This is a genomic window from Albidovulum denitrificans (genome assembly GCF_002973535.1).
Lineage (GTDB): Bacteria > Pseudomonadota > Alphaproteobacteria > Rhodobacterales > Rhodobacteraceae > Albidovulum > Albidovulum denitrificans.
Map to the genome: position 1 here is coordinate 1,010,627 of NZ_PVEP01000001.1, position 55,747 is coordinate 1,066,373.

Genomic DNA, 55,747 nt, shown 5'->3' on the forward strand with positions numbered 1-55,747 from the left:
AGCATCCGGGGACGGCGGCCTTCTTCCTCGGCGAAGGCCTCCACATCCTTCTGGATCCGGGCAAAGCCCTCATCGCCCTCGTAGGCCGCGCCATAGACGCCCGCGAGGGTCTTCACCTCGGCCCGGTGACGGCCGAACACCTTTTCCATCGCCATGCTGATCTCTCCCACGCTCGCCCGCGCCCGCGCGGCCTCGACCGCCGCTTCAAGCAGATTGCCGCCGTCCTTCGCGCGCCGTTCCAGTTCGGCAAGTGCCGCGTCGCATTTGCCCGCGTCGCGCGTGGCGCGGATCTTCTCCAGCCGCGCGATCTGGCCGTCGCGGACCTTCATGTTGTCGACGTCGAGGATGTCGATCTGGTCGGTGCCGGTCGGGCGGTACTTGTTGACGCCGACGACGACCTCTTCGCCCCGGTCGATCATCGCCTGCCGCCGCGCCGCCGACTCCTCGATCCGAAGCTTCGGCATGCCGGAGGCGACCGCCTTGGTCATGCCGCCCATCGCCTCGACCTCCTCGATCAGCGCCCAGGCCTTCCCGGCCAGTTCGGCGGTCAGGCTTTCGACGTAATAGGACCCGGCCAGGGGATCGACGACATGGGTGATGCCGGTTTCCTCCTGAAGGATAAGCTGCGTGTTCCGCGCGATCCGGGCGGAGAATTCCGTCGGCAGCGCGATCGCCTCATCGAGCGCATTGGTGTGCAACGACTGCGTGCCGCCCAGCGCCGCCGCCATCGCCTCATAGGCCGTGCGGATGACGTTGTTATAGGGGTCCTGCTCCTGCAAGCTGACGCCCGAGGTCTGGCAATGGGTGCGCAGCATCATGGAGCCGGGTTTCTTCGGCGCGAATTCCGACATGATCCGGTGCCAGAGCATCCGCGCCGCGCGCAGTTTCGCGGCCTCCATGAAGAAGTTCATGCCGATGGCGAAGAAGAACGACAGCCGCCCGGCAAAGGCGTCCACGTCCATGCCGCGCGCGATGGCGGCGCGGACATATTCGCGCCCGTCGGCCAGCGTATAGGCCAGTTCCTGCACAAGGTTCGCGCCCGCCTCCTGCATGTGATAGCCGGAGATGGAGATGGAGTTGAACTTCGGCATCTCGTTCGCGGTGTATTCGATGATGTCGGCGACGATCCGCATCGAGGGTTCGGGGGGATAGACATAGGTGTTGCGCACCATGAATTCCTTGAGGATGTCGTTCTGGATCGTGCCGGACAGCGCCGCGCGGTCCACCCCCTGCTCTTCCCCCGCGACGATGAAATTCGCCAGGATCGGGATCACAGCCCCGTTCATCGTCATGGAGACAGAGATCTTTTCCAGCGGGATACCGTCGAAAAGGATCTTCATGTCCTCGACAGAATCGATGGCGACACCGGCCTTGCCCACGTCCCCCACGACACGGGGGTGGTCGCTGTCATAGCCCCGGTGCGTGGCAAGGTCGAAGGCGACCGAAACGCCCTGCTGCCCGGCGGCAAGGTTCTTGCGGTAAAAGGCGTTACTCTCCTCGGCGGTAGAGAAACCCGCATATTGCCGGATGGTCCAGGGCCGCCCGGCATACATCGTCGCGCGCGGGCCACGGGTGAAGGGCGCCACGCCCGGCACCTCGCCCATCTGCGGCAGGCCCTCGGTATCGGCGGCGGTGTAAAGCGGCTTGACCGCGATCCCTTCCAGCGTCTCCCAGGTCAGATCCTCGGGCGTCCGCCCCCGCAACTCCTTCTCGGCCAGCGCCCGCCAGCCTGCCAGTTTGTCCGTCATCGCACTTCCTTTCCGTCCGTCGCGCCCGAAGGTCACGCTAATCCTTTGGCAAGGCCGTCCTTTCCCCTATATCTGAGGGGAAGGAGACCCGATGAAATCCATCCTTGTCGCACTTGCACTTGTCACCGCCGCCGCGCCCGCCCTCGCCGCCGAGGACCCGGGCTTTGCCCCCCTCGACGCCGCCGAAGTGGCGCTGTCCGATTTCCAGTGGCAAAAGCGCCCCGTCGTCGTCTTTGCCGACACGCCCGCCGATCCGGCCTTTGGCGAACAGATGCGGCTACTTGAGGCGCGCTGGCCGGAACTGGCCGAACGCGACGTCGTCGTCATCACCGACACCGACCCGGCGGCGGAAAGCGAGGTGCGCCAGTCCTTGCGCCCGCGTGGCTTCGCGCTGGTGCTGATCGCCAAGGACGGCACCGTAAACCTGCGCAAACCCTTCCCCTGGGACGTGCGCGAGATCACCCGCGCCATCGACAAGATGCCGATGCGGCGCGAGGAGATGCGGGTGAAGCGGCTGACGAACTGACCCGTCATGTCCCCGCCCCCGCATGGGTGATGTAGGCATCGGCCGGAAGCGTCGGGGCGAAAGCTTCGAGCTTGCCGCGCAGTTCCGGCGCATAGGCGGGGTCGGTCGCGTAGATCGCCACGGTCCAGCCGCCAAGCAGGCCGCGCGCGCGATGCATCTCCAACGCGCCCACCCGCACCCAGTCGGGACCGACAGCGGTGCCGAACCAGTGGTCATAAACCATCGCCGCCTTGACGCCATGCTTCGCGGCCAGCGGCGCGGCCCAGCCATCGGCGGGCTTCGGCCCATCAAGCCGGGCGCGCCGCGCCTCATCCGAGCCAAGCCCGAAGATGTCGAGAACGTAATAGGGATTGCCCCAGACCACGCGGCCAAGGTCGTTCACCATCACCGGCGCCTTGACGAAATCGCGCGCGAAGCGGGCCATCTGCGCCTGCTGAAGATGAAGCGCCCGCGGGTTCCAAGCATAATAGGTCCAGGTGGAGGGGATATAGACAAGCGCCCCGGCAAGGATCGCGGCAAGGGCGGCGCCCCCGGCAATCCGGCCCGCGCCCGGTTCAAGCGGTGACGCGGCCAGCAGGATCGCACCCAGAAGGCTAAGGAGGATATAAGGCTCATACCGGTTCAGCCAGCCGATCTGCCCGGCCAGCAGATGCGCCAGCGCCGACAGCCCCACCGCCATCAGAAGCCAGAAGCCCGGCCCGCGGCGAAGCGACGGAACCGCCACCGGCAAAAGCAACGCGACCGCCGTCAGCACCGCCAGCAGCGCGCCCGCAGGCTGGCTCACGTTCTCCGCGAACGTCATCAGCACCCCGTCGAACGGGCCGCCCCCGGCGCCCAGCGTGGCGGTCTTGGCAAGGATGGACCCCGGCACCGGCGGCAGGCCGAGCGCGACAAGGAACAGGCTGAACCCCGCAACGACCCCCAGCGCCGGGACCGCGATGGCGAAACCCGCCCGCCGCTGCCCGTGAAGGAAAAGGACAAGCGCCGCCATCAGGCACAGCGCCAGCCCCTCATACCGCAGAAGGGGTGCCGCGATCGCGGCGGCGATGAACCAGCCCGCAACCCCGCGCCCGGTCAGCGCACGCCAGAGACCCAGCACGATCATCAGGCTGGCCAGGATATGCCCCGCCGCCTCCATCCCGGTAAAGCCGACGCCGGAAATGTTCAGCCCGACCGGCGCCCCGACCGCGATGCAGACGGCCACAAGGCCCGTCAGCCGCGCCTCACCCACGATACGGCCCCAGACCCAGCCGCCCCCGGCCACGGCCAGCGTGTTCCAGAACAACGGCAGCAGACGCTGAAACCCTGTTTCAGGGAAGGGCAACAAGAGCAGCGGATAAAGGATCGAGGAGGAGGCCGACGCAGGCTCCCCCGCGTTGACGCCATAGCCGCCACGCATGATCTCGGACGCGATGGCAAGGTGGATATAGACGTCGTCCAGCGGGTATTCGAACACCCCGGCATGAAGGACGGCCGCGACCTCCCAGACCAGAAAACCCGCCAGCGCGGCGAGCAACCCCAGTACCGGCAGGGTGTTCGGCCGCGCCTTTGGCATCCTATTCGAACTCCATGATCACTTCGTCGACCTTCAGGCTCGCCCCCGCCTCGGCGGCGATCTTCTTGACGACGCCCTTCTTCTCGGCGCGCAGGATGTTTTCCATCTTCATCGCCTCGACAGTGGCCAGCGCCTGACCTTCCTGCACCTCCTGCCCCTCTTCGACGCTGATCTTCACGACCACGCCGGGCATCGGGCAAAGCAGGAATTTCGACGTGTCGGGCGGCAGCTTTTCCGGCATCAGCTTTGCCAGTTCGGCCTGACGCGGCGTGCGGACATGAACCTTCATATCCGCGCCACGGGTGCGGATACGGAAACCCGACGGGATCTTGCCGACCTTCAGCACCACCATCTGTCCGTCTACATCCAGCCGGGCGAGCGCCTGACCCGGCGTCCAGTCCGAGGCGACGCGGACGGAATGGCCATCCTCGAACGTCACCGTCGCGCCATTGCGGTCGGCGGCGATCTTCAGGGCAAAGTCGGTCTCTTGCAGGCTGACGACCCAGTCGTCGCCCACCTTGCGTTCGTGATTGCCCAGCCGCCCGGTGATGCGCGACCGCCGGATCTCAGCCACCCGGTTCATCGCGGCGGCGGCGGCCGCAACCTTGCGCAGTTCAGCCTCCGGCAGGGTCACGCCCTGAAAACCGTCGGGATATTCCTCGGCGATGAAGGCCGTGGTCATGTCGCCCGAACAGAACTTCGGATGGTCCATCACGGCCGACAGGAACGGCAGGTTATGCCCGATCCCTTCCACCTCGAACGTGTCAAGCGCCTGGCGCATCCCCTCGACCGCCTCGGCGCGCGTCGGCGCCCAGGTGCAAAGCTTGGCGATCATCGGGTCGTAATACATGCTGATTTCGCCGCCCTCATAGACGCCGGTATCGTTGCGCACCACGCCCGTGGGCGTCGCCGCCTCGACCGGCGGGCGGTAGCGGGTCAGCCGCCCGATAGAGGGCAGGAAGTTCCGGTACGGGTCCTCGGCGTAAAGCCGGCTTTCCATCGCCCAGCCGTTGATCTTCAGATCCTTCTGGGCAAAGGGCAGCTTTTCGCCATTCGCCACCCGGATCATCTGTTCGACCAGATCGACCCCGGTGATCAGCTCCGTCACCGGATGTTCGACCTGCAAACGGGTATTCATTTCAAGGAAGTAGAAGTTGCGGTTGCCATCGACGATGAACTCGACCGTCCCCGCTGACGTATAACCCACGGCCTTGGCCAGCGCGCAGGCCTGTTCGCCCATCGCCTTGCGCGTCGCCTCGTCCAGGAAGGGGCTCGGCGCCTCTTCGATCACCTTCTGGTTCCGGCGCTGGATCGAACATTCGCGTTCGTGCAGGTAGACACAGTTGCCATGCTTGTCGGCCAGCACCTGAATCTCGATATGGCGCGGCTGGGTGACGAATTTCTCGATGAAGATCCGGTCGTCGCCAAAGCTGCTGGCCGCCTCGTTCTTCGAGGATTGAAAGCCGTCGCGCGCCTCTTCGTCGTTCCAGGCGATCCGCATCCCCTTGCCGCCGCCGCCCGCGCTGGCCTTGATCATCACCGGGTAACCGATTTCCTTCGAAATCTTCACCGCCTCATCGGCATCGGCGATCAGGCCCATGTAGCCCGGCACGGTCGAAACCCCGGCACCTTGGGCGATCTTCTTCGAGGTGATCTTGTCCCCCATCGCCTCGATCGCGGGGCTGGGCGGGCCGACGAAGACCACACCCTCTTTCTCAAGAGCTTCCGCGAACTTCATGTTTTCGCTAAGAAAACCGTAACCCGGATGCACTGCCTCGGCGCCGGTCTGGCGGATCGCCTCCATGATCTTGTCGATCACGATATAGGATTGGTTGGCGGGCGGCGGGCCGATATGCACCGCCTCATCCGCCATCTTCACATGCAGCGCATTGCGGTCGGCATCGGAATAGACGGCGACGGTCTGGATGCCCATCTTGCGGGCCGACTTGATGACCCGGCAAGCGATCTCGCCCCGGTTCGCGATCAGGATCTTCTTGAACATCTCCGTCCCTCTTCTTGGATCGCGCCGGGCCGCTGCCCGTCCGCGCAAACGAAAAGACCACCGCGGCGCGTGGCCGCGATGGTCCCGATTTCAAACCCTGCGATCCCCGTCAGGGGCCGCGATGACCGCTTAGCGGCAAACGCCCGCGTCGTCGCACAGGACGCCGCCAAGGCCGCCGATGGCCGCACCGGCCAGAACGTTGTTATCCGTCGCGTCGGCGACAAGCGCGCCTGCCGCGGCACCGGCCAGCCCGCGCTCCGTATCCGTTTGCAGGCAACCGGCCAGCGTACCGACCAGCGCGACCGCCGCGAGATATTTGATGTACCGCATTCTGCTCTTCCTCCTGAATGGGAATTTATATGGCGGCAGATTAGCGAATTTCCCGTCCGGGAAAAGTGATTTCGACGTGAGGGGGATCGCCCGGCACAGGGGTGCGCGCCCCCGCGCGGCCCCGGCGCATGAACGAAAACCGGCCTGACCCCGAAGGGGCCAGGCCGTAGAGAAGGGGAAGGGTAACGGTTTTGACAATTCGGGGCGGAAAGCTTGCTGTAGGGTGACGCCCCACAGACAGCATGTTCGCCATGCCCGTCGCAGGCAAACCCAAAGTTTCCGCCGGGGAAACGGTCGGCAAAATCGCGCCAGTTCACGCCTTGGTTGCGCGAAATCATGCCTATTCCTCCCCCTCGAACACCTCGGGGAAGGCCGCCCTTGCGCGTGGAAGATCAATTTTCAGCAAGGCTTCGTAGGAATTCGCGTCAAACGGCTCTTCCGCCGGAACCACCTCGCGCCCGAAAAACCAGCTGAGTCGCCCGGCATCGAGATTGCCGCGCTCGAACGGCTCTTCGCCGAAATGATCCCACAGCGCCGCCAGAAACGCCGCATCGGCGCGGCGGTCGGCGGGGCTGCGGTCGCGATACCGCTCACGCGCGAAAAGCTTGCTGACCCCCTTGGGGTTGGCGCGGCGGATGGTGAACTGGAAATCGGTGCCGGGAAGCCGGCCGGGAAAGCCGCGATGCTTCAGCATGTCGCACCCTCCCCCGCCCCGCAAGACAGGGCGAAGACGGCCGGCCCGAACCCCGAAGGCCGGGCCGACCGAAGGCGCTTACTTGTACTTGCCCGTGAACACCGGCTCTTGCGAGACGGGCTGTTCGACATAGACCGTTTCCTGCTTCTTGGCGCAGGCGGCGACGGCGGCAACCAGAATGGCCGCGAAGAGAACTTTCTTCGACATGTATTTCTCCTGCTCAGAGGACGGGCCGTGCGGTCTTCCGCATTCGCCCCGCCGGGGTTGACCTCATCGGACGCCAGGGCGCCGATTGCGCGCACCATAGCCGATGTCGCGGCGCCTGCCCATCCCATGTTCGCCCCCAGGTTCGGCCGCTGTGGCGACCGGGCATCACCCGCGTGGATCATCAGAACGGCTCCCAGACACAGCGATCCCCGTCGATGCTGTAGGCTTCGAAATATTGCGTGGCCTCGGGGGCCGGTTCGCCAAAGGCGACCTCGCGGTCCGACAGCACGATGATGATCTGCGCTGGAACCGGCCCGGTCTGCGCCAGGCGCGGCAGGGCGAAATCGTTGCACAGCGCCTCCATATCCGCCTGCGCGGCCTCTGCACCGATGGTCCCGCCCGCGCGCGCGATGGCGGGCGCGATGAAACGGAACCGCTGGGTCAGGCCCTCTGGCCCCGGCTCGGCAAGGATGGTGTCGAGAAACCGCACCTCCTGCCCGGACGGCACCACGATGGGGTCCGCCTTCCGCTTGGTCTGTTCCACCTGACCGGCCATCGCGATGCGCCCTCACAGCGGGATGTTGTCGTGCTTCTTCCACGGGTTCGAAAGCTTCTTCGACCGAAGCGAGGCAAAGGCCCGCGCCACCCGCTTGCGGGTCGAATGCGGCTGGATCACCTCGTCGATAAAGCCCTTCTCGGCGGCGACGAAGGGGTTGGCGAAACGGTCCTCATACTCCTTCGTGCGCGCCGCGATCTTGTCCTTGTCGGCCAGTTCCGAGCGATAGAGGATCTCCACCGCGCCCTTCGCGCCCATGACCGCGATCTCCGCCGTCGGCCAGGCATAGTTGAAATCGCCGCGCAGATGCTTCGACGCCATGACGTCATAGGCCCCGCCATAGGCCTTGCGCGTGATGACCGTGACCTTCGGCACCGTCGCCTCGCCATAGGCGAAAAGCAGCTTCGCCCCGTGCTTGATGACGCCGCCATATTCCTGGCCGGTCCCCGGCAGGAAGCCCGGCACGTCGACCAGCGTCAGGATCGGAATTTCGAACGCATCGCAGAAGCGCACGAAACGCGCGGCCTTGCGGCTGCTGTCGATGTCCAGACACCCGGCCAGCACCATCGGCTGATTGGCGACGACGCCGACCGTCTGCCCCTCAAGCCGGATAAAGCCGGTGATGATATTGCCCGCGTAATCCTTCTGTATCTCGAAGAAATCGCCCTCATCCGCGACCTTCAGGATCAGTTCCTTCATGTCATAGGGCATGTTCGGGTTGTCGGGGATCAGCGTATCAAGGCTTTCCTCCATCCGCGCGACATCGTCGAAGAAGGGCCGCGTCGGCGCCTTTTCACGGTTGTTGAGCGGCAGGAAATCCACCAGCCGCCGCACCTCGGCCAGCGCCTCGACATCGTTTTCGAACGCGCCATCGGCGACGGAGGATTTTTTCGTATGCGTCGATGCGCCGCCCAGTTCCTCGGCGGTCACAATCTCATTCGTCACGGTCTTGACCACGTCGGGGCCGGTGACGAACATGTAGGAGGTATCCTTCACCATGAAGATGAAGTCGGTCATCGCGGGGGAATAGACCGCGCCGCCCGCGCAAGGCCCCATGATGACCGAGATCTGCGGCACGACGCCCGAGGCCATGATGTTGCGCTGAAACACCTCGGCATAGCCTGCAAGGCTGGCCACACCTTCCTGAATCCGCGCGCCGCCGCTGTCGTTCAGTCCGATCACCGGGGCGCCGTTCTGCACCGCCATGTCCATGATCTTGCAGATCTTCTGGGCGTGGGTTTCGGAAAGAGAGCCGCCGAAGACAGTGAAATCCTGGCTGAACACATAGACCATGCGGCCGTTGACCGTACCCCAGCCGGTGACGACACCGTCGCCCGCCGGGCGTTCCGCCTGCATCCCGAAATCCGTCGCGCGATGGGCGACGAACATGTCGAATTCCTCGAAAGAGCCATCGTCCAGCAAAAGCTCAATCCGCTCCCGCGCGGTCAGCTTTCCGCGCGCGTGCTGGGCGTCGATCCGCCGCTGGCCGCCCCCCAGACGCGCCTGCTGGCGACGGTCTTCAAGCTGTTGCAGAATGTCTTTCATCGGATACACTCCTCCCCAATGCGGCACCACGGCCCGGCGGACCCTAACGGCAAAGCCGCGCGCCGGGAAGCTGTTTCCGTCAAATTTGCAAACTCTTGACAAGAGGCCGTCCGCAAATTGCAAACAAGGGTGAGCGATGCGCAGTGACCGCGTGATCCATGTCGTCTCCGTCCATGCCGAAGGCGAGGTCGGCAATGTCATCACCGGCGGGGTCGCGGCCCCACCGGGCGACACGCTCTGGGATCAGCGCGACTTCCTGCACCGCGACGGGGCGCTGCGGCGGCTGATGCTGAACGAACCGCGTGGCGGGGTCTTCAAGCATGTCAACCTGCTGGTCCCGCCCAGGACCCAGGGCGCCGCGATGGGGTTCCTCATCATGGAGCCGGAACATACCCCGCCGATGTCCGGCTCCAACTCCATCTGCGTGGCGACGGTGTGCCTTGAAACCGGGATCGTGCCGATGACCGGGGATGAAACGCGCTTTGCGCTTGAGGCACCCGCCGGGCTGGTCCAGATCGTCGCCGACACCCGCGACGGTCAGGTCAATTCGGTCGAGATCGCCAATGTCCCCTCCTTCGCCGACCGTCTCGATGCCGCGCTTGAGGTCGAAGGCATCGGGACGCTGACGGTCGACACCGCCTATGGCGGCGACAGCTTCGTTCTGGTCGACGCGGCGGCCCTTGGCTTTGCCCTGACCCCGGATGAGGCGCGCGACATCGCCGCGATGGGCGCGAAGATCACCGCGGCGGCCAATCAGCAACTGGGCTTCCGCCACCCGACGCAGGACTGGCGGCACATCTCCTTTTGCCAGTTCACCGGCCCGCTGGCCCATCACGGCCATACGCTCAGCGGGACCAATGCCGTGGTGATCGACCCCGGCAAGATCGACCGTTCGCCAACCGGGACGGGCTGTTCGGCGCGCATGGCGGTGATGGCGGCCAAGGGACAGATGGCGCCCGGCCACGCCTATGTCGCACGGTCGCTGATCGGCGGGCGCTTCGACTGCACCTTCGCGCTGGCCCCGCCGGAGGGGGACCGTCAGGCGATCCTGCCGCGCATTCGCGGCCGCGCCTGGATCACCGGCACCCATCAGGTGATGCGCGACCCGCGCGATCCCTGGCCCGAGGGCTACCGGCTGACCGATACCTGGCCCGCGATGCCGGGCTGACCCTTCCCTCTCTCAGGATACCCCACATGCCCGCCGCCGCCCTCACGATCGGCCTTCTGATCGCGTCCAACGTCTTCATGACCTTCGCCTGGTACGGCCACCTGAAGTTCCGCGCCGCGCCCCTTCTGACGGTGATCCTTGTCAGCTGGGGGATCGCCTTCTTCGAATACCTGCTTCAGGTCCCCGCCAACCGGATCGGCTATGGCACCTTCAACGCCGCCCAGCTGAAGACCATACAGGAGGTCATCACCCTGTCGGTCTTCGCCATCTTCTCGGTCACCTACCTGAAGGAAAGCCTTGGCTGGAACCATGTCGCGGGCTTTACCCTGATCGCCGCCGGGGCCTTTTTCATCTTTCACAAATGGTGATGGCTGGCGAAAGCAGGGCCTGGCCGGGTACGCTCGCACCGATTACGATGGCGGCTCTTGTCGCGGTCGGATTTGGCGATTTCGGCCAGATCGGAACCGCCCCCGACCCCACGCCCGGCGGGCCTTTCGGGTTCAGGTTCGTTTTACGCATCGCACAGCTGGTGCCGTTCTTCCCCCTGCTCATGCTGGCGCTTGCATGTCTGACCGGCCTGCATCTTCCGAGCGGTGTCGCGCGCTTCCTGTCCTTTCTCAGCGTCGCGCTCGGCTTGACGATAACCGCTGCCAGCGCTGCTGCCTCCGGGCCCGGCAGCCTGATCGTGCTGGTCGAGGGCATCGCCCTTACTCTCGCGGTTGCCGCGACCTTTCGGTTGCTTGCCCGACCGGATGGCGATGCACGGACGCGACGGGCGGCGCTTATGCGGATGGTGCCCGCAACCGCCGTCGCCGTATGGTCGCTGGGCGCGGCCGCTCTCATCGCGGCCTCGGCGACACGGATCAGCGACGGCCGCCCCTATTGTCTGGCGCGTCACGGCGACACCGAGGCGGTCGAAAGCCTCGCGACGCTGCGCGGTCTGTCGTTCTACACCACCCGGTCCGGCTACAAGAGCAACTCGAACTGGTACATGCACGGCATCCTGATTGTCGAAACCGGCGCCGCGCCCGAGGTCTATAACTGGTCGCCAAGGCGCCTTCGCTTTGATCGCCTGAGTGAACCCGGCCGCCTGACCATCGACCCGCGCGGGAATTGCAAGCCCCGAGCGGATTTCCTTGCCGCGCTGCCGCTTCTGTAGATCGCCGCCGGGGCCTTTTTCATCTTTCACAAATGGTGATGATCCCTGCGACCTTTTGACATGGACGCCCGCGTTCAAAGCCCCTAAGCCCCGGTCATGCCCCCGCCAGACCGCCCCGCGATCCGTTTCCTCGACCGCAGCACCCCGCCCCATATCCTGACGCTGGTGCTGGTGGCGGGCGTTCCGGCGCTGTCGCTGAACATCTTCCTGCCCTCGCTGCCTTCGATGGCGCGTCATTTCGACGTGGAATACCACCTGATCCAGCTGTCGATGTCGCTTTACCTGGCGATGACGGCCGTCGTGCAGCTGATGATCGGGCCGCTGGCGGACCGTTACGGGCGCCGCTCCGTCCTTCTTCTCGTGACCGCGATCTTCGTCGTCGCCTCCATCGGCACCGTGCTTGCGCCGGGCTATGTCAGCTTCATGATCTGCCGCATGGCGCAGGCCGCCATCGCGGTCGGCTTCGTCCTGTCGCGCGCCATCGTCCGCGACATGGTGGCCGAGGATCAGGCCGCCTCGATGATCGGCTATGTCACCATGGGCATGTCGGTGGTGCCGATGGCAGGCCCGGTGATCGGCGGCGCGCTGGATGAGGTCTTTGGCTGGCAGGCGACCTTCGTGCTCTTGGCGCTGAGCGGGGCCGGGTTGTTCGCGCTGATCTGGGCCGATCTGGGCGAAACCGGCCAAAGGCGGCAGACCTCATTCCTCGACCAGGCGCGGGAATATCCGGCACTCTTCCGCTCCCAACGCTTCTGGGGCTATTGCCTGGCCGCCACCTTCGCCTCGGGCGCTTTCTTTTCCTATCTCGGCGGCGCCCCTTTCGTGGGGTCAGAGATCTTCGGCCTCTCCCCGGCCGCGCTCGGCATCTATTTCGGCGCCCCGGCGGTGGGCTACATGGCGGGCAACTTCCTCTCGGGCCTGTACAGCGTCCGGGTCGGGCTGAACCGGATGATGCTGGCGGGCGCGCTTGTCACGCTGGCGGGGATGACGGTGCTGGCGCTGGTGACGCTGGCGGGTTTCGTCACGCCGCTGATCTTCTTCGGCTTCACCGGCCTGATCGGCTTTGGCAACGGCATCCTCCTGCCCAGCGCCAATGCCGGGATGCTGTCGGTGCGCCCGGCGCTGGCCGCCTCGGCCGCCGGGATCGGCGGCGCGCTTCTGATCGGCCTTGGCGCGGCGCTGTCGGCCATGGCGGGCGCGGTGCTGACGCCAACCTCGGGGCCGATGCCGCTGATCCTCTTGATGCTGGTCACATCGGCCCTGTCGCTGGCCTGCGCGATCTGGGTCATTCTCCGCGCACGGGCGGTGACCCGGCAGTAACCCCTTGCCGGAGACGGTTTGCAAACGTACCCTGCGAAGGCAGCAAAGCAGGGCGGACGGAAATGGCGGTCCAGAAACTCTATGCCGGGGTCAAACTGCGCGAGACGCGCACAAGGCTTGGCCTGACGCAGAAGGCCTTCGCCGCCAAGCTGGGCGTCTCGCTGCCCTATCTGAACCAGATGGAGAACAACCACCGGCCCGTTTCGGCCGCCGTGGTGCTGGCGCTGGCGGGTGAATTCGGCCTTGATGTGACCGAGCTGTCGGCGGGCGATGCCGAACGCATGGTCAGCGACATGCGCGAGGCGCTGGCCGATCCGGTCTTTGCCGACGCCACCCCGCCGCTGGCCGACCTGCGCCTTGCGGCCTCGAACGCGCCGATGCTGGCGCGGGCCTTCCTCGAACTCCACCGCGCCTACCGGCAGACCCACGAACGCCTCGCCTCGCTGGACGAAGCCTTGGGACGCGAGGGCGGCGCCACCGCCGTCTCCCCCTGGGAGGAGGTGCGCGACTTCTTTCACTATTGCGACAACTACATCGACGCCGTGGACCGCGCCGCCGAACATTTCGCCGGCCCCGACCCCGCGCAACTGACCGAGCGCGCCCGCGCCGCCCTGTCGGCGCGCGGCTACACCCTGCGCTTCGCCGATACCGATGAGGTGCGCCGCCTGGACGACAAGGTGCTGACGCTGTCGACCCGCGCCGCGACTGCCACCCAGCGCTTCCAGCTTGTCCACCAGATCGCGCTTCTGACCCAGAACGACCTGCTGGAGGCGACGCTGGACCTTGCCCGGTTCCAGACGCCCACCGCGCGCGCCATCGCCAAGATCGGGCTGGCCAACTACTTCGCCGGGGCGGCGGTGCTGCCCTATCAGCCCTTCCTCGCCGCCGCGCGCGAGACGCGCCATGACCTTGAACGCCTCTCCGACCTTTTCACCGCCTCGGTCGAACAGGTGGCCCACCGGCTCTCAACCATGCAGCGCCCCGGCCAGAAGGGCATCCCCTTCTTCTTCGTTCGCGTCGATCAGGCCGGGACGATCACCAAGCGCCATTCGGCCACGCGGCTGCAATTCGCCCGCTTCGGCGGCGCCTGCCCGCTTTGGAACGTGCATCAGGCCTTCGAGACGCCGGGCCGCTTCCTGCGCCAACTGGCCGAGACACCCGACGGGGTGCGCTATTTCTGCCTGGCCCGCGATGTGTCGAAACCCGGCGGGTCATTCCGCGCGCCGGTGCGCCGCTATGCCATCGGCCTTGGGTGCGAAATCAGCCATGCGGGCGATCTGATCTATACCGACGGCATGGACGTGACCAACGCCCGCGCCTTCGAACCGATCGGCATTTCCTGCCGGATATGTGAGCGGGCAGACTGCCACCAAAGGTCGGTCCCCCCGCTCGAACGGCAGTTGCGCGTCGACCCCGACCGGCGCGGCGTCCTGCCCTATGATATTGGCTGACCCTCAGCCCGCCGAAAGAATTCGCGCGATTTCATCCTTCAGATGCGCGCGCTTCTTGCGCAGCTCGGTCTCGGCGAGGCTTTCCATCGGCTCGATCCCGGCCTCGGCCCGGTGAACCTGACGGTTGATCTCGTGATATTCATCAGCAAGGCGCGAAAAATGCGCGTCCGAGGTTTTCAGCGCGTGAATCCGATCGGCGTCGGCGGGGAATTCCTCGTGCAACTCGTGTGGGGTATGTTGTGACATGGCGTCTCCTGTTGTTTGCCTCACAAGCCTAGCAACCATGGCCATCGCGCAACTTGACCTCGGTCAAAGCGCGACGCGAATGGCGGGTGAAGCGGCGGCAACGTACTTGCGCCAAGGCGGCGGGGCGGTCACTTTCCGGCGGACGATTCACGGAACGCGCAGATGATCCTTCTCGAACATGGCCCCGGCGGGGATGCCGCCCTTTTCCGCGCGCCGCGCCGGGTGATCCGCGCCGACCACGCGGATGAGGTGCTGCCCGCGCTTCTGGCGCTCGACGCCGCGCAGGCGGAGGGTCTCTGGGCCGCGGGCTTCGTCGCCTATGAGGCGGGCTATGCGCTGGAGCCGCGCCTTGCCCCCCTGATGCCCGCCAACCGCCGCGGCCCGCTCCTGGCCTTCGGCCTTTACGACGCCCCCGAACCGGGCAGCGCCACGCTTGCCCAGGCCGAAGCGCTGGCGGCGAAAGCCACGCTCAGCCCCGCCGCGCCGGACTGGTCGGCGGCCGATCACGGCGCGGCGATGGCGTGCGTGCTGGACCACATCGCGGCGGGCGACATCTATCAGGCCAACCTGACCCTGCGGATGCGCGCCCATGCCTCCGGCCCCGCCCTGGGCCTTTACGGCGCGCTGCGGCGGCGTCAGCCGGTCGGCTACGGCGCCTTTCTCGACCTGCCGGAGATGCCGGTCCTCATCTCCCGATCCCCCGAGCTTTTCTTCGCCACCGATGCCGAAGGCAGGATCGAGACCCGCCCGATGAAGGGAACCGCGCCCCGCGCGACCAACCCGGCCCATGACGCGGCGCTGCGGATGGAGTTGCAGCGAAGCATCAAGAACCGCGCCGAAAACCTTATGATCGTTGATCTTTTACGCAACGATATCTCGCGCATATCGACCATCGGATCGGTCAGGGTGCCAGAGCTGTTCGCCATCGAATCCTATGCCACCGTGCATCAGATGGTCAGCCGCGTAACGGGTCAGCTTTTGCCCGGTACCACGCCGTCAGGTCTGTTCCGCGCGCTCTTTCCCTGTGGCTCGATCACCGGCGCGCCGAAGATCCGCGCGATGGAGATCATCCGCGATCTGGAACTGACACCACGCGGGGCCTATTGCGGCGCGATCGGCTGGCTTGGCCCGGACGGCGCGTCGGCCTTCAACGTCGCGATCCGCACCCTGACGCTGCATGACGGCGGCGCGGTTGAGATCGGCGTCGGCGGCGGTATCGTGGCCGACAGCACCCCCGCTGGCGAATATGAGGAGGCGCTGTGGAAAGCCCGTTTTGCCGCCCTGACACGCGGCTGATCGAGACCTTCGGCTGGGACGGCGGCGCCTTTCGCCGCCTTGACGCCCACCTCGCCCGCGCCCGCGCCTCGGCGGCGGCGTTGGGGTTCCGCTGGAACGAAAGCGCCATCGGGGCGGCGCTTGGCGGCGTCACCGGCGCGGCGCCCCTTCGGGTCCGCCTGACCATCGGGCGGGATGGCGCGGCAGAGATCACGACCGGCCCGCTGGCCCCCACGCCGCCCCTCTGGCGGCTGACCCTCGCCAAGGACCGGCTGGCCCCCAACGACCCGCGCCTGCACCACAAGACGACGGAACGCGCGCTTTACGACGCGACCCGCGCCGCGCTGCCAGAAGGCACCGATGAGGCGCTGTTTCTGAACACGCGGGGCGAGGCGGCGGAGGGGACGATCACCAACCTTTTCTTCGACCTCGGCGCGGGGATGCGAACGCCCCCCCTTGCCTGCGGCTGCCTCCCCGGCATCCTGCGCGCGGAACTGCTGGCCTCCGGCCGGGTGCAAGAGGCGGTCCTGACGGAAGCCGACCTGCCCCGCGCGCGGCTCTGGATGGGCAACGCGCTGCGCGGCCTGATCCCGACAACGCTAGTGGGGATTGCGCCGGACCTGGTGTGATGGCCGGAGCGAAAGAGCGGCGGTGAAGGACGAGAACGGGAAGGCCTGCGCCTTGCCGTCCCGGACCTGATCCGGGACCTCCGCGACCGAAAGAAGAGGTCCCGGATCAAGTCCGGGACGCTGCCGCCTTCCCCCCTGCGCCGCGTCCCTCCCCGGCCCGGAACAAGGGGCGCCAGCCCCGCCGGGCCAGCGCCAGACATCTACCAAGTAGACCCCGCGCCGCCGCGCATCGCCGCGCCACCGGCCCGGCACTCAGCGACGGTGGACGAGAACGGGAAGACCCGCGCCTTGCCGTCCCGGACCTGATCCGGGACCTCCGCCACCGGAAGAAGAGGTCCCGGATCAAGTCCGGGACGCGGCCGCCTTCCCCCCCTGCCTCAGCGCCCCCCACGGTCGCCCGCCGCCCGGCCACACGCAAAAAAGCCGCCCCGAAGGGCGGCTCTTGTCCGGCACCATGGCCGCAGCGATCAAAGCGCCGCGGCGACCTCTTCCGGCACGTCGAAATTATGCGTCACGGTCTGCACGTCGTCATCCTCTTCCAGCATGTCGATCAGCCGCATCAGCTTTTGCGCCGTCTCCATGTCGACCTCGGTGCGCGACTGCGGCCGCCAGACGAGCTTCGATTCCGTCGACTCGCCCAGCGCCGCCTCAAGCGCGTCGGAGACCTCGGACAGTTCCTCGAACCCGCAATAGATCCAGTGGCCTTCCTCGTCGGAGTCCACATCCTCCGCCCCGGCCTCGAGCGCGGCCATCATCACGTCATCGGCGCTGCCCGCCTCTACCGGATAGGACACCTCCCCCATGCGGTCGAAGCTGTGGCTGACCGACCCCGTCTGGCCAAGGTTGCCACCGCATTTGGTAAAGTAGCTGCGCACGTTCGACGCGGTGCGGTTGAGGTTGTCGGTCAGCGCCTCGACGATGATCGCGATGCCGTTCGGGCCATACCCCTCATAGCGGATCTCGGTGTAATCCGCCGCATCCCCGGCCTGCGACTTCTTGATCGCGCGGTCGATCACGTCCTTGGGCATCGACTGCGACCGCGCGGCCTTGACCGCCAGACGCAGGCGCGGGTTCTTCTCGGGGTCCGGGTCGCCCATCTTCGCGGCGACCGTGATTTCCTTGGAAAGCTTGGAAAACAGCTTCGAGCGCGCCGCATCCTGCCGCCCCTTGCGGTGCTGGATATTCGCCCATTTTGAATGGCCTGCCATGACCCTCTCCGTCCGACATCTGGTAAATCCGGGCTTCTATATGTCAGGGCGGCGGGAACCTGCAAGGGCGCGCTCGGGTTGCACCCCCGGAACGGACGGGGTTCACTGGGGCCATGACCCACGATCAGCTTTTCCTTTTCGCGCTTTTCGCCGGTGTTTTCGCGGCGCTCCTCTGGGGCCGCTGGCGCTATGACCTGATCGCCTTTTCCGCGCTTCTGATCGCGGTCGTCGCGGGCCTTGTCCCCGCCGGGAAGGCGTTCGAGGGCTTTGGCCACCCCGCCACCCTGGTCGTGGCGCTGGTCCTGGTCGTTTCGGCCGGGCTGACGCGGGCGGGCGTGGTGATGGAGATCACGCGCCGTTTCGTCGTGGCGGGCCGCGCGCTTGGCAGCCATATCGCGATCATGGGCGCGGTCGGCATGGCGCTGTCGGCCTTCATGAACAACGTGGCGGCGCTGGCGCTGCTGATGCCCGTGGATGTAGAGGCCGCGCGCAAGGCGGGCCGCACCCCCGGCCGATCGCTGATGCCGCTCTCCTTCGCCACCATCCTCGGCGGCATGGTCACGCTGATCGGCACGCCGCCCAACATCATCATCGCGACCTTTCGCGGCGACGCGCTGGGCGAACCCTTCCGCATGTTCGACTTCGCCCCGGTCGGCGGCGTGGTGGCCATCGTCGGGCTTCTCTTCGTGGCGCTGATCGGCTGGCGGCTGATCCCGCAGCGGGGCGACGCCACCATCCGCGCCGAGGCGGCCGCCTATCTCGCCGAACTGGTGGTGGCCGAAGGTTCGGACATCGTGGGCAAGACCATGGCGGCACTTTACGATGAAGGCGACCGCGCCGGCGCCACCGTCATGGCGCTGGTCCGCGACCGCAAGCGGCGCTACGCCGTCTCACGCGACCGGGTGATCGAGGCGGGCGACGTGATCCTTGTCGAAGCCCCGGCCGAGGCGCTGGACGAACTGCGCGCGGGCCTGAAGCTCGACTTCGCCGACCAGCGCCGGAAAAGCTATCTCAGCGCCGAAAAGGCGGGGTATGAGCTGACAGAGGCGGTGGTCCCGGCCGATGCCCGCATTCGCGGCAAGACGACCGAATCCGTCGGCCTGATCTGGCGCCAGCGCACCGTGCTGCTGGGCATCTCACGGCGTGGCCAGCGCATTCGCGGCCCTTTGCGCAAGACCCGCATCCGGGCGGGCGACATCCTGCTGCTGCTCACCCCCGGCGATACGTCCGCGGCGGTGATCGACTGGCTCGGCTGCCTGCCGCTGGCCGATCAGGGCGTCGCCATGACGCGGGCCGACAAGCTTTGGCCCGCCGTGGGCATCTTCGTCGTCGCCATCGCCGCCGCCAGCTTTGGCCTGATCGACCTGCCGGTCGCGCTGGGGATCGTGGTCGTGGGCTATGTCGCGACCGGGGTCCTGCCGCTTCAGGACCTTTACAGCCATATCGAATGGCCGGTGATCGTGCTGCTGGGCGCGATGATCCCGCTGGGCGCTGCCCTGCAAACCTCGGGCGGGACCGACCTGATCGCGCGGGGGCTGGTCGATCTGTCCTACGGCGCGCCGGCCTGGGTGGCGCTGCTTCTCCTGATGGTCGTGACCATGTCGCTGTCGGATATGCTGAACAACACCGCCACCGCCATCGTCGCGGGGCCGGTGGGGATCTCCATGGCCCGCTCCCTCGACGCCTCGCCCGACCCGTTCCTGATGGCGGTCGCGGTGGCCTCGTCCTGCGCCTTCCTCACGCCCATCGGACACAAGAACAACATGCTGATCCTCGGCCCCGGCGGCTATGCATTCGGGGATTACTGGCGCATGGGGCTGCCGCTGGAACTTCTGGTGATCGCGGTCGGCCTGCCCGCGATCCTGATCTTCTGGCCCCTTTGATGCCGCATGTTCGCGAAGCATGAAAACCGGTTCCCACTTTTCATGCAACATGCTCTACAGCGGCCAGAGGATCGGGATCATGAAGCTTGCCGTCAGCGCCAGAAGCAGGTTCATCGGGATCCCGACCTTCAGGTAATCGGTGAACTTGTAGCCGCCCGGACCGTAGACCAGCATGTTGGTCTGATAGCCGATGGGGGTGGAAAACGCCGCCGAGGCCGCGAACATCACCGCCACGACCAGCCCGCGCGGATCAAGGCCCAACGAATTCCCAAGCTCGATCGCGACCGGGGTGAAGATCACGCCCACCGCGTTGTTCGACACGATCTCGGTCAGGAACATCGCCAGAAGGTAGATCGCCAGCACCACCAGTTGCGGCGGCAGGTTCGCCAAAGCCGGGCTGACCCAGCTGACCAGCAACCGCGCCGCCCCGGTATGGTCCAGCGCCGCCCCGACCGCGAGCATGGCGAAGATCAACGCCAGAAGCCGCCCCTCGATAAAGGAAAACGCCTCTTCCGCGTCGATGCAGCGGGTCAGCAGGACAATCGCCACCCCGACGATGGACAGGACGAGGATCGGCGCCACACCAAGCCCCGACAGCGCCACAATGCCCGCCAGCACGCCAAAGGCGATCGGCGCCTTGTTGCGGCGATAGGGCTTCACCGTGGGCTTCGACACATCGACAAGGTCCATGTCGGCGGCCAGACGCTGAATATCCTCCGCCGCGCCTTCCAGCAGCAGCGTATCGCCCACGACGACGACCAGATCGTCCAACTGGCGGCCGATATTCTGGTTCCGCCGATGCACCGCCAGCGGATAGACGCCATAGCGACGACGCAGGCGCAATTCGCCCAAGGACCGCCCGACCATGCGGCAGCCGGGCGAAATCAGCACCTCCACCGTCTCGGTCTGGACCGATGACAGCTTATCGACCAGCCGCACGTCCTTGTTTTCCTGCATCCCCAGCAGTTCCGCCATCTCGGTCCGCAGGACCACGCGGTCGCCCGCCTGCAACATCACCGGGTCGAGGTCGCGGCGCAGCGAGGCATCGCCGCGCAGCACGTCTACCAGCCGCACGCCGGGCCGCTTGAAAAGATCCACATCCAGCGCCCGCTGCCCGACCAGCCGCGAATCCTCCGGCAGCGCCACCTCGGTAAAGAATTTCAGCTTGCGCCGGTCGCCCAACAGCCCCGCCATCGACTGCCGTTCCGGCAACACACGGCGCCCGACAAGGCCGAGATAGGCAAAGCCCACAAGCACCTGGATCAGGCCCAGCGGCGTGATCTCGAAGATCGAAAAGGGCGCAAGGCCCGCGTTGCGCCCGACACCGTCCACCAGAAGGTTGGTCGAGGTGCCGATCAGCGTGATCGTGCCGCCAAGGATCGCGGCATAGGACAGCGGCATCAAAAGCTTCGACGGCGACGTTCCCAGCTTGCGTGCAATCGTCACCATGACCGGGATCATCACCACCACGACCGGCGTGTTGTTGAGAAACGCCGAGGCCAGCGCGACCGATCCGAAGATGATGACCAGCGTCACCGTCGGGCGCTGCCCCGCGCTCGCCTCTGCCGTCCGCGTCAGCCAGTCAAGCGCGCCGGTCCGCACCAAGGCCCCCATGATGAGGAACATCGCCGTGATGGTCCACGGCGCCTGGTTGGTCAGCGCCTTCAGCGCGTCGTCATAGGGCAGAAGCCCCAGCACAAGACAGGCCGCCGCCCCGGCGATGGCGATGACCTCGGTCGGGAAGCGTTCCCGCACGAACATCACGAACATCGCGACCACGATCAGAAGCGCAAGGATGGCCTGACCGTCCTGCGACAGGTGAAGGTCGATCATTCAGGATACCTGCCTTTCATCCGCCCTGATCTTAGCGGGGTCGGGATGGGGAACAAGATTTTCCCCGTCCTTGCCGCGACGGCGCGGCTGGACAAGGAACAAACCGATGAAAACCACGGCAATCGCGGCCCAGACCCAGATCGAATACCGCTCTCCCAGCAAGAGCATCGACCAGACCACCGCCGATCCGGTGACCAGATAGCTGACCTGCGCGCCAAAGACCGCGCCGCCGTGGCCGACGATCCAGACATAGCCGGTATAGGCGACGGTATGGATCACGGCGACGCCGATCATCAGCACGTCAAGCGAAAGCGCCCCCTGCCCCGGCCAGATCCAGGCCCCGGTCAGGATCGCGGGCGGCAGCGCCAGCGGAATGCCTGCCAGCGAGGCCCCGGCCAGCAGTTGCACCGGGTCCAGACCGCCCGCGCCAAACTTGCCCAGCCCCGTCGCCTCGACGGCATAGCACAGCGCCGAGGCCAGCGCGAAAGGCAGGAAGATCAACGCCGCGCGGTCCGGCAAGCTCGCCTCCGGCACCACGATCAGAAGGATGCCGACCATCCCCGCGACAAGACCCAGAAGCCGGGCAAGGCTGGGCCGCTCGATCCCCACCGCCAGCGCCAGCGGCAGCGCCATCATCGGGATCAGCGCGAAACAGACCGAAACGAGACCCGATGGCAGCCCCTCTTGCGCGATATAGGACCCGGCATTGGGCAGGATCGTCCCGAACAGCGCGATAAAGACATAGCGGCCAAGCGCGGCGGGCGTCATCGGCAGCCCCCGCCCCTGCACGATCAATGCGCCCCCCAGCAGCGCCGAACAGACCACGAGCTGCCAGAAGATGATGCCGAAATGCCGGTAGCCGCCTTCGACGACGACCTTGGACATCGGCATGGTGATGCCCCAGACCACGCCGACGGCAATGAGGGCCGCGAAGAGAACGCGGGCCGGGGGCGTCATCAGACGCCCGCCCCCTGAAGCCGCCCGCCGATACGGATCATGCGGACGGTCTTTGCCTTGCCGGTGGCGTCGTCGGTTTCCACGTAGACACCCGACAGCGTCGCCTCGCCATTGGCAGGGGTGAAACGCTCCTTCGCCATGCCGGTCACGAAGCGCCGCATGGGTTCAAGCTTTTCCATCCCGATGACGGAATCATAGTCCCCGCACATGCCCGCATCGGTCAGGTACGCCGTACCGCCCTTCAGGATCATCGCATCGCCCGTCGGCACATGGGTATGGGTGCCGACCACAAGGCTTGCCCGCCCGTCGCACCAATGGCCCATGCCCATCTTCTCGCTCGTCGCCTCGCAATGCACATCGACGATGGCGGCCTGCACGGCGGCACCCAGCGTATGGGCGCGCAACACCTGATCGACGGCGGAAAACGGATCGTCGAAGGGCCGCTTCATGAAGACCTGGCCCAGCACCTGCGCCACCAGAACCTTGCGCCCGCCCGGCGCGGTAAAGACCCGCGCGCCCTTGCCCGGCGCGGTCTTGGCGAAGTTCAGCGGCCGAAGGATACGCGGTTCGCTTTCGATAAAGCCCATCATGTCCTTCTGGTCGAAGGCATGATCGCCCAGCGTCAGGCAATCCGCCCCGGCATCGAGAAGCGCCTTGGCATGCGCCGCCGACAGCCCCGCGCCCGAGGTCGCGTTTTCCCCGTTCACGACCACGAAATCGAGGCCAAGATCCGCGCGCAGGCCCGGCAGCCGCGCCGCCACCGCCGCGCGCCCCGCCCGTCCCATCACATCGCCAAGAAAAAGAAGCTTCATGCGCCCTGCGTAGTGTCCCCGCAGCGCCAAGGCAAGCGCGCTGCTGCGCGCCCGCACAGGGCGGCCTTTGTCGTCCCCCATCGGCGAAAGATCGCGCAGATTAACACCTGTGCCGAAATTGTGGCGATTGCGCCGCAGATTCGCCACATTTGCCCCAGTAAGGTCGAAAAGGTTAACGGTCTGCGGTACACTCGCGACTCGTTGCAACGTGATGAACAGTTCAGTGGAGGTCCCGATGGGCCGTCTTTCCAATCTCGCCGCCGCCTCGGTTTTCTGCGTTGGCCTGGCTGGCGCGGCTTCGGCCACCACGATGACCTTCGACACCCTGCCCGATTACGGTACGGTCATGTCCGGCGGCGGCACCGGCAGCCCCTATGTAGAAAACGGCATCACCGCGACCGCCACCTCCGCGGGCGGCGTGATGGCAAGCTACTTCACCCCCGGCACCGTCCATCTGGACGATTCCGGCACCGATGCCACATCGGGCGTGATGTTCACCACCGGCTCTGTCTTCGACGTGCTGGGCTTTTCCTTCACCTCGCTCGGCTTCAACTTCCTCGACACGGCGCCGAACGTGATGGGCAACATCTTCATTCAGGGCTTCCTGAACGGGCAGAAGGTGGTGCAGGAACATATCACCATGTCGCCGGTTTTCGGCACCGTGCAGGACATCGTCCTTGGCGCAGCCTTCGCCGGGCTTGACGCCTTTTCGATCGAGATCCTCTATCCGAATACCGAAGCCTTCTGCGACGCGCCCTGCGGTCACCTCGACCTTGACAGCGTGACCTTCGGCGGTATCGCACCTTCGCCGGTGCCGCTGCCCGCCTCGGGCCTGCTCCTTGGCGCGGCAGCGCTTGGCCTTGCCGGGATGCGCCGCCGCAAGACCCGCGCCTAAAGCCGGATCACGCCGCGTTCCGTCACGATCAGGTCCAGCTTCTGGTCCGTCGGTTCGGTCGGGACGCGGTCAGCCTCCTGCGCGGCGAAGGCAAAGCCGATGGCCGTGACAGGCCCGCGCGCACGTAAGCCTTCCAGCGTCCGGTCATAGAAGCCGCCGCCATAGCCAAGGCGAAAGCCCGCCCGGTCGAAGGCCAGAAGCGGCACGATCAGGACCTCTGGCACCACCTCTTCCGCGACCTCGGGGATCAGCGCGCCGAAGGCACCCGCGACCATGGGCGCGCCGGGGCGCCAGCGGTGAAAGACCAGCGGCTGCGCCTCACCCGGAATGACGGGCACCCCCACAACGCCGCCATGCGCTGCCATCGCCGGCAAAGGGTCGATCTCCGTCCGCATCGGCATATAGCCCGCCAGAACCTTGCCCGCATGGCCCGCCAGAACCTCGCGCAGCAGGTCCGTATCGCCCGGCCCGCGCCCCGCGAAGGCCGCCTTGCGCCGCGCATAGGCCGCCGCCCGCGCCTCTGCCTTGATCCCGCCAGACGTCACAACAACACCATCGCCGCCAGCCCGAGGAAGGCAAAGAACCCGACCACATCCGTCACCGTCGTCACGAAGGCGCCAGAGGCAAGCGCGGGGTCCACGCCGACCCGTTCCAGCGTCACCGGAACGATGATCCCGGCCAGTCCGGCAACGACCAGATTGATCACCATCGCGGCCGCCAGCACCCCGCCGATCAGGCCGGAATCGAACCAGAACCAGCCGACCGCCCCCATCACGGCGGCAAAGACCAGCCCGTTGACGAGGCCCACCATCACCTCGCGCCGGACAACCCGCCAGACGTTCGCGCCGGTCAGGTCGCGCGTCGCGATCGACCGCACCGCCACGGTCAGCGCCTGGGTCCCCGCATTGCCGCCCATCGACGCCACGATCGGCATCAGGACCGCCAGCGCCACCACCTGCGCGATCACGCCTTCGAATTGCGCGATCACGACCGAGGCAAGGATCGCCGTCACAAGGTTCACCGCCAGCCAGGGCAGCCGCTGCTTCGTCGTCTCCACCACGCTGTCGGAGAGAGAGCCTTCACCGACACCGGCGAGGCGCAGGATGTCCTCTTCGTGTTCTTCATCCAGAACCGCCATGGCGTCGTCGATGGTGATGACACCGACCAGACGTTCATCCTCATCCACCACGGGGGCGGAAATCAGGTGGTACTGGTTGAAGGCATAGGCGACGTCGCCTTCCTCTTCCATCACGTCGATGGTGCGGAAACTGTCCTCGGCCAGATCCTTAAGCGCCACCGCCCGCTTGGCCGACAAAAGCTTGCCCAGCGTCACATAACCAGTCGGATGCCAGCGCGGGTCGATCAGGATGACGTGGTAGAACTGGTCCGGCAGTTCCTCGGCACCGCGCAGGTAGTCGATCGTCTCGCCCACCGTCCAGTGTTCAGGCGCGGTCACCACCTCGCGCTGCATCAGACGGCCGGCGGAATATTCCGGGTAGGTCAGCGACTGTTCGACGGCGGCCCGGTCACTGTCCTCAAGCGCGTCGAGGATACGTTCCTGCACCGGCTCTTCGAGGTCTTCGATCAGGTCGACGACATCGTCCGAATCAAGCTCGCGCACCGCGTCGGTCAGGACGTCATGCGGCAGCGCCTCGATGATCTCCTCGCGGATACCCTCGTCGAGTTCCGACAGGATCTCCCCGTCGATCCCCTTGGACCAAAGCTGCACCAGCGCCGCCCGCGGCCCCGATCCGATCTGTTCCAGAAGGTCGGCGATGTCGGCCGCGTGCAGCGGCTCCATCAGCGCATCGACGGCCTCGGCATTGCCGTCCTCAACGGCATCGAGAATGGCCTCGACGACACGCGGATCAAGGCTGTATTCGTCCTCGTCCCGGTCCTCGATGTCTTCCTCGTATTCGCTCATGCCGCCCCCATCTCGCTTGCCCGGACAGTATCGGAAAGAGTTTCAAAGAAACAGAGGCAAAGGTCCGATTGCCCGCGCGGAACATGGCCTTACACTATGACGCTGAGATGACTTTGGGGAAACGCGATGGCGGACCTTCTTCTGGGCCAGACGCTGGCCTTCGACGGCAATCCGATGACCGACGGCCCCGGCGTGGCGCGCCATGACCGGACCGGCGCGATTCTGATCCGCGACGGCCGGATCGCCGACATGGGCGATGGCGACACGCTGCGCCAGCGCCACCCGCAGGCCCGCGTGACCGACTATGGCCGCGCGCTCATCTCCGCAGGCTTCGTTGATGCCCATGCCCATTACCCCCAGACCGCGATCATCGCGAGTTGGGGCAAGCGGCTGATCGACTGGCTGAACAGCTACACCTTCCCCGAGGAGATGCGCTTTTCCGATCCCGCCTATGCCGCCGACATTGCCACGCGTTATTTCGACCTGACGCTGGCGAACGGCACGACGACGGTCTGTTCCTACGGCACGATCCATCCCGAAAGCGTCGATGCCTATTTCACCGAGGCGCAGCGCCGGGGCCTCTGCGCCTTCGCGGGCAAGACCTGCATGGACCGCGACACCGCGCCGGGTGGCCTGCGCGACAGCGCGCAATCGGCCTATGACGACAGCAAGCGCCTGCTGGAGCGCTGGCACGGGCAGGACCGCCTGTCCTACGTCATCACGCCGCGCTTCTCCCCCACCTCGACGCCGGAACAGCTTCAGGCGCTTGGCGCGCTCTGGGCCGAACATCCCGACTGCCTGATGCAGACGCATCTGTCCGAACAGACGGACGAAATCGCCTGGGTCAAATCGCTCTACCCCACGGCGCGCGATTACCTTGATACCTATGAAAGCCACGGCCTTCTGGGTCATGGCGGGCTTTACGGCCACGCGATCCATCTGGAACCGCGTGAGGTCGATCGTCTGCGCGAGGTGGACGCCAGCCTGATCCATTGCCCGACCTCCAACACCTTCATCGGCTCGGGCCTGTTCGACATGGACGGGCTGACGCGGGCGGGGCATCGGGTTGGCCTTGCCACCGATACCGGCGGCGGGTCGTCCTTTTCCATGCTGCGCACCATGGCCGCGGCCTATGAGGTCGCGCAACTGCGCCACCGCGCCCTGCATCCGGCAGAGCTTTGGTGGCTGGCGACCGCAGGCTCCGCCCGCAGCCTTCTGGCCGATCACCGGATCGGCAATCTTGCGGCGGGCATGGAGGCGGACATCGCCGTCATCGACCTCGCCTCCACCCCCGCCATCGCCCAGCGCGCGAACCGCGCCGGGGACATATGGGAGGCGATCTTCCCGACCATCATGATGGGCGACGACCGCGCGATCCGCGCCGTCTGGGCGGGCGGGCGCGAGGTGACGCTGTCGGGACGCGGACCTTACAAAAACCCCACGCTGTAGCGACGCGAACCCTACGCCGGTTTCAGCCCATCAGACGGTGCGCCAGCCGGGTCTGATCCTCGATCACGCGCGGCAGGTCGATGGTGGTCAGTTGTCCGTCCCGCACCACCTGCCGCCCCTCGACGAAAAGGTCGCGCACCCGCGTCGGACCGCAGAAAACAAGGGCAGCGACCGGGTCCCAGGCGCCCGCCGCCTCGATCCCCGACAGGTCCCAGACGGCAATATCGGCGCGCTTGCCCGGCTCAAGCGATCCGCAATCGGGCCGCCCCAGCACCTGCGCCCCGCCGAGCGTCGCGATCTCAAGCGCCTCACGCGCGCCCATCGCATCGGCACCCAGACTAACCCGTTGTAAAAGCATCATTTGCCGCGCTTCCGCGACAAGGTTCCCGGCATCGTTCGAGGCCGATCCATCGACGCCCAGCGCCACCTTCACCCCCGCATCCCGCATCGCCCGCACCGGCGCGATGCCAGAGCCAAGGCGACAATTCGAACAGGGACAATGGGCAACCCCGGTGCCGGAGCGGGCGAAAAGATCAATTTCCGAACTATCCAGTTTCACGCAATGCGCATGCCAGACATCGTCGCCGGTCCAGCCCAGATCTTCGGCATATTGCCCCGGACGGCAGCCGAATTTTTCCAGGCTGTAAGCGATATCTTCGTCATTCTCGGCCAGATGGGTGTGCAGCATCACGCCCTTGTCCCGCGCCAGCACCGCCGCCTCGCGCATCAACTCACGGCTGACGGAAAACGGCGAACAGGGCGCAAGACCCACGCGGACCATCGCGCCTTCGCTGGGGTCGTGAAACGCATCGACCACGCGCGCCATATCGTCCAGGATCGCGCCCTCCCGTTCCACCAGCCCGTCAGGCGGCAGGCCGCCATCGCTTTCCCCGATCGACATAGCGCCCCGTGTCGGATGGAAGCGCAACCCGATCTCGCGGGCGGCGTCGATCGTGTCCTCCAGCCGGGCGCCGTTCGGAAAAAGATAGAGGTGATCGGAACTTAGCGTACATCCCGACAGCGCCAGTTCGGCCAGCCCCACCAGTGCCGACACCCGCATCTCCTCCGGCCCGAAGCGCGACCAGATCGGGTAAAGTGTCTTCAGCCAGCCGAACAGAAGCGCGTCCTGCCCGCCCGGAACCGCGCGGGTCAGGGTCTGGTAAAGGTGGTGATGCGTGTTCACCAGGCCGGGCGTGACGACGCAGCCCCTGGCCGACACGACCTCGCCGCCCGTGGTCAGACCCTGCCCCACGGCGGCAATCACGCTGCCCCGGATCAGCACATCGCCCCCGGCAATCTCCGCCCGGCGGCCATTCATGGTGACGACCGCCTCGGCACCCCTGATAAGGATTTCCCGCATGTCCCGTTCCCTGCCCCTTCGGTCCAACGGGACGGCCGCCGACAGAAGGGGGAAGGACTCGGCGGCGGGCGCAGGGTACGAAACCCCGGCCTTCGGGGCAATGACGCCCCGTCAGCCGTTCAGAAGCGCCATCGCCTCGGCATGGATCGCGCGGTTCGCGGCGGCAAGAATCTGCCCCCCCTGCGGCGCCGGGTTGCCCTGCCAGTCGGTCACGATCCCGCCCGCCGCTTCGATCACCGCGATGGGGGCCTGAATGTCATAGGATTGCAGCCCGGATTCGATCACCACGTCGATCTGCCCCGCCGCGATCAGGGCATAGGCATAGCAGTCCATCCCGTAGCGCGTCAGCCGCGCGGCCCGCGACACCCGGCGGAAGGCCGCGCCTTCCTCAGCCGTGCCGACCTCGGGGAAGGTGGTGAACAGGATCGCCTCGGACAAGGCCCGCGCGGGGCGGCTTTGCAGGCGGGTGGTGCCGGTCGGCCCGGAGACCTCCGCCACCCCGAAGCCGCCGGAAAATCGTTCGCCGATATAGGGTTGGTCGATGATGCCAAAGACCGGCCCGACCGCGTCGGCGACGGAAATCAGCACCCCCCAGGTCGGCGTGCCAGAGAGGTAACCGCGCGTCCCGTCGATGGGGTCAAGCACCCAGGTCAACCCGCTGGTGCCGGATTTGGCCCCGAACTCCTCGCCAAAGATCGCGTCATCCGGCCTGCGCCGCGCAAGGATCGCGCGCATCGCCTCTTCCGAGGCGCGGTCGGCGACCGTCACCGGATCGAACCGCTCGGTTTCCTTGTTATCGGCCGACAGCCCGGCGGCGCGGAAATGCCGAAGCGTCTCCACGCGCGCCGCGTCTGCCAGTTCATGTGCCGTACCGATCAGCTCGGCACGCTCGGCGTCGGTCAGGACGGTCATGCGCTTCCCCCTCGAAATTCGGGTTAGCGGTACCGCCCCGCCTCCGGCCGGTCAATGGCCATCAGGCCGCGTCCGACAGGACCTTCGCCAGATCGAAGAGACGACGCCGCTGTGCCTCGGGGATCGCGTAATAGGACCGCACGAGCATCAGCGCTTCCTTGTCGGCGAGGATGTCGCCGTCAACCTCTTCGGTCACCGGATTGCGCGAGTCGAGCCCTTCGAAAAAGAAGCTGATCGGCACGCTCATGGCTTCGGAAATGTCCCAAAGACGGGAGGCCGAAATCCGGTTCATGCCGGTTTCGTATTTCTGGATCTGCTGAAATTTGATTCCGACCTTGTCGGCCAACTGCTGCTGGGTCATGCCCACCATCCAGCGGCGATGGCGCACGCGCTTACCGACATGGACGTCAACGGGGTGTTTCATAATATACTCCTTACACTCGTCACCCGTTTTCAAGCAAGCGGCGTGCCAAGTTAGAAAATCCTGCAATCTATCCACAGGAAATCGCCAAAAAATTGATCCGAATCACAACCCGAGGCTGATCGCGGAATTGCATCGCAAGTTCGAAACAATCCACCTATACGAAAAGACATGTCCCTTCACTCGCCTCGGATGAGCGTTGCGTTTTGATTTGCAAAATGCAACGCAATTTGGCGAGCGCCCGTCGCAAAATGCAATCAATGGGCGAAGTTGCAGGGCTGGAATCCGTCCCGCCGCCGGTTTAGCGTCACTTCGAACGGATGGAGAGCCCCAATGCGACGCTTTGCGATCACCTCTTATGGCGCGACCCCGGCGCTAGGCGACGCGCCCGTGCCTGAACCAAAGCCGGGCGAGGTCCGGGTGAAGATCGCGGCCTGCGCGCTGAACTTCGCCGATCTCCTTATGATCGAAGGGAAATATCAGGAACGGCCCGAACCGCCCGTCACGCTGGGGATGGAGCTTTCCGGCACGGTCGAGGCGCTTGGCCCCGGCACCACCGGCCCGGCCATCGGCACCCGCGTCGCGGTCTATTCCAACGGCGGCGGGCTGGCAGAGCATGGCTGCTTTGCCGCCGACCGCTGCCTGCCGATCCCCGACGCCATGCCCTTTGACGCCGCAGCCGCCTTCCAGATCGCCTATGGAACCAGCCATGTCGCGCTGGACCACCGGGCGCGTTTGCAGCCGGGGGAAACGCTTCTGGTCCTCGGCGCTGCCGGGGGTGTCGGGCTGACGGCGGTGGAGATCGGCAGGAAAATGGGTGCGCGGGTGATCGCCTGCGCGCGCGGGGCCGACAAGCTGAAGATCGCCGGGGCGGCGGGCGCCGACCACCTGCTCGACAGCGAAACCGCCGACCTGAAGGCCGAGGTCAGGGCGCTTGGCGGCGCCGATGTGGTCTATGACCCGGTCGGCGGCGCGCAATTCGATGCCGCGCTGCGCGCCACCAACCCCGAAGGGCGCATGATCGTGGTCGGCTTCGCGGGCGGCACCGTCCAGCAGATCCCCGCCAATCACCTTCTGGTCAAGAACATCACCGTGATCGGCCTTTACTGGGGCGGCTACCTGTCCTTCCGGCCAAAGGTCCTGACCGGCAGCCTTGCCACGCTGATGGGCTGGTATGCCGAGGGCGCGCTGCACCCCCATATCTCCCACCGCCTGCCGCTGGAACGCGCGGGCGAGGCGCTTGAACTACTCCGCAGCCGCAAGTCGACCGGCAAGGTCGTCGTCACGATCTGACCCGCGCCCGGCGCCTGCTGCGCGTTGGGCCGCGCAGGCATCGCCATAGGCGCAGCGCAGTTGCGCCAGAAGGCTGTCGATCACCGGCCCGTTCTGGCGCCCGGCATTGTAAAGGCAGATCGAAAGCGTCCCCAGATCGGGCAGCGCATTGCCCGCCTCGATCACCTCAAGCCCGCCGACCGCGCCTTCCATCCGCGCGGTGATCGACAGGTCGGCGGCCACCGTCGCCTCTGCCACCTGCTCCGACCCGCCACCGACGGCAAGGTCCCAGCGGATGCCTGCCTCGGTCAGCGCATCCTGCGCGATCGGGCGGAAGAAACAGGTCTCGACGAAGGCAAGCCGCACCGGGCGTTGCTGCCAGGCGATCCCGTCCGGCGCGCCGACCCAGACCAGCCGCCGTGTGGACAGCCGCTCCGCCCCCTCATCCGGGCGCATCTCGGTCGTCATGATCAGGTCGTATTCCCCGCGCCCGAAGCCCTGCTTCAGCTTCGAGGTAAAACAACTGTCGAGGTTGATCCGCACCCGCGGATATTCCAGCGCCATCGCCTTCAGGATCTGCGGCAGTTGCGGGTAGACGATGTCATGCGGCACGCCGATGCGGATCTCGCCCTCGAACGCGGTATCGGTCAGGCGCAGCAACGCCTCATCGTTCAGGTCGATCATGCGGCGGGCGTATTGGGACAGCAACTCCCCCTCGGGCGTCAGCGACAGCTTGCGTTGCACACGGTTGAAAAGCGCCGTGCCAAGGCTTTCCTCCAGCCGCTTGATCTGCATCGAGACCGCCGACTGGGTGAGGTTGAGAAGCCCGGCGGCGCGGGTGACGCCCCCCACTTCCGAGACGGTGACAAGCGCGCGCAGCGCGGTGAGGTCGAGATTGCGGGCCATCGTTCACATTCTGTGATGATTATGCGGATATATCTTCATTTCCGATGATGAACCGCCTCGGCGTATAAATCAAGCATGTTGATAAGGACGCGAAACATCATCACGGAAAGGAAAGATCATGGACCTCGCCTCATCCCGTCATCGGCCCCATCCGCGCCGCCGGTCGCTGTTCCAGCGCCTGCGCGACATGGTGGCCATCCGCCGCCACCGCAGGCGCCTTGGCGACCTCGACCCCTATCTTCTGCGCGACATCGGCCTGACCGAATCCGAAGCGCGGGAGGAGGTAGAGCGCCCGTTCTGGGACGTCCCCGGCCACTGGCGGCGCTAAAACGTGGAAAATCGGCCGGAAAAGCTTGAAATCCCGCCCACGCTTCCCGATATTTTCCGTCAGGAAGCGGGCGGACCTTAACCGATCCGCATGCGACGCAGCTGGAGGCTTTGATGGCTGACTATGAAACGATCCACGCCGGCCGGGTAGGCACCCGCGGGCTTGCGATCGACGAAGGGCTTCGCGCCCATATGAACAAGGTCTACGGGCTGATGTCCGTGGCGATGCTGATCACGGCCGGGGCCGCCTGGGCGATTTCGGGCCTTGCGATCAGCCATGAACCGACCGCCTATCAGATCGGTGCCGATACCTATCTGACCAACCTGGGCTATTCGCTTTACGCCTCGCCCCTGAAATGGGTCATCATGTTCCTGCCGCTGGTGATGGTCTTCGCCTTCGGCGCCATGATCAACCGCCTGTCGGCGGCGGGCGCGCAGTTGTTCTTCTATGTCTTCGCCGCCGCGATGGGCCTGTCGATCAGCTGGATCTTCATGGTCTTCACCGGCATGTCGATCATCCAGACCTTCCTCGTGACCGCGATCGCCTTCGCGGGCCTCTCGCTTTGGGGCTACACCACGAAGCGCGACATCTCGGGCTGGGGGTCGTTCCTTATCATGGGTGTGATCGGCCTGATCGTCGCCTCGATCATCAACATCTTCCTCGCCTCTGCGGCGGTGATGTTCGCGATCTCGGCCATCGGTGTGCTGATTTTCGCGGGCCTGACGGCCTATGACACGCAAAACATCAAGAACACCTATATCGCCCATGCCCAGCACGGCGATACGGAGTGGCTTGGCAAGGCTGCGATCATGGGGGCGCTGAACCTCTACCTCGACTTCATCAACATGTTCATGTTCCTGCTGCAACTCTTCGGCAACCGGGAGTGACCGGACGGAAATGACGGGAAAGGGCCGGTCTCGCACCGGCCCTTTTTCTTTGCACCTCAGCGCAAGACCATCCCGTGCCGGTTTTCCAGAACCGCGCGGGTGCTGCGCAGCTCGGCCCTGCGCCGCCTGGCGTCCCAGTTCAGCGTGAACGCCGCAAGGTCTGCCATCCGCTCCAGATCGGCAATCGTCAGCCGCCCGGTGACGGCAAGGTCCGTCCGCCGCAGGATCAGGTCGGCAAGGTGGACGACCCGTTCGTTCTGCAAGAGCCAGTCAACCTCCTGCTCTGAATAGTCCCCCGCGACGGGAAGCGGCACCGGCGCGGCCCCCTCATGGCGCAGCACGGCCCCGGCCCGCGTCCCATAACGCGCCAGAAGCGTTTGCGCCCTGCCCTGCGCCGCGCCCGTTTCCTGTGCCATCCGCGCGGCCCAGGCCCCGGCATCGGCCGGAAAGTCGCGCCCGCCGCCGATCGGCAGGTCCCGCGTGCTGACCCGGCGGTCATGGCCCAGCCGCGCCAGCAGGGTATCGGCCACCTCTTCGGCGAAACCCCGGAAGGTCGTCCACTTGCCGCCGACGAGAGAGATCACCGGCCAGGGCCGCGTATCCGACGCCTCGATCACCGGCGCCGAATGGTCGCGGCTGATAAGGCCGGGGGTCGAGGCGTCGGAGGCCGGCAAGGGGCGGATGCCGGAATAGGTATAGACGATCTGGTCGCGGCTGACCGCGATCCCCGGCAGAAGGCTGCGCAGGCTGTCGAGGAAATAGGCGATCTCCTCCTCCTCACAGCGCACGGTATCGGGATCGTCATCGCGGATGTCGGTGGACCCGACCAGCGCCCGGCCGAGATAGTCGTAGACAAGGCAGATGCGCCCGTCATCGGCCTCGAAATAGATCATCCGGCCTTTCAGCGCGCGGATCAGGCCGGGGTGGTCCAGAAGGATGTGCGATCCCTTGGTGCCGCCGATCAGCTTTGTCGTCAGGCCAAGCGTGGCATTCACCCGGTCGATCCACGGCCCCGCCGCATTGACGACGATCCGGGGGCGCAGGGCGTGTTCCTCACCCTCGCAGGTGCGGAACCGCACCCGGGACCCGGCACCCAGAAGCTCAACATGGTTGAAGGCGCGGCTTTCCCCGCTCGCGGCCAGCCCGTCCAGCACAAGCTCAAGCACCAGCCTCTCAGGGCAGGCGACCTTGGCGTCGTAATAGGTCCCGGCGGCGACGATGCGCGGCGTCAGGGGCGGGATTTCCCGCAAGGCTTTGGCCCGCGACCAAAGCGCGTGGCGCGGCATCACCCGGTGGCGGGCGCCGTAAAGGTCGTAAAGCCAAAGCCCGATCTTGATCAGCACCGCCCCCCGGCTGCGCGGCGCGGTCGTGGCGCCGAACAGCGTGCGGATCGCGGCGGGAATGCCCTTCAGCCAGGAAAAGATCGGGATCAGCGTCGGCAAAGGCGTGACCAGATGGGGTGCGTTGCGCAACAGCAGGTTCCGTTCCAGCGTCGATTGCGCGACAAGGCGGAATTCGCCGGTCTCCAGATACTTGATCCCGCCATGGATCAGCCGCGAAGGCGCGGCAGAGGTCCCCGATCCGAAATCGTCCTTGTCCAGAAGGACGCAGCGCAGCCCCTGTTCGCAAAGGTCACGAAACAGCCCCGCTCCGTTGATCCCGGCGCCAAGGATCAGCACGTCGATGTCGTCGGTCCCGTCAGCCATGGCGCTACCGCCCTGCCCCCTCTGCCAGCGCCTCGATCCGGGGCCAGAAGGGCGCAAGCGCCGCCGCCAGATCGCAATGCAGCGCATAGGCCCGCGCCAGATCGGCGCTGCGCCCCGGATCGGGCCGGTAGAGGATCGAAATCTCCGCCATGTCACGCGGATCGTGACGTGGAGAGGTAAAGATCCCCACACCCGATCCCGCACAAAGCGCCGCCCCCCATGCGGCGGCCTCCTCGGTCGCCGTCACGGTGACGGGCAGGCCCAGCGCATCGGCAAAGACCTGCGCCACGGTCGGGTTGCGCGATATGCCCCCGGTCAGCCGCGCCTCTGTCGGCGCGAAGCCACCCCGCAGCGCATCGACATGGACACGGTGATTGAAGGCGATCCCCTCGACCACCGCGCGCAGCATGTCGCCCCGCCCGTGCCAGCCATGCAGGCCGAAAAACCCCGCGCTGGCCGTCGCGCCATGGGGGGAGCCGTAGAGATAGGGCTGGAACAACACCGAAGAGGGTCGCGCCAGCGCCTCTCTCAACTCCGGCTCCAGCATGTCGTGGATCGACCCGCCCTCTGCCTCGGCGCGCGCGCGGTCGGCCGCGCAAAGCTGATCGAGGAACCAGTCGTAATTGGCGGTCGAGGCGGGGGAGATCGACATATTGTTCCACTCCCCCCGCGCCAGCCCGTTGCGGCAGAACCAGCGCCGGTCGACCGAAGGCGCGTCAGACACGGTTTCGTTGATCGAATAGGTCCCCGCAACGATGGCGACCACGCCGCGCCCATAGCCCCCGATCCCGAGGGCCGAGGCGGTCACGTCATGCAGCCCCGCCACCACCGGCGTGCCGGGCAAAAGCCCGGTCAGCCGCGCGGCGTCAGGCGTGACATGGCCCACGACCTCATCGGGCAGCGCCACCTGCGGCAGCGCATCGGCCAGCGCGCCAAGGCCGAAAATCGGCAAGATGTCATCTGCGTAGACCTGCGTCCGCACATCGGTAAAGGCGGTGCTGGCCTCGGTCAGGTCGGTGCCGATGCCGCCGGTCAGGCAAAGGCGAAGCCAGTCCTTGCAGGCAATGACATGGCCGATCCGGGCGAAACGGTCGGGGTCGTTGTCGCGTATCCAGGCAAGGATCACTGAGGGGGCAGAGGCATGGGGCATCTGCCCGGTCCGCTCCAGCGCGCGACGGGCGGTCCCGTCCGCCTCCCACGCCGCCGCGACATCGCCCGCACGACTGTCAAGCGACAGGATACCGGGGCCAAGCGGCCGCGCCCGCCGGTCGAGCAGGTACAAACCGTCCCCATGGGCGGTCGTGGCAACGGCGGCAATCTCCCCCGCCGGGCGCCCCGACTGCGCGATGACCTCTGCCACCGCCTCCGCCGTCGCGGACCAAAGCGCGCCCATATCGCGTTCCACATGGCGCGGGCGCGGCATCAACGTCGGCACCCGCCGCCGGGCCAGCGCGACCACGCGCCCGGCCTCGTCGAACAGCACCGCCTTGGTGACGGTCGATCCGTTGTCGATCCCCAGAAGCAGCGCCATCTTTCCCCCGGTTCAGTCGATACCAACCGGCGCGGCCACGACCACCTCAACCCCCAGCGCGCGCATGTCGTCGATGCTGCGCGCGGGCGTCGCGGCATCCACGATCACGGTGTCGAAGGCGTCGAGCGGCCCCATCACATGCAGCGCGCGGCGTTCGAATTTCGTATGATCCGCCAGAAGGATACGCCGCGCCGCGCAATCGGCCATCGCGCGCTTGGCCTCGGCGGTATCGGGCGACTGATGAAAGATCATCCCGTCCACGATGGCCGAGGGCGACAGGAACGCGATGTCGGTGCGCAGCCGCCGGATTTCGGCCGCCGTGACGGGGCCGAGGAAGGCGTTGCACCAGGCGTGATACTGCCCCCCGATCCCCAGAAGCGTCAGGTCGCGGATGTCCTTCAGCGCCGCCATCAGCGTCAGCGAATAGGTGGCCGCCGTCAGCGGCACCTTGGCCGCCAGATACGGCACCATGCGGGCAACGGTGGTGGAATCGTCGAAAAACACCGCCTGCCCCGGATCGAGATAGCGCATGGCGGCGGCGGCGATGGCGGATTTCTCACGCGCCTGACGGACGTCGCGATAGGCCTCGCTCGATTCGATCAGACTGGTCGGCGCGGCGGAAACGACACCGCGCGTCTTGCGCAAAAGCCCCCGGCTGGAAAGGTCGTCCAGATCGCGATGCGCGGTCATCAGGCTGATGCCGAAGCGGTCGACCAGATCCTCGATCCGCATCGTCCCCTCGGCCATCACCGCCTCGGCGATCAGGTGGCGGCGGGCGATCTGGCGGGCCTGACGGCTGTCGCTGGGCAGGTCGGTCCCCGACAGGGCGTCGGGCATGGGATCGGTCTTTGGCGGGCTCTGGGTCATGTCGCGTCTCCTTGTCCCAGATAGCGATCATGCGGGCCATTGCGAAAGGAAATCTTCGCGAAACGGCCGGGGTTGCCCCGGCGCGAAAGGCCGGGCGCGCACCGTGGCGCGCGCCCGTTTGTCTGGATCATTCGGACAGGGTGAAGGCAGCGGTGTAGTTATCGACATTGTCCTTCGTGATGAGAAGGCAGTCGAAAAGCTGCTTTTCCGTGGCCGCGCCGGTTTCACCCGTCTTGATGAAATTGTCGGCCTGCTTGACCGCCTCGGCGGAGAAGACCGCGACCGGCTGAAGCACGGTATACTGCATCTCACCGGCCTTCACGGCCTCGACCGCGTCGGGCGAGCCGTCAAAGCCGCCGACCTTCACCTGGTCAAGCTTGCCGGCCTCTTTCAGCGCCGCGATCGCGCCCAGCGCCATCTCGTCATTGCCCGAGATCACGCCGATGATGTCCGGGTTGGCCTGAAGCAGCGACTGCATCTTCTGGTAGCCCTGGGTGCGGTCCCAGTTCGCCACTTCCTTGCCGACCTTCACCAGATCCGGGTACTGGGTGATGACCGTTTCATAGCCGTTCGAACGGGTCGCGGCGTTGTTGTCGGCCGGGTTGCCGAACAGCTCGACATAGTTCCCGGCTTCGCCGACATCGGCCACCCACTGCTCGGCACCAAGCGCGGCACCTTGGGCGTTGTTGGACACAAGCTGCGCCTTGGCCAGACCTTCCTGGTTGATCTCGGCATTGACGAGGAACACCGGGATACCGGCATCCACGGCCTTCTTGACCGCACCGACAGAACCGTCGGCATTGGCCGGGTCAAGGATGATCGCCACCGACTTGTTGGTGATCGCGGTGTCGATCAACTGGCTTTCGACATTGGTGTCGCCCTTGTGGGCCGCGACATTGGCGGTATAGCCCATGTCCTCGGCGGTCTTCTTGGCGACCTCGCCCTCGGTGAACCAGTAGGGGTTCGCCGGATCGGTCACGATGATCGACATAAGGCCCTCGGCATTGGCCGCGTAGGCCATCAGGGGCATGGTGGCCACAGCGGCCATCAGCGCCCGGCGTGTCATCTTCATCATTGGTATCTCTCCCTTGGGTTGGTGGTTGTCTTGCCTTTCGGGGCAATCTTTCCGCCCGGCGCGATAAAGCCTTTGCAGCACCGGGCGGAGAAGCTCTGTCGGGGTCAGCCCTTGCGCGCGCGGCCCCCGTACTGGATGGAGTTCATCAGGACGGCCAGCACGATCACCGCGCCGGTAAAGACGGTCTGCCAGTAGGACGACACCCCGATGATGACGAGGCCATCCGACAGAAAGCCGATCACGAAGGCGCCCAGCATCGTGCCGCGCACCGTGCCGCGCCCGCCGGTCAATGCCGCGCCGCCGATCACGACGGCGGCAATCGCCGTCAGTTCATAGGTCGTCCCCGCCGTCGGCCCGGCGGAGGTGAGCTGCGAGCTAAGCACAAGCCCCGCGACGGCCGACAGGATGCCCGACAGCGTGTAAACCGTGATCTTCACCCGCTTGACCGGCACGCCCGACAGTTCCGCCGCGCGTTCGTTCCCGCCCGAGGCATAAAGCCAGCGCCCGAAGGACGACCGGCTGAGCATGATGCCCGCCAGGATCGCGATGGCCGCCAGGACCAGGACCGAAATCGGAATACCAAAAAGCCGGTTGAAGCCCAGCCAGTCAAAGCCGGTATTGCCAAGCTCTGCCCGCCCCGAGAGGTTGTTGTAGGTCAGCCCGTTGGTCATCAAAAGCGCGACGCCCCGCGCCACATACATGACGCCCAGCGTGGCAACGAAGGCCGGCACCTTGAACCAGGCCACAAGCACCCCGTTCACCGCGCCGACCAGCGCCCCCATGACGCAGGTCAGGATCACGACGGCCCAGACCGGCGGATAAAGGATCACGCCCGCCGCCTGAATTTCCACCCCCTGCATCATCGCCCCCGCGACCACCCCCGCCAGCGCGAGGATGGACCCGACGGACAGGTCGATCCCGCCATTCAGGATCACCAGAAGCATCCCGATGGCCAGAATGCCGTAAATCGCCACATGGCTGGCCATGATGAGGAAGTTCGACACCGTCAGGTAGTTCGGCGACAGGAAGGAAAAGACCGCGATGATCACGATCAGGGCAAAGAAGGCGCGGCCTTCAAGCAGAAGGCGCACGATGCCCATGCCCCCCTCTTTGGATGAGGAAGCGCGCGTGACGCCGGTATCGCTCATGTCTCTGTCTCCCTCAGTCTCTCAGGCGGCCACGGATTCGCCCGACGCGGCCATGATCTGTTCCTTGGTCGCGCTGGCATCGAACTCGGCCGAGATGCGGCCCTTGTGCATGACGATGATGCGGTGGGCGATCGACAGACACTCACCGACCTCGGATGTGGAATAGACGACGGCAAGGCCCTGACGGGCGCCCTCGGCCAGAAGGCGGAAGACCTCGGCCTTGGCGCCGATGTCGATGCCCCGCGAGGGCTCATCCAGCATGATGACCTTGGGGTGCGTGGCCATGATCTTGCCGATCACCACCTTCTGCTGGTTGCCCCCCGACAGGGACCCGATGGCGGCCCCGCCGCCCGAGGTCTTGACGGTCACGTCGCGGATCGTGTCCTCGATCAGCTTCTTCTCGACCGCGGGCCGGATCAGGAAACCGCGCACGAAATGGCGGATGGAGGCAAGCGACAGGTTCTGGCCCACCGACATGGTCTGAACCAACCCGTCGCGCTGGCGATCCTCCGGCACAAGGGCAAGGCCGCGTTCGATGCGGTCGGCAATGGTCAGGTGCGACACCTCGCGCCCTTCCAGAACGATCTCTCCGCCCGAGGCGCCGAAGCGCCCGGCGACCGTCTCAAGCAACTCGGTCCGCCCCGCGCCCATCAGGCCATAGATGCAGACCACCTCCCCCGCGCGCAGGTCAAGCGACAGGCGGTCGACCACGTTATAGCGCCCCCCCGCCGGGTCCGGCACGGTCAGATCGCGGATCGACAGCGCCACCTCGCCGAAATCATACCCGTCAGGCGGTGAGCCGAGGTCATAATTCTCGCCCACCATGTTGCGGACGATCCATTCAAGGTCGATCTCGGCGCGCGGCGCATAGGCCGTCATCGTGCCGTCGCGCAGCACCACCGCATGATCGGTGATCTGAAGCGCCTCTTCGAGGTGGTGGGAGATATAGACGATCGACACGCCCTTGGCGGTCAGGTCGCGGATGACCTTGAAAAGCACCTCAACCTCTGCCGCAGACAGGGCGCTGGTCGGTTCGTCCATGATCAGGATACGGCTGTCCACCGACAGGGCGCGGGCAATCTCCACGATCTGCTGCTGGCCAAGACGCAGTTCTTCAACCGGGGTCAGCGGGTCGATCTCTTCCTCCAGCCCCTCCATCAGGACCTTGGTCTGGCGCTCTTCCTCGGCGAAATCGACGCCGGTGGCGCCCATGATCTCCCGCCCCATGAAGATGTTGTCGCGCACCGACAGATTGGGGGCGAGGCTCAGTTCCTGGTGGATGATCGAAATGCCCCGATCGCGCGCCTCGGTCGAATTGGCGAAGGCGACAGGCTGGCCGTCCAGAACGATCTCGCCCGAGGTCGGCTGAATCACGCCCGACAGGATCTTCATCAGCGTCGATTTGCCCGCGCCGTTTTCGCCGAAAAGCGTCGTCACCTGCCCGCGATGAATGTCGAAGTTCACGCCCTTCAGCGCCTGAACCGCGCCATAGGACTTCGCCACATTGCGCGCGGCCAGAACGACCTCGCCCGCATCGGGCCGGGCGGCGGGGGTGTCGGACAGGGCGGTCATTTCACGTCGATCCGAACCGGGGTGATCATCCAGTTCTTCGGATTGATAAGGCGAAAAGCGCCCACGACATCGACCGTCTTGCCACTCAGCGCGGCGGTATCGAGACCATCGAGGATCGCCTTCTTCATCGCCCGGTTGATGCCGGAACCTGCGTCCTGATATTCGATCTGGTTCTTGAAATGGCCGAATTCGATGTCGCCCGGCGCGTCGCGCAGGTCGGTGCCGTTGATCGCCGGGCCGGTCTGGACCCGCACCCGGATCTCGGGCGGCACGCCATCGACGGCCAGGGTATAGATGCCGGATTTCCCCTCGCCCACGACGCCGGTCAGCTTCACCGACATGATCGCCCCGGTCGAGGCGGCGGTGCCGTATTGCTTCGCGGCCGCCGCCTTGTCGGCCATGACGGCGGGGGCAAGCGTCAGCGCATCGACCGCCTTCGCCTCGACCGCGGCCTGGATGCGCGGGAATTCCTGCTCACCGAAAGCATCGGGGTTGAAGGCCTGCTGACGCACGTCCGCCTCGGAGCCGATATGAACGACGGTGGTATCGAAGGCCATCGCGGCAAGGACGACGACGGCCAGCCCGGCCGAGATCATAAGCCCGCGGCGCGAGGCGGCGGGAGCTTTCGGCGCGGGGGTCCGGGCGGGTGACTGGGTCTGCGACATGATCGGCCTTTCGCAATACTGCAAGGGGTCAGAGCGCGGCGGCGGAGTGCAACAGGGGGCGCCTCGCCCCGCTTGCGACAGGCTGCGACAGATGGATCAGTCTCATGACACCCTCCCCTTCCCGGCGCGCCCCACCCCTCCTCGGGCCAGACCGCCGGCTGCTTGCGGCATTCTTATGTGGTATCGCAATGTTATATTCATCGTCAAGTGAGATAGATTTATGGAAGTTCAAGCGGTTATTCGGACGGATAACGAAACGCCGATTCGAATCCCGAACAACCACCGCTTTCCGTGGCGCCACCGTGGAATCGGACCGCGCGACCATCGGGACCGCAACGACGCCAGACCCAGGCAAGACCCCATGCGGGCGCCCGACACGGACCCTATATTTTCCTGATTTCACAGACATATCGCCGGACTCCCCCACCCGCGATCTTCGCTGTCCCGCAGCATCCCACCCCGCCGCCACAACCCTTTCCCAAGGCACCGCGCCCAAACCGGGGCGCACCGGGGATAAGACCGGCAGCATCAGAGCCTTGCCCAAGTGTAGCTGAAATAATTTACTGTGTCAGAAAAAAAATACATGCATAGCGTGATAACTATGTTATGAATATATCGCGACCCCGGAGGGGGAGTCTGCTAAGCGCGACACAGGGGCCGCGCGGAATGCGGCGCCGGAATTCGCGACGGAGGTCTTCAATGAACGGCAGGTCGGGCGCGCAGCCACGATGGACGGGACATGATGGCGGGAACTGATATCCTCATCGGGATCGACGCGGGGACCTCGGTCATCAAGGCCGTGGCCTTCGATCTTTCCGGTCGACAGATCGCCGTCTCGGCCGTCACCAACCGTTATCGCGCCGCCGGGGATGGCGCGGTCACGCAATCGCTGGCCGACACATGGGCGGACTGCGCCGCCGCCCTGCGCGGCCTTGGCGACAGGATCGACGGTCTGGCAACCCGCACGGCGGCCATCGCCGTCACGGCGCAGGGCGACGGCACCTGGCTGGTCGGGCGGGATAACGCGCCGGTCGCCGATGCCTGGCTCTGGCTTGACGCGCGCGCCGCCCCCACAGTCGCCCGCCTTGCCGCAAAGGGCGCCAACCGCGCCCGGTTCGAGGCGACCGGCACCGGGCTGAACACCTGCCAGCAAGGCAGCCAGATGGCGCATATGGACACCCATGACAGCGGCCTTCTGGACCGCGCCGAAGTGGCACTGCACTGCAAGGACTGGCTTTACCTCAACCTCACCGGCCTTCGCGCGACCGATCCGTCCGAGGCGAGCTTTACCTTCGGCAATTTCCGCACCCGCGCCTATGACGACGCGGTGATCGACGCGCTCGGCCTGACCCATCGCCGCGCCCTGCTGCCGGACATCCTCGACGGGACCGAGACGACCTGCCCCCTGACCGCCGATGCCGCCGCCGTCACCGGCCTGCGCCCCGGCACGCCGGTCAGCCTTGGCTATGTCGATATGGTGATGACCGCGCTCGGCGCCGGGGTTTACGGCGGCACCGGCGATGTCGCCTGCTCCACCGTCGGCTCCACCGGCGTCCATATGCGCGCCGTGCGCTGGCAGGACGTGCATCTAAACGACGAAGGCACCGGCTATGTCATCGCCCTGCCGATCCCCGGCATCGTCACGCAGGTGCAGACCAACATGGCCGCCACGCTGAACATCGACTGGGTGCTGGGCCTTGCCGCCGACGCGCTGCGCGATTTCGGCCATGAGGTGACGCAGAAGGACCTTGTCGCCCGGATCGAAAGCTGGCTGATCCAGAGCCGTCCGGGCCAGATCGCCTATCACCCCTATATCTCCGAGGCGGGCGAACGCGGCCCCTTCGTCAACGCCGAAGCCCGCGCGGGCTTTACCGGCCTGTCGCTGGCGCATCGCTACCCGGACATGGTCCGCGCGGTGGCGGAAGGCCTTGGTATGGCGATGCGCGATTGCTACGCCGCGATGGGACACCTGCCGGGCGAATTGCGCCTGACCGGTGGCGCGGCGCGGTCAAAAGGCCTGCGCGCCATCCTGTCGGCCGCGATCCACGCGCCCGTGCGTGTCTCGGCGCGGGAAGAGGCAGGGGCGGCGGGCGCCGCGATGATGGCCGCCGTCGCCATCGGCGCCTATCCCGACATGACATCCTGCATCGCCGAATGGGTGACCCCGCTGCTGGGCAAGGCCGAGGCGCCCGACCCCGCGCTGGTCGCCGCCTATGACCGGCTTTTCCCCGCCTTCAGCGCCGCGCGGCGCGGCCTTGTCCCGGCATGGGACGCGCTGGCCGCCGCGCGGCAGCCCGTGAAAGGAGAGTAAGATGACGACCACCCCCGAACTGATCGACCTTTTCGTGATCGGCGGCGGCATCAACGGCGCCGGCATGGCCCGCGACGCGGCCGGGCGCGGCCTGTCGGTGGTGCTTTGCGAAAAGGACGATCTGGCCGAGGGGACGTCCTCCCGCTCTGGCAAGCTGGTCCATGGCGGGCTGCGCTATCTGGAATATTACGAGTTCCGCCTGGTGCGCGAGGCGCTGATCGAACGTGAGGTCCTGATGGCCTCGGCCCCGCATATCATCTGGCCGATGCGCTTCGTGCTGCCGCATTCGCCGCAGGACCGCCCGGCCTGGCTGGTACGGCTGGGTCTTTTTCTGTACGACCACCTCGGCGGGCGCAAGAAGCTGCCCGGCACCCGCACGCTCGACCTGCGTCGGGACCCGGAAGGGACGCCGCTGCTGGATCAATACACGCGCGGCTTCGAATATTCCGACTGCTGGGTCGATGATGCCCGCCTTGTCGTCCTGAACGCGCTCGACGCCGCCGAAAGGGGGGCAAAGGTTCTGACCCGCACCGCCGCAACCTCGGCCCGGCGCGAGGACGGCGCCTGGACGGTTGAGACGAAAAACGCCCTGACGGGCGAGACCCGGACCTTCCGCGCCCGCTGCCTTGTCAACTGCGCCGGGCCCTGGGTCATGGACGTGATCGGCCGGGTCGCCGGGTCGAACTCCCCCCGCAACGTGCGGCTGGTCAAGGGCAGCCATATCATCGTCCCGAAATTCTGGAACGGCGACAACGCCTACCTGGTGCAGAACCACGACAAGCGGGTGATCTTCATCAACCCCTATGAGGGGGACAAGGCGCTGATCGGCACCACCGACATCGCCTATGAGGGCCGGGCCGAGGACGTGGCGGCGGATGAGGCGGAAATCGACTACCTGATCGCCGCCGTGAACCGTTACTTCAAGGAAAAGCTGCGCCGTCGGGACGTGATTCACAGCTTCTCGGGCGTAAGGCCGCTGTTCGACGACGGTCAGGGCAACCCTTCGGCCGTGACGCGCGACTATGTCTTCGATCTTGACGAAACCGGCGGCGCGCCGCTTCTGAACGTCTTTGGCGGCAAGATCACCACCTTCCGGGAACTCGCCGAACGCGGGATGCACAAGCTGGACGCCATATTCCCCAGGATGGGCGGCGACTGGACCGAGACGGCGAAACTGCCGGGGGGGGAAATGCCGGACGCCGATTACGAAAGCTTCTTCGAAACCCTGCGCGAGACGTATCCTTGGATGCCCCGCCCCCTCGCCCGTCACTATGGCCACCTTTACGGCGCACGGACCAGGGACCTGGTCGGGGCGGCACAATCGCTGAACGACCTCGGCCGGCATTTCGGCGGCCTCTTGCATGAGGCCGAGGCGCGCTATCTGATCGCGAAGGAATGGGCGCTGACGGCCGAGGACATCCTTTACCGCCGCACCAAGCACTACCTGCACCTGACCGGGGCGGAGCGCGCCGCCTTCACCGACTGGTTCAACGCCGAAATCAAGCTTGCCGCCTGAGGTCATCCATGCCCCTGACGCTCTCCCTCAACACCAACCCGCTCGTCAACCGCTTTGCCGAGCCGGACGACCTGATCGGGACGGTGGCGCGCGACCTGAAGATCCGCGACCTGCAACTGACGCATGAATTCATCAACCCGTCCTGGCCCGCCCCGGTGATCCGCCGACTGACCCGTCAAATGGGCGCGGCGCTCGCGCGGACCGGGGTGCGCGTGACCAGCGGCATGACCGGGCCTTACGGGCGGCTGAACCATTTCGGCCATCCCGACCGCGACGTGCGGCGCTATTACGTCAACTGGTTCAAGACCTTCGCCGACATCATCGGCGATCTGGGCGGCAGTTCCGTCGGCACCCAGTTCGCGATCTTCACCTACAGGGACTATGACGACCCCGCGCGGCGCGAGGATCTGATCCGCATCGCCATCGACTGCTGGGCCGAGGTGGCGGAGCATGCGAAATCGGCGGGCCTGTCATACGTCTTCTGGGAACCGATGAGCGTGGGGCGCGAATTCGGTGAGACGATCGCCGAATGCCTTGCCCTTCAGGACCGTCTGACGGCGGCCGACATGGCCGTGCCGATGTGGATGATGGCCGATATCGACCATGGCGATGTCACCTCTGCCAACCCCGACGATACCGATCCCTATGCCTGGGCGCGCGCCGTCCCCAAGGTCTCTCCCATCATCCATATCAAGCAGTCGATGATGGACAAATCCGGCCACCGCCCCTTCACCGCCGCCTATAACGCCAAGGGCGCGATTCAGCCCGCCCCCCTGCTGGCGGCCTTTGCGGCGGGCGGCGCGGTCGACAATGAAATCTGCCTTGAGCTGAGCTTCAAGGAGAGGGAGCCGAATGACCGCGAGGTCATCCCCCAGATCGCCGAAAGCATCGCCTTCTGGGCGCCCCATATCGACACAGGGGCTTCGGACTTGAAATACTGACGGCCGGGCGGCTACCCAAGGTCGCGACCACCGAAAGGACCACGATGATGCCCGCCGCCTTCTCTTTCATGACCGCGACCGAGATCCTGTTCGGGCGCGGTCAGGCCGGGCAGGCGGTGGCGAAGATCGCCGCCCTTGGCCCGCGCGTCCTCATGGTCCATGGCCGCAACCCCGACCGCGCCGACTGGCTATGTGACGCGCTGGCCGCGTCCGGGACCGCTGTCGCCCGCTTTGCCGTGCCGGGGGAGCCGGACATGGACCTGATCGCGGCCGGTCTGCGCGCCGCGCGCGACCATGGCGCGGCTTCCGTCGTGGCGCTTGGCGGTGGCGCGGTGATCGACGCGGGCAAGGCCATCGCGGCGCTGGTCCCCACCACCCGGCCGATCCTTGACCATCTTGAGGTTGTCGGGCGCGGCCTGCCGCTCGACACCGCCCCCCTGCCCTTCGCGGCCCTGCCCACCACCGCCGGGACCGGGGCCGAGGTCACGCGCAACGCCGTCATCGGCGTCCCCGAACATCACCGCAAGGTCAGCCTGCGCGACGCCCGGATGTTGCCGCGCCTCGCCGTGGTCGATCCGGCGCTGACCGATGGCTGCCCGCGTGCGGTCACGCTCGCCTCCGGCCTCGACGCGCTGACACAGGTGATCGAGCCCTTCACCTCCACCCGCGCCAATGCCATGACCGACGCGCTTTGCCGCGACGCGATCCCGCAGGCGCTCCCCGCGCTGATGCGGCTGATGAAGGGCGAGGACAGCGCCGCCCGCGATACGATGGCCTGGGTCAGCCTTTGTGGCGGCCTTGCGCTGGCCAATGCGGGCCTTGGCGCGGTGCATGGCCTTGCCGGGCCGCTGGGCGGGCTGACCGGGGCCGCGCATGGTGCGATCTGCGGCGCGCTGCTGCCCCCGGTGCTGCGCGCCAACCGCCGGGCCGTCACCGACCCCGCCCTTGGCCAGCGCCTCGATCAGGTGGGCCACTGGATCGGCGCCGCCTTCGGCCGGCCCGACGCAACGCTCGATACCGCTTGCGGGCTGCTGGCCGACTGGTCGCGGCAGGCGGGGCTGAAGCGCCTTGCCGATCTGGGCATCGCGGCAGACGCGCAATCGGACGCCGCCGAAGCCGCCGCCACCTCGTCCTCGATGAAAGCAAACCCGGCCTTGCTGCCGACCGAGACCCTCCGCGCCATCATGGCCGAAGCCTGAGAAAGGACATCATGGCCCGCAAGACCGACCCCGAAGACAGCCTCGCCATCCGCGCGGCATGGCTCCATTACGCGGGCGGGCTGACCCAGGCGGCCGTCGCCAAGCGGCTTGGCCTGCCCTCCGTCAAGGCGCACCGGCTGATCGCCCGCGCCGTGGCCGACGGGGTCGTCAAGGTCACCATCGACGGCGAGATCGTGGAATGCGCCGCGCTGGAAGACCAGCTTTGCACCCGCTACGGGCTGGATTTCTGCGAGGTCGCCCCCGACCTTGGCGAAGAAGACCTGCCGCTTCGCGCCCTGGGCCTTGCCGGGGCGGCATTTCTGCGGCGGGAGATCGAGCGCGGCGATACCCCCGTCATCGGCCTTGGCCATGGCCGCACCCTTGCCGCCGCGATCCAGGAAATGCCCCGCATCGACGCGAACGGCATCCGCTTCGTCTCGCTCCTCGGCGGGTTGACGCGGCATTACGCGGCCAACCCGCATGACGTCATGCACCGCCTCGCCGCCAAGACCGGCGCGCAGGCCTATGTGCTGCCCGTCCCCTTCTTCGCCAATTCGGCCGAGGACCGCGCGGTCCTGCTGGCCCAGCCGGGGGTGCGGGAAATCTTCGACATGTCGGGCGGCGCGGGGCTTAAGCTTGTCGGCATCGGCACGGCGGATTCCGGCGCGCAGCTTGTCGCCTCGGGCATGATCGAACCGCGCGAGATCGCGGAGATCAACGCAGCCGGTGGCGCGGGGGAAATGCTGGGCCATTTCTTCGACGCGCAGGGCGGGGTTCTGGAAACCACGCTGACCGCGCGGACGCTGTCGGTTGAGCTGAACACCCGCGATGACAGCCGCATCGTCGCCATCGCGGGCGGCGCGGAAAAGGTCGGCGCGGTGCGCGCGGTGCTGCGCAGCGGCTGGCTGAAGGGCCTCATCACCGATGAGGCGACCGCGCGGGCCATCGTCGGGACACCCTGATCGGGGCCGCAAATTGTAACATCATAGAATCACAAAATAACAAAATGTGAGTTGATATGTAACATCGCAGGAGTTACACACCGACCAAACCCGCCCCCGCCCGAAGGAACCCCATGAAGCGCGAGGACCGCAGGCAGGCCATCATGGACGCGCTTATCGCCGAGCGCGCGGTTGAGCTTGATGCGCTGGCCGACCGCTTCGCCGTCTCCAAAATGACCATCCACCGCGATCTGGATGAGCTTGAGCAAGCAGGCCTTCTCCGCAAGGTGCGCGGCGGTGCGACAATCGAGGCCGGGACGCAGTTCGAAAGCGACTTCCGCATCCGCGCGCTTCAGGATGGCGAGGCGAAGGCGCGCATGGCGCGCGCCGCGCTCGACCTGATCGAGCCCGGCATGACGGTGATGATCAATGACGGCTCCATGGCCGCCCTTCTGGGCGCGCGGCTATCGGACCGCCGCCCCGTCACCGTCATCACCAACAACGCCGCGATCCTCGACAGCGCCCGGACCGAGGCGGGGGTCACCCTGATCGCCCTTGGCGGCACCTTCAGCGCCCGGTTCAACGCCTATCTCGGCGTCGTCACGGAACAGGCGCTGTCCCACCTGCGCGCCGACATCGCCTTTATCTCGGCCCCCGCCGTCCACGGCACCCGCGCCTTTCACATGGACGACGCCGTGGTGCGGGCCAAACGCGCGATGATGGCGGCGGCGGACCGGCGCTGCCTTCTGGTCAACCACCGCCGCTTCGGCCAGTCGGCGCTGCACGCGCTGGCCGATCTTGCCGAATTCGACACGATCATCACCGATGCCCCGCCCGCCGCCCCGGCGCAGGACGCGCTGAGCGCGGCGGGCCTGACCCTGACCCTTGCAAAGGACTGACCGATGGAACCGCGCGCCTGGATCGGCACAAGCTGGAAGATGAACAAGACGCTGGCCGAGGCGCGCGCCTTTGCCGAAGGGCTGCAAAAGGCCGACGCCGACCCGCGCATCCAGCGTTTCGTGATCCCGCCCTTCACCGCCGTGCGTGAGGTCAAGGCGATGCTGGCCGACACCACGGTCAAGGTCGGGGCGCAGAACATGCACTGGGCCGACGAAGGCGCCTGGACCGGCGAGGTCAGCCCGGTGATGCTGACCGATTGCAGGCTCGACATCGTCGAACTGGGCCATTCCGAACGGCGCGCGCATTTCGGCGAGACGGATGAAACCGTCGGGCTAAAGACCGAAGCCGCCGTCCGCCATGGCCTGATCCCGCTGATCTGCATCGGCGAAACGCTGGCCGAACGCGAAGCCGGGCGCGCGGGGCAGGTCCTGGAGGCGCAGGTGCGCGGCGCCCTTGGCCGCCTGTCGGACAGCCAGAAAGCCGCGCCGATCCTGCTGGCCTATGAACCCGTCTGGGCCATCGGCGCGGGCGGCATCCCGGCGACGTCGGATTATGCCGATGCGCGCCAGAAAGACATCATCGCGACTGCCAATGACGTGCTTGGCCGCCGCATTCCCTGCCTCTACGGCGGCTCGGTCAATCCGGGCAACTGCGAGGACCTGATCTCCTGCCCGCATATCGACGGGCTTTTCATCGGGCGCTCGGCCTGGAACGTCGGGGGCTATCTCGACATCCTGTCCAAATGCGCCGCCAAACTGTGAGGATGACATCATGAAACTGGCAATTGCAGGCGACAGCGCGGGCGAAGGTCTGGCCAAGGTTCTGGCCGATCACCTGAAGGACCGCCATGAGGTTTCGGAAATCTCGCGCACCGAGGCGGGGGCGGACGCCTTCTACGCCAACCTTTCCGACCGTGTGGCAAGCGCGGTTCTCGACGGCACCTATGACCGCGCCATCCTTGTCTGTGGCACCGGCATCGGCGTCTGCATCGCCGCCAACAAGGTACCGGGCATCCGCGCCGCCCTGACCCATGACACCTATTCCGCCGAACGCGCGGCGCTGTCGAACAACGCCCAGATCATCACCATGGGCGCGCGCGTGATCGGGGCCGAGGTCGCGAAATCCATCGCCGATGCCTTCCTGAAGGAAAGCTTCGACGCCAACGGCCGCTCGGCCGGGAACGTCAGGGCGATCGACGACGTGGATGCCAAGTACAACGCGCGCTGAAGGCACGGGCCATGCTGACACTGCCCAATGACGGCCCCGCCACGGGCCGCCCGCTGGACACGGCGCTGACCGGCGACGGTGCCGCCGCCATCGTGCTGGCCATCGCGCGGGCGACGCCTGCACTGGCCGACCGCCTTGCCGCCGGGCGCCTTTACGGCGACCCGGCCGCCATCGTCGGCACCAACGAAAGCGGCGACAGGCAGAAGGCGCTGGATCAGGGCGCGCATGACCACATGATCGCGGCCCTGACGCAGGCGGGCGTGCGGCAGGTCCTGTCGGAAGAAGAAACCGGGGTCGCCACCCTGAACCCCGGTGGCGCCTTCGACGTCGCCATCGACCCGATCGACGGCTCCGGCTCCATCGGGATTGGCGCGCCCTTGGGGTTGCTTTTCTCCATCCTCCCCGCCGCGCCGGAGGGGTTCCTGCGCCCCGGCCGGGCAGCGGTCGCGGCGGGCTATGCCTCCTTCGGGCATTCGACCGATTTCGGCTGGTCGCTGGGCGACGGTGTCCATATCGCGACCTTCGACCGCGCCCTTGGCGGCTTTCGCATCGTGCATGAACAGGTCCGCCTGCCGTCGGCCGCGAAGACCATCGCCTACAACGCCTCGAACGAACGGCACTGGCCCGAGGGGCTGAAACGCTATGCGCTCGACCTCAGGGCGGGAAAGGACGGCCCGCGCGGGCGCGATTTCAACATGCGCTGGCTGGCCGCGGCGGTGGGAGAGCTGCACCGCATCCTGCTGCTGGGTGGCCTGTTCATGTATCCCGCCGACCGCCGGAAAGGGTATGAGAAGGGTCGCCTGCGCCTGATCTACGAAGCGGTCCCCATCGCCTTCCTGATCGAACAGGCCGGCGGGCGGGCGACCGACGGGCTGGTCCCGATCCTTGACCAGATGCCGGTGGAATTGCATGGCCACACGGCCCTTGTCTTCGGCTGCGCGGAAGAGGTCGGGGTGGTCGCCGATTACCTTGGGCGGGCGTAGCCCCCTGCCCCATGGCATTTCGGGTTTGCACTGACTCAGAAATCGACCTTATTTCGTTCGAATTCTGATACTTACGCCCCCAACGAAAACCCGAAACGCTTTAATCGTGATGCTTGCGCCGCACCGTCTCAAGCCGGTCGGCCATCGCCGCGCGGGCCTCAGGGCGCATCGCGTCGAGCCGGTCGAGGAGGAGAGAACGACCGAGGGTCAGCCGTTCTTCGATCCGCCCGGATTGCGTTTCCATCACCGTCTCGACCGCCGCGCGGTCATAGGGCGTGGCGCGGATCGCATTGGCCAGCGCGGCCATGTCGGCGCGAATTTCCTCCCGCCGCTGGCGGAAATCGGGGGCGGATTTCAGGAATGCCTTGCGCAGTTCCGCGCGGTCCTCGGGCGACAGCGCCTCGGTATAGGGGCCAAAGCCCACGTCGCGCACCCGGCGCGGGTCGTCGCGCCAGCCATGGGCGATGATCGACCCGCCGATGACGCCGACCACCGCAAGGTTCAGCGCCAGCGACAGGATCAGCGCGATCTTCACACCGCGCCCGGTGCTTCCGGTTGTTTTCGTCTCATCCATCTTTACCATCCCGTTCCCCCGGCCACCGTAAAGCTGTCCGCCCCCGGCATCAGTTCCACTGTCAACGGCGCTGGCCCGAACAGATCGCCCGTGACCGTCACCGGATCGGCCAGCCCCGCGACGCCGATCCAGACCCCGGCGCCGACCGCCGTGGCAAGCCCGCCAACCCCGATCCAGCCGCCGATGGCCGACATCAGCGATGCGATCATGCCGCGCCGCACCGGGGCAGGCGTCGGCAGATCGCGCGTCGCCGGTCGCGCTTCGGCCTCAGCCGCGTCCAGCACGCGGGCCATCAGCGCCCCGGACGGTTCCGGCGCGCGGTCCCGTGCCGCCGCGAAGAAAAGATCAAGATCGTGTTCGCCCAGATCCTTGTCAGCCATGTTCATACCCCAGTTCGGCCCGGCGCCCCGACAGCGCCGCAACCAGTCCGCGTTTCCCCCGTGCGACAAGGCTTTCGACCGCCTCGACGCCCACTTCCATCACCTCGGCGATCTCGGGGTTCGACAACCCTTCGAGATGCCTGAGGATCACCGCCTGCCGCTGCCTGTCCGGCAGCGCCGACAGCGCCTGTTCCAATGCCGCCGCCCGGTCGGCCTCGATCATCCGCTCGGCCACGCCGGGTGCGCCGTCCTCAGGTTCGGGCGCCGCGTCAAGCGGCACCCAGCGCCGCTTGCGCAGCCGGTCGGTGCAAAGGTTGGCGACTACACGGTAAAGCCAGGTCGATACCCGCGCCGCCCCCGGCTGCCAGCCCGGCGCCATGCGCCAGAGCCTTAGCATCGCCTCCTGCGCCACATCCTCGGCCTCGGCCGCGTCGCCCAGCATCCGCTGCGCAACCCTGAGGGCGATGGGCGTGAACCTTTGCGCCAACACATGCGCCGCGCCCCGGTCCCCCTTGGCGTAGAGGGCCAGCAAGGCTTCGTCGGGCCTGTCGTCCTTGGCGTCGAAGGGCATCTGCATCCTGTCCCAAGCCCTAGACCGAAGGCGGCGCGCCTCCAAGGTCCAAGTTTGCCGGGGCGGCCTGTGGGCGCCGCCCCGGCAGTCCGGTCACGGGCGGGCGCAACCGGCCCGCCCGCCGCCGGGATCAGTTACCGCCATTCCAATCGAACCAGCCCTTGCCGTGGCTGTGGCGTCCCTGACCCTGCCCCTGACGATCGCCATGGCCATGCCCGTCACGCATCCCGCGCTGGCCGTCGCGACCACCGCCCATGCGCTGCTGCATCTTCGCCTTGGCCTGCGCGATCTCCTGCTGGCTGACCGCGCCGTCGCCATCGGTGTCAAGCCGGTCGAACATCCGGGTCGGCATCGGCGGGGCAAGCAGTTCCTCGGCCGACAGCATGCCATCGCCATTGAGGTCCTGCGAGGCGACCCGCGCCTTGGCGCGTTCGTCGATCTTCGCATCCATCCGCGCCTTCATATGCGCGGCCAGTTCCTCGGTCGCGATCATGCCGTCGCCATTGGCATCCACGCCCGACATCATCGTCTGGCGATAGGCCGACAACTCTTCCTTGGTGACCTTGCCGTCGCTGTTGGCATCGGCGCTGTCGAAGTCGAACATCGGGCCATCGCCGCGCATGCCCTGCATGCCCATGCCCTGCCCCATACCCTGACCTTGCCCCATGCCCTGACCCTGACCCTGACCTTGCATCATCTGCTGGCCATTGCCGCCGCCATTGGCGTTCTGCGCGAGAACCGGCACGGCGACCGCGCCAGCCCCAAGGATCAACGCCAGAGCGGTGAGATAGGTTTTCGTTGCCATTGCTCGTCTTCCTTTCGATCTGCCATGACGGTCGGTGCCGCCTGATACCCGTCAAACGCGCCGGGTGCGGATTTCCGTCGCAGGTCTTTTTCGGTGATTTGCCGTGGCCGCCGAAAATGCTACACACCCCGCAACAGGAGACACGCGATGACCGATATGACCGCCCAACTGGACGACGACCGCCCCTTGCGCCCCGCCATGCTGCGCGGCTGGCGCCGCCGCTGCCCCGCCTGCGGCGAAGGCCGCATGTTCGAGGGCTATCTGAAGGTGCGCCCCACCTGCCCGTCCTGCGGTGAGGACCTGTCGCATCACCGCGCCGATGACGGGCCGGCCTATCTGACGATCCTGATCGTCGGACACCTGATGGCGCCGCTCATCATGGTCGCCTTCGTGGAATTCCGGCCCAGCCCGCTTGTCCTCGCCTCGACCTTCTCGGCGGGCTGTGTGGCGCTGTCGCTTTACCTTCTGCCACGGCTGAAGGGGGTGATCGTCGGCATCCAATGGGCCAAGCGGATGCACGGCTTCGGCTCTGCCCCCAAGGACGACTGAGGACGCATGAGCGATACCGCCGCCCCGGTCGATCCCAAATCGCTTGTCGTTCGCGACGCGGCCACCGTGATCGTGATCCGGCAGGATACCGGCGCGCCCGCCGTCCTGATGGGGATGCGCGGCGCGCGGGCGGCCTTCATGCCGAACAAATATGTCTTTCCCGGCGGCGCGGTCGATGCGGGCGACGCCGCGATCCCGCTGGCGGGGGACCTCGCGCCCGCCTGCACCGCGCGCCTTGACCTGCCACCCGGCACCGCCGGGCGCGGCCATGCCCTTGCCGCCGCCGCAATCCGCGAATTGTGGGAAGAGACGGGGCTGCGCCTTGGCCGCCCCGGCACATGGCCCGGCACCCCACCCGAGGACTGGACCAGCTTCGCCGAAACCGGCCTTGTCCCCGATGCCAGCGCGCTGCGCTTCGTCCTGCGCGCCATCACGCCGCCGGGCCGCCCGCGCCGCTTCGATGCGCGCTTTTTCCTGACCGATGCCGCCCGGATCACCGGCGACCCCGACGATTTCTCCCGCGCCTCGGACGAACTGTCCCATCTTCACTGGGTGCCACTGGCCGAGGTGCGCGCGCTGAACCTGCCCTTCATCACCGAGGTGGTTCTGGGCGAGGTCGCGGCACATCTGCGCGAGGACCGGCTGGACCAGACCGGCGTCGCCTTCTTCGACAACTCCACCGACCGCCCGGCCTTTCGCCGCCTCGGCTAACCGCTCAGAACAGCCGCTCGGCAATGACCAGCGTCACCGGGATGGTAACGAAGGACAAAAGCGTCTGCACCGTGATGATCCCGGCCATCAGGGGCGCATCGCCCCCCATCTCGCGCG

At 66.5% G+C, this 55,747-nt stretch carries 56 protein-coding genes (2 of these 56 cut by a window edge); 25 read left to right on the forward strand and 31 right to left on the reverse strand.

Annotation, left to right across the window (positions count from 1 at the left end):
* Positions 1-1,748 carry the 5' portion of a methylmalonyl-CoA mutase gene (scpA, locus tag LX70_RS04925; protein WP_105513363.1) on the reverse strand. It extends 385 nt beyond the left edge of the window, so only the first 1,748 of its 2,133 coding nucleotides appear in the window; its start codon is at positions 1,746-1,748; its stop codon lies beyond the left edge, outside the window.
* Between the two features lie 91 nt (positions 1,749-1,839).
* Between scpA and LX70_RS04930 the strand changes: the two genes are divergently transcribed.
* Positions 1,840-2,274: a DUF4174 domain-containing protein gene (locus LX70_RS04930; protein WP_105513364.1), complete on the forward strand. Its 435-nt coding sequence runs from the start codon at positions 1,840-1,842 to the stop codon at positions 2,272-2,274.
* A gap of 4 nt (positions 2,275-2,278) precedes the next feature.
* Here the strand turns inward: LX70_RS04930 and LX70_RS04935 are convergent, their stop codons facing one another.
* The 7 genes from LX70_RS04935 to LX70_RS04960 form a co-directional block, all read right to left on the reverse strand.
* The gene (locus tag LX70_RS04935) at positions 2,279-3,829 is read right to left on the reverse strand and encodes a hypothetical protein (protein ID WP_105513365.1); all 1,551 of its coding nucleotides are present in this window, start codon (positions 3,827-3,829) and stop codon (positions 2,279-2,281) included.
* Between the two features lies 1 nt (position 3,830).
* Positions 3,831-5,831: an acetyl-CoA carboxylase biotin carboxylase subunit gene (locus LX70_RS04940; protein ID WP_105513366.1), complete on the reverse strand. Its 2,001-nt coding sequence runs from the start codon at positions 5,829-5,831 to the stop codon at positions 3,831-3,833.
* A 129-nt stretch (positions 5,832-5,960) separates the two neighbouring features.
* A complete protein-coding gene (locus tag LX70_RS04945) occupies positions 5,961-6,161 on the reverse strand; it encodes a hypothetical protein (RefSeq protein WP_105513367.1) in 201 nt (66 codons plus the stop codon).
* A gap of 340 nt (positions 6,162-6,501) precedes the next feature.
* Positions 6,502-6,855, reverse strand: coding sequence for a hypothetical protein (locus tag LX70_RS04950; protein ID WP_105513368.1), 354 nt, complete (start codon positions 6,853-6,855; stop codon positions 6,502-6,504).
* A 78-nt stretch (positions 6,856-6,933) separates the two neighbouring features.
* Positions 6,934-7,062 (reverse strand): hypothetical protein, encoded by a 129-nt coding sequence (locus LX70_RS21020; protein ID WP_281260429.1) that lies wholly within the window; start codon positions 7,060-7,062, stop codon positions 6,934-6,936.
* A 181-nt stretch (positions 7,063-7,243) separates the two neighbouring features.
* The gene (locus tag LX70_RS04955; protein ID WP_105513369.1) at positions 7,244-7,618 is read right to left on the reverse strand and encodes a DUF6497 family protein; all 375 of its coding nucleotides are present in this window, start codon (positions 7,616-7,618) and stop codon (positions 7,244-7,246) included.
* A 12-nt stretch (positions 7,619-7,630) separates the two neighbouring features.
* On the reverse strand, positions 7,631-9,163 hold the full coding sequence (locus LX70_RS04960) for an acyl-CoA carboxylase subunit beta (RefSeq protein ID WP_105513370.1): 1,533 nt from the start codon (positions 9,161-9,163) through the stop codon (positions 7,631-7,633).
* A gap of 136 nt (positions 9,164-9,299) precedes the next feature.
* Between LX70_RS04960 and LX70_RS04965 the strand changes: the two genes are divergently transcribed.
* The 5 genes from LX70_RS04965 to LX70_RS04985 all read left to right on the forward strand — a co-directional run bounded on the left by LX70_RS04965 (position 9,300) and on the right by LX70_RS04985 (position 14,261).
* Positions 9,300-10,331, forward strand: coding sequence for a trans-3-hydroxy-L-proline dehydratase (locus LX70_RS04965; RefSeq protein WP_105513371.1), 1,032 nt, complete (start codon positions 9,300-9,302; stop codon positions 10,329-10,331).
* A 26-nt stretch (positions 10,332-10,357) separates the two neighbouring features.
* Complete coding sequence (locus LX70_RS04970; RefSeq protein ID WP_105513372.1) at positions 10,358-10,699, forward strand: DMT family protein; 342 nt, start codon at positions 10,358-10,360, stop codon at positions 10,697-10,699.
* Positions 10,700-10,746: 47 nt separating this feature from the next.
* A complete protein-coding gene (locus LX70_RS04975) occupies positions 10,747-11,490 on the forward strand; it encodes a hypothetical protein (RefSeq protein ID WP_146111546.1) in 744 nt (247 codons plus the stop codon).
* Positions 11,491-11,586: 96 nt separating this feature from the next.
* On the forward strand, positions 11,587-12,810 hold the full coding sequence (locus LX70_RS04980; RefSeq protein ID WP_105513374.1) for a multidrug effflux MFS transporter: 1,224 nt from the start codon (positions 11,587-11,589) through the stop codon (positions 12,808-12,810).
* A 62-nt stretch (positions 12,811-12,872) separates the two neighbouring features.
* Positions 12,873-14,261: a helix-turn-helix domain-containing protein gene (locus LX70_RS04985; protein ID WP_105513375.1), complete on the forward strand. Its 1,389-nt coding sequence runs from the start codon at positions 12,873-12,875 to the stop codon at positions 14,259-14,261.
* 3 nt (positions 14,262-14,264) lie between these two features.
* On the opposite strand, the gene LX70_RS04990 is transcribed toward LX70_RS04985, so the two are convergent.
* Positions 14,265-14,507 (reverse strand): HP1242/YdcH family protein, encoded by a 243-nt coding sequence (locus tag LX70_RS04990; protein ID WP_105513376.1) that lies wholly within the window; start codon positions 14,505-14,507, stop codon positions 14,265-14,267.
* A gap of 162 nt (positions 14,508-14,669) precedes the next feature.
* On the opposite strand from LX70_RS04990, the gene LX70_RS04995 reads away from it, so the two are divergent.
* Together LX70_RS04995 and LX70_RS05000 are read left to right on the forward strand one after the other, a co-directional pair.
* Positions 14,670-15,803: an aminodeoxychorismate synthase component I gene (locus LX70_RS04995; protein ID WP_105513377.1), complete on the forward strand. Its 1,134-nt coding sequence runs from the start codon at positions 14,670-14,672 to the stop codon at positions 15,801-15,803.
* Positions 15,767-16,411: an aminotransferase class IV gene (locus LX70_RS05000; RefSeq protein WP_105513612.1), complete on the forward strand. Its 645-nt coding sequence runs from the start codon at positions 15,767-15,769 to the stop codon at positions 16,409-16,411. Before LX70_RS04995 ends, LX70_RS05000 begins: the two co-directional genes overlap by 37 nt.
* A gap of 467 nt (positions 16,412-16,878) precedes the next feature.
* On the opposite strand, the gene LX70_RS05005 is transcribed toward LX70_RS05000, so the two are convergent.
* Entirely contained in the window at positions 16,879-17,619 is a 741-nt protein-coding gene (locus LX70_RS05005; protein WP_105513378.1) for a YebC/PmpR family DNA-binding transcriptional regulator, read from the reverse strand.
* 113 nt (positions 17,620-17,732) lie between these two features.
* Between LX70_RS05005 and LX70_RS05010 the strand changes: the two genes are divergently transcribed.
* Positions 17,733-19,502, forward strand: a complete 1,770-nt coding sequence (locus LX70_RS05010) for an SLC13 family permease (RefSeq protein WP_105513379.1) — start codon at positions 17,733-17,735, stop codon at positions 19,500-19,502.
* A 54-nt stretch (positions 19,503-19,556) separates the two neighbouring features.
* On the opposite strand, the gene LX70_RS05015 is transcribed toward LX70_RS05010, so the two are convergent.
* The 3 genes from LX70_RS05015 to LX70_RS05025 are packed head-to-tail and all read right to left on the reverse strand — an operon-like array spanning position 19,557 to position 23,104.
* Positions 19,557-21,335: an SLC13 family permease gene (locus tag LX70_RS05015; protein ID WP_105513380.1), complete on the reverse strand. Its 1,779-nt coding sequence runs from the start codon at positions 21,333-21,335 to the stop codon at positions 19,557-19,559.
* Positions 21,336-22,292, reverse strand: a complete 957-nt coding sequence (locus tag LX70_RS05020; RefSeq protein ID WP_105513381.1) for a DMT family transporter — start codon at positions 22,290-22,292, stop codon at positions 21,336-21,338.
* The gene (locus tag LX70_RS05025) at positions 22,292-23,104 is read right to left on the reverse strand and encodes a TIGR00282 family metallophosphoesterase (RefSeq protein WP_105513613.1); all 813 of its coding nucleotides are present in this window, start codon (positions 23,102-23,104) and stop codon (positions 22,292-22,294) included. The genes LX70_RS05020 and LX70_RS05025 overlap by 1 nt, the downstream gene beginning before the upstream one ends.
* Positions 23,105-23,339: 235 nt before the next feature.
* Between LX70_RS05025 and LX70_RS05030 the strand changes: the two genes are divergently transcribed.
* The gene (locus tag LX70_RS05030) at positions 23,340-23,999 is read left to right on the forward strand and encodes a VPLPA-CTERM sorting domain-containing protein (protein ID WP_170076119.1); all 660 of its coding nucleotides are present in this window, start codon (positions 23,340-23,342) and stop codon (positions 23,997-23,999) included.
* Here LX70_RS05030 and LX70_RS05035 read toward each other — a convergent pair.
* The gene (locus LX70_RS05035) at positions 23,996-24,544 is read right to left on the reverse strand and encodes a 5-formyltetrahydrofolate cyclo-ligase (RefSeq protein ID WP_105513383.1); all 549 of its coding nucleotides are present in this window, start codon (positions 24,542-24,544) and stop codon (positions 23,996-23,998) included. The genes LX70_RS05030 and LX70_RS05035 overlap by 4 nt on opposite strands.
* Positions 24,541-25,923 carry a magnesium transporter gene (mgtE, locus tag LX70_RS05040; RefSeq protein WP_105513384.1) on the reverse strand — a complete coding sequence of 461 codons (1,383 nt, stop codon included), beginning with the start codon at positions 25,921-25,923 and terminating at the stop codon, positions 24,541-24,543. The genes LX70_RS05035 and mgtE overlap by 4 nt, the downstream gene beginning before the upstream one ends.
* Positions 25,924-26,049: 126 nt before the next feature.
* Here mgtE and guaD point away from each other — a divergent pair, with 126 nt between their 5' ends.
* Complete coding sequence (gene guaD / locus LX70_RS05045) at positions 26,050-27,372, forward strand: guanine deaminase (RefSeq protein ID WP_105513385.1); 1,323 nt, start codon at positions 26,050-26,052, stop codon at positions 27,370-27,372.
* Between the two features lie 22 nt (positions 27,373-27,394).
* Here the strand turns inward: guaD and LX70_RS05050 are convergent, their stop codons facing one another.
* The 3 genes from LX70_RS05050 to LX70_RS05060 all read right to left on the reverse strand — a co-directional run bounded on the left by LX70_RS05050 (position 27,395) and on the right by LX70_RS05060 (position 30,068).
* Complete coding sequence (locus tag LX70_RS05050; protein WP_105513386.1) at positions 27,395-28,732, reverse strand: 8-oxoguanine deaminase; 1,338 nt, start codon at positions 28,730-28,732, stop codon at positions 27,395-27,397.
* A 111-nt stretch (positions 28,733-28,843) separates the two neighbouring features.
* A complete protein-coding gene (gene hisN / locus LX70_RS05055) occupies positions 28,844-29,644 on the reverse strand; it encodes a histidinol-phosphatase (RefSeq protein WP_105513387.1) in 801 nt (266 codons plus the stop codon).
* A gap of 61 nt (positions 29,645-29,705) precedes the next feature.
* Entirely contained in the window at positions 29,706-30,068 is a 363-nt protein-coding gene (locus LX70_RS05060) for a helix-turn-helix domain-containing protein (RefSeq protein ID WP_105513388.1), read from the reverse strand.
* Between the two features lie 330 nt (positions 30,069-30,398).
* Between LX70_RS05060 and LX70_RS05065 the strand changes: the two genes are divergently transcribed.
* Positions 30,399-31,358, forward strand: a complete 960-nt coding sequence (locus LX70_RS05065) for an NADPH:quinone oxidoreductase family protein (protein ID WP_105513389.1) — start codon at positions 30,399-30,401, stop codon at positions 31,356-31,358.
* On the opposite strand, the gene LX70_RS05070 is transcribed toward LX70_RS05065, so the two are convergent.
* The gene (locus tag LX70_RS05070) at positions 31,311-32,243 is read right to left on the reverse strand and encodes a LysR family transcriptional regulator (protein ID WP_105513390.1); all 933 of its coding nucleotides are present in this window, start codon (positions 32,241-32,243) and stop codon (positions 31,311-31,313) included. The genes LX70_RS05065 and LX70_RS05070 overlap by 48 nt on opposite strands.
* Before the next feature lie 118 nt (positions 32,244-32,361).
* Between LX70_RS05070 and LX70_RS05075 the strand changes: the two genes are divergently transcribed.
* Positions 32,362-32,571: a DUF1127 domain-containing protein gene (locus LX70_RS05075; protein WP_105513391.1), complete on the forward strand. Its 210-nt coding sequence runs from the start codon at positions 32,362-32,364 to the stop codon at positions 32,569-32,571.
* A 113-nt stretch (positions 32,572-32,684) separates the two neighbouring features.
* A complete protein-coding gene (locus tag LX70_RS05080; RefSeq protein WP_105513392.1) occupies positions 32,685-33,458 on the forward strand; it encodes a Bax inhibitor-1/YccA family protein in 774 nt (257 codons plus the stop codon).
* Between the two features lie 56 nt (positions 33,459-33,514).
* On the opposite strand, the gene LX70_RS05085 is transcribed toward LX70_RS05080, so the two are convergent.
* From LX70_RS05085 to LX70_RS05115, 7 genes are all read right to left on the reverse strand, one after another.
* A complete protein-coding gene (locus tag LX70_RS05085) occupies positions 33,515-35,164 on the reverse strand; it encodes a glycerol-3-phosphate dehydrogenase/oxidase (RefSeq protein WP_105513393.1) in 1,650 nt (549 codons plus the stop codon).
* A gap of 4 nt (positions 35,165-35,168) precedes the next feature.
* Positions 35,169-36,695, reverse strand: coding sequence for an FGGY-family carbohydrate kinase (locus LX70_RS05090; protein ID WP_105513394.1), 1,527 nt, complete (start codon positions 36,693-36,695; stop codon positions 35,169-35,171).
* Positions 36,696-36,707: 12 nt separating this feature from the next.
* Positions 36,708-37,562 (reverse strand): DeoR/GlpR family DNA-binding transcription regulator, encoded by an 855-nt coding sequence (locus tag LX70_RS05095; protein WP_211301660.1) that lies wholly within the window; start codon positions 37,560-37,562, stop codon positions 36,708-36,710.
* A gap of 127 nt (positions 37,563-37,689) precedes the next feature.
* Entirely contained in the window at positions 37,690-38,637 is a 948-nt protein-coding gene (locus LX70_RS05100) for a D-ribose ABC transporter substrate-binding protein (RefSeq protein ID WP_105513396.1), read from the reverse strand.
* A 104-nt stretch (positions 38,638-38,741) separates the two neighbouring features.
* Positions 38,742-39,785, reverse strand: coding sequence for an ABC transporter permease (locus tag LX70_RS05105; RefSeq protein WP_105513397.1), 1,044 nt, complete (start codon positions 39,783-39,785; stop codon positions 38,742-38,744).
* A 21-nt stretch (positions 39,786-39,806) separates the two neighbouring features.
* Positions 39,807-41,357 (reverse strand): sugar ABC transporter ATP-binding protein, encoded by a 1,551-nt coding sequence (locus LX70_RS05110; RefSeq protein WP_105513398.1) that lies wholly within the window; start codon positions 41,355-41,357, stop codon positions 39,807-39,809.
* Positions 41,354-42,022, reverse strand: a complete 669-nt coding sequence (locus LX70_RS05115) for a DUF2291 family protein (RefSeq protein ID WP_105513399.1) — start codon at positions 42,020-42,022, stop codon at positions 41,354-41,356. Before LX70_RS05115 ends, LX70_RS05110 begins: the two co-directional genes overlap by 4 nt.
* A gap of 742 nt (positions 42,023-42,764) precedes the next feature.
* On the opposite strand from LX70_RS05115, the gene LX70_RS05120 reads away from it, so the two are divergent.
* The 9 genes from LX70_RS05120 (at position 42,765) to LX70_RS05160 (ending at position 52,040) form a co-directional block, all read left to right on the forward strand.
* The gene (locus tag LX70_RS05120) at positions 42,765-44,333 is read left to right on the forward strand and encodes an FGGY-family carbohydrate kinase (RefSeq protein ID WP_105513614.1); all 1,569 of its coding nucleotides are present in this window, start codon (positions 42,765-42,767) and stop codon (positions 44,331-44,333) included.
* A 1-nt stretch (position 44,334) separates the two neighbouring features.
* A complete protein-coding gene (locus tag LX70_RS05125) occupies positions 44,335-45,849 on the forward strand; it encodes a glycerol-3-phosphate dehydrogenase (RefSeq protein WP_105513400.1) in 1,515 nt (504 codons plus the stop codon).
* Positions 45,850-45,857: 8 nt separating this feature from the next.
* Positions 45,858-46,790: a sugar phosphate isomerase/epimerase family protein gene (locus tag LX70_RS05130; protein WP_105513401.1), complete on the forward strand. Its 933-nt coding sequence runs from the start codon at positions 45,858-45,860 to the stop codon at positions 46,788-46,790.
* 44 nt (positions 46,791-46,834) lie between these two features.
* Entirely contained in the window at positions 46,835-47,989 is a 1,155-nt protein-coding gene (locus tag LX70_RS05135; RefSeq protein WP_211301661.1) for an iron-containing alcohol dehydrogenase, read from the forward strand.
* An 11-nt stretch (positions 47,990-48,000) separates the two neighbouring features.
* A complete protein-coding gene (locus LX70_RS05140) occupies positions 48,001-48,951 on the forward strand; it encodes a sugar-binding transcriptional regulator (RefSeq protein ID WP_105513402.1) in 951 nt (316 codons plus the stop codon).
* 113 nt (positions 48,952-49,064) lie between these two features.
* The gene (locus tag LX70_RS05145) at positions 49,065-49,829 is read left to right on the forward strand and encodes a DeoR/GlpR family DNA-binding transcription regulator (protein WP_105513403.1); all 765 of its coding nucleotides are present in this window, start codon (positions 49,065-49,067) and stop codon (positions 49,827-49,829) included.
* A 3-nt stretch (positions 49,830-49,832) separates the two neighbouring features.
* Positions 49,833-50,591 carry a triose-phosphate isomerase gene (locus tag LX70_RS05150; RefSeq protein ID WP_105513404.1) on the forward strand — a complete coding sequence of 253 codons (759 nt, stop codon included), beginning with the start codon at positions 49,833-49,835 and terminating at the stop codon, positions 50,589-50,591.
* Between the two features lie 10 nt (positions 50,592-50,601).
* On the forward strand, positions 50,602-51,057 hold the full coding sequence (gene derI, locus LX70_RS05155) for a D-erythrulose-4-phosphate isomerase (protein ID WP_105513405.1): 456 nt from the start codon (positions 50,602-50,604) through the stop codon (positions 51,055-51,057).
* 11 nt (positions 51,058-51,068) lie between these two features.
* Positions 51,069-52,040 carry a class 1 fructose-bisphosphatase gene (locus tag LX70_RS05160; RefSeq protein ID WP_105513406.1) on the forward strand — a complete coding sequence of 324 codons (972 nt, stop codon included), beginning with the start codon at positions 51,069-51,071 and terminating at the stop codon, positions 52,038-52,040.
* A 100-nt stretch (positions 52,041-52,140) separates the two neighbouring features.
* On the opposite strand, the gene LX70_RS05165 is transcribed toward LX70_RS05160, so the two are convergent.
* The 4 genes from LX70_RS05165 to LX70_RS05180 all read right to left on the reverse strand — a co-directional run bounded on the left by LX70_RS05165 (position 52,141) and on the right by LX70_RS05180 (position 54,370).
* On the reverse strand, positions 52,141-52,614 hold the full coding sequence (locus LX70_RS05165; RefSeq protein ID WP_245884939.1) for a periplasmic heavy metal sensor: 474 nt from the start codon (positions 52,612-52,614) through the stop codon (positions 52,141-52,143).
* 2 nt (positions 52,615-52,616) lie between these two features.
* Positions 52,617-52,994 (reverse strand): hypothetical protein, encoded by a 378-nt coding sequence (locus tag LX70_RS05170; protein ID WP_146111547.1) that lies wholly within the window; start codon positions 52,992-52,994, stop codon positions 52,617-52,619.
* Complete coding sequence (locus LX70_RS05175; protein WP_105513409.1) at positions 52,987-53,610, reverse strand: RNA polymerase sigma factor; 624 nt, start codon at positions 53,608-53,610, stop codon at positions 52,987-52,989. Before LX70_RS05175 ends, LX70_RS05170 begins: the two co-directional genes overlap by 8 nt.
* Before the next feature lie 85 nt (positions 53,611-53,695).
* On the reverse strand, positions 53,696-54,370 hold the full coding sequence (locus tag LX70_RS05180; RefSeq protein WP_105513410.1) for an EF-hand domain-containing protein: 675 nt from the start codon (positions 54,368-54,370) through the stop codon (positions 53,696-53,698).
* A 147-nt stretch (positions 54,371-54,517) separates the two neighbouring features.
* Here LX70_RS05180 and LX70_RS05185 point away from each other — a divergent pair, with 147 nt between their 5' ends.
* Together LX70_RS05185 and LX70_RS05190 are read left to right on the forward strand one after the other, a co-directional pair.
* A complete protein-coding gene (locus tag LX70_RS05185) occupies positions 54,518-54,919 on the forward strand; it encodes a DUF983 domain-containing protein (protein ID WP_170076120.1) in 402 nt (133 codons plus the stop codon).
* A 6-nt stretch (positions 54,920-54,925) separates the two neighbouring features.
* Positions 54,926-55,630 (forward strand): NUDIX hydrolase, encoded by a 705-nt coding sequence (locus LX70_RS05190; protein WP_105513411.1) that lies wholly within the window; start codon positions 54,926-54,928, stop codon positions 55,628-55,630.
* Between the two features lie 4 nt (positions 55,631-55,634).
* Here the strand turns inward: LX70_RS05190 and LX70_RS05195 are convergent, their stop codons facing one another.
* Positions 55,635-55,747 carry the end of an AEC family transporter gene (locus tag LX70_RS05195; protein WP_105513412.1) on the reverse strand. The gene runs 814 nt beyond the window's last position, so only the last 113 of its 927 coding nucleotides appear in the window; the start codon falls outside the window, past its right edge; its stop codon occupies positions 55,635-55,637.

Coding starts and splice junctions, on each gene's coding strand:
- LX70_RS05110 (WP_105513398.1), bottom strand. CDS start 41,357: ATGACCGCCCTGTCCGACACCCCCGCCGCCCGGCCCGATGCGGGCGAG.
- LX70_RS04945 (WP_105513367.1), bottom strand. CDS start 6,161: ATGCGGTACATCAAATATCTCGCGGCGGTCGCGCTGGTCGGTACGCTG.
- LX70_RS04930 (WP_105513364.1), top strand. CDS start 1,840: ATGAAATCCATCCTTGTCGCACTTGCACTTGTCACCGCCGCCGCGCCC.
- LX70_RS05105 (WP_105513397.1), bottom strand. CDS start 39,785: ATGAGCGATACCGGCGTCACGCGCGCTTCCTCATCCAAAGAGGGGGGC.
- LX70_RS05165 (WP_245884939.1), bottom strand. CDS start 52,614: ATGGATGAGACGAAAACAACCGGAAGCACCGGGCGCGGTGTGAAGATC.
- LX70_RS05095 (WP_211301660.1), bottom strand. CDS start 37,562: ATGACCCAGAGCCCGCCAAAGACCGATCCCATGCCCGACGCCCTGTCG.
- LX70_RS05100 (WP_105513396.1), bottom strand. CDS start 38,637: ATGATGAAGATGACACGCCGGGCGCTGATGGCCGCTGTGGCCACCATG.
- LX70_RS05060 (WP_105513388.1), bottom strand. CDS start 30,068: ATGAAACACCCCGTTGACGTCCATGTCGGTAAGCGCGTGCGCCATCGC.
- LX70_RS04995 (WP_105513377.1), top strand. CDS start 14,670: ATGATCCTTCTCGAACATGGCCCCGGCGGGGATGCCGCCCTTTTCCGC.
- LX70_RS05140 (WP_105513402.1), top strand. CDS start 48,001: ATGGCCCGCAAGACCGACCCCGAAGACAGCCTCGCCATCCGCGCGGCA.
- LX70_RS04980 (WP_105513374.1), top strand. CDS start 11,587: ATGCCCCCGCCAGACCGCCCCGCGATCCGTTTCCTCGACCGCAGCACC.
- LX70_RS04960 (WP_105513370.1), bottom strand. CDS start 9,163: ATGAAAGACATTCTGCAACAGCTTGAAGACCGTCGCCAGCAGGCGCGT.
- LX70_RS05115 (WP_105513399.1), bottom strand. CDS start 42,022: ATGTCGCAGACCCAGTCACCCGCCCGGACCCCCGCGCCGAAAGCTCCC.
- LX70_RS05015 (WP_105513380.1), bottom strand. CDS start 21,335: ATGATCGACCTTCACCTGTCGCAGGACGGTCAGGCCATCCTTGCGCTT.
- LX70_RS21020 (WP_281260429.1), bottom strand. CDS start 7,062: ATGTCGAAGAAAGTTCTCTTCGCGGCCATTCTGGTTGCCGCCGTCGCC.
- LX70_RS04970 (WP_105513372.1), top strand. CDS start 10,358: ATGCCCGCCGCCGCCCTCACGATCGGCCTTCTGATCGCGTCCAACGTC.
- LX70_RS05190 (WP_105513411.1), top strand. CDS start 54,926: ATGAGCGATACCGCCGCCCCGGTCGATCCCAAATCGCTTGTCGTTCGC.
- LX70_RS05005 (WP_105513378.1), bottom strand. CDS start 17,619: ATGGCAGGCCATTCAAAATGGGCGAATATCCAGCACCGCAAGGGGCGG.
- LX70_RS05075 (WP_105513391.1), top strand. CDS start 32,362: ATGGACCTCGCCTCATCCCGTCATCGGCCCCATCCGCGCCGCCGGTCG.
- LX70_RS05050 (WP_105513386.1), bottom strand. CDS start 28,732: ATGCGGGAAATCCTTATCAGGGGTGCCGAGGCGGTCGTCACCATGAAT.
- LX70_RS04965 (WP_105513371.1), top strand. CDS start 9,300: ATGCGCAGTGACCGCGTGATCCATGTCGTCTCCGTCCATGCCGAAGGC.
- LX70_RS04955 (WP_105513369.1), bottom strand. CDS start 7,618: ATGGCCGGTCAGGTGGAACAGACCAAGCGGAAGGCGGACCCCATCGTG.
- LX70_RS05145 (WP_105513403.1), top strand. CDS start 49,065: ATGAAGCGCGAGGACCGCAGGCAGGCCATCATGGACGCGCTTATCGCC.
- derI (WP_105513405.1), top strand. CDS start 50,602: ATGAAACTGGCAATTGCAGGCGACAGCGCGGGCGAAGGTCTGGCCAAG.
- LX70_RS05135 (WP_211301661.1), top strand. CDS start 46,835: ATGATGCCCGCCGCCTTCTCTTTCATGACCGCGACCGAGATCCTGTTC.
- hisN (WP_105513387.1), bottom strand. CDS start 29,644: ATGACCGTCCTGACCGACGCCGAGCGTGCCGAGCTGATCGGTACGGCA.
- LX70_RS04975 (WP_146111546.1), top strand. CDS start 10,747: ATGGCGGCTCTTGTCGCGGTCGGATTTGGCGATTTCGGCCAGATCGGA.
- LX70_RS05085 (WP_105513393.1), bottom strand. CDS start 35,164: ATGGCTGACGGGACCGACGACATCGACGTGCTGATCCTTGGCGCCGGG.
- LX70_RS05080 (WP_105513392.1), top strand. CDS start 32,685: ATGGCTGACTATGAAACGATCCACGCCGGCCGGGTAGGCACCCGCGGG.
- LX70_RS05180 (WP_105513410.1), bottom strand. CDS start 54,370: ATGGCAACGAAAACCTATCTCACCGCTCTGGCGTTGATCCTTGGGGCT.
- LX70_RS04940 (WP_105513366.1), bottom strand. CDS start 5,831: ATGTTCAAGAAGATCCTGATCGCGAACCGGGGCGAGATCGCTTGCCGG.
- LX70_RS05070 (WP_105513390.1), bottom strand. CDS start 32,243: ATGGCCCGCAATCTCGACCTCACCGCGCTGCGCGCGCTTGTCACCGTC.
- LX70_RS05125 (WP_105513400.1), top strand. CDS start 44,335: ATGACGACCACCCCCGAACTGATCGACCTTTTCGTGATCGGCGGCGGC.
- LX70_RS05170 (WP_146111547.1), bottom strand. CDS start 52,994: ATGGCTGACAAGGATCTGGGCGAACACGATCTTGATCTTTTCTTCGCG.
- guaD (WP_105513385.1), top strand. CDS start 26,050: ATGGCGGACCTTCTTCTGGGCCAGACGCTGGCCTTCGACGGCAATCCG.
- LX70_RS05065 (WP_105513389.1), top strand. CDS start 30,399: ATGCGACGCTTTGCGATCACCTCTTATGGCGCGACCCCGGCGCTAGGC.
- LX70_RS04950 (WP_105513368.1), bottom strand. CDS start 6,855: ATGCTGAAGCATCGCGGCTTTCCCGGCCGGCTTCCCGGCACCGATTTC.
- LX70_RS05010 (WP_105513379.1), top strand. CDS start 17,733: ATGACCCACGATCAGCTTTTCCTTTTCGCGCTTTTCGCCGGTGTTTTC.
- LX70_RS05120 (WP_105513614.1), top strand. CDS start 42,765: ATGGCGGGAACTGATATCCTCATCGGGATCGACGCGGGGACCTCGGTC.
- LX70_RS05025 (WP_105513613.1), bottom strand. CDS start 23,104: ATGAAGCTTCTTTTTCTTGGCGATGTGATGGGACGGGCGGGGCGCGCG.
- LX70_RS05185 (WP_170076120.1), top strand. CDS start 54,518: ATGACCGATATGACCGCCCAACTGGACGACGACCGCCCCTTGCGCCCC.
- LX70_RS05020 (WP_105513381.1), bottom strand. CDS start 22,292: ATGACGCCCCCGGCCCGCGTTCTCTTCGCGGCCCTCATTGCCGTCGGC.
- LX70_RS05130 (WP_105513401.1), top strand. CDS start 45,858: ATGCCCCTGACGCTCTCCCTCAACACCAACCCGCTCGTCAACCGCTTT.
- LX70_RS04985 (WP_105513375.1), top strand. CDS start 12,873: ATGGCGGTCCAGAAACTCTATGCCGGGGTCAAACTGCGCGAGACGCGC.
- LX70_RS05090 (WP_105513394.1), bottom strand. CDS start 36,695: ATGGCGCTGCTTCTGGGGATCGACAACGGATCGACCGTCACCAAGGCG.
- LX70_RS04990 (WP_105513376.1), bottom strand. CDS start 14,507: ATGTCACAACATACCCCACACGAGTTGCACGAGGAATTCCCCGCCGAC.
- LX70_RS04935 (WP_105513365.1), bottom strand. CDS start 3,829: ATGCCAAAGGCGCGGCCGAACACCCTGCCGGTACTGGGGTTGCTCGCC.
- LX70_RS05150 (WP_105513404.1), top strand. CDS start 49,833: ATGGAACCGCGCGCCTGGATCGGCACAAGCTGGAAGATGAACAAGACG.
- LX70_RS05160 (WP_105513406.1), top strand. CDS start 51,069: ATGCTGACACTGCCCAATGACGGCCCCGCCACGGGCCGCCCGCTGGAC.
- LX70_RS05030 (WP_170076119.1), top strand. CDS start 23,340: ATGGGCCGTCTTTCCAATCTCGCCGCCGCCTCGGTTTTCTGCGTTGGC.
- mgtE (WP_105513384.1), bottom strand. CDS start 25,923: ATGAGCGAATACGAGGAAGACATCGAGGACCGGGACGAGGACGAATAC.